This window comes from Vibrio kyushuensis (assembly GCF_050337325.1).
Lineage (GTDB): Bacteria > Pseudomonadota > Gammaproteobacteria > Enterobacterales > Vibrionaceae > Vibrio > Vibrio kyushuensis.
In genome coordinates this window covers 1-57,671 of record NZ_JAKJSV010000006.1, presented here as the reverse complement: position 1 = coordinate 57,671, position 57,671 = coordinate 1, and the positions used below count along the sequence as shown (strand labels likewise).

52 protein-coding genes and 1 pseudogene (1 of these 53 running past the window's edge) are annotated in these 57,671 nt (G+C 42.6%); 39 read left to right on the top strand and 14 right to left on the bottom strand.

Annotation, left to right across the window (positions count from 1 at the left end; translation table 11 throughout):
- From L4D20_RS13880 to L4D20_RS13850, 7 genes are all read left to right on the top strand, one after another.
- Window positions 1-986, top strand: partial view of a M20 aminoacylase family protein gene (locus L4D20_RS13880; protein WP_428802196.1) — the 3' portion only. Its footprint begins 202 nt before the window's first position; only the last 986 of its 1,188 coding nucleotides appear in the window; its start codon lies off the left edge, out of view; the stop codon is at window positions 984-986.
- A 136-nt stretch (window positions 987-1,122) separates the two neighbouring features.
- The gene (locus L4D20_RS13875) at window positions 1,123-2,742 is read left to right on the top strand and encodes a sensor histidine kinase (RefSeq protein WP_428802195.1); all 1,620 of its coding nucleotides are present in this window, start codon (window positions 1,123-1,125) and stop codon (window positions 2,740-2,742) included.
- Window positions 2,742-4,304 carry an HD domain-containing phosphohydrolase gene (locus tag L4D20_RS13870; protein ID WP_428802194.1) on the top strand — a complete coding sequence of 521 codons (1,563 nt, stop codon included), beginning with the start codon at window positions 2,742-2,744 and terminating at the stop codon, window positions 4,302-4,304. Before L4D20_RS13875 ends, L4D20_RS13870 begins: the two co-directional genes overlap by 1 nt.
- A gap of 100 nt (window positions 4,305-4,404) precedes the next feature.
- Window positions 4,405-5,187 (top strand): hypothetical protein, encoded by a 783-nt coding sequence (locus tag L4D20_RS13865; RefSeq protein ID WP_428802193.1) that lies wholly within the window; start codon window positions 4,405-4,407, stop codon window positions 5,185-5,187.
- Between the two features lie 147 nt (window positions 5,188-5,334).
- Window positions 5,335-5,955: a LysE family translocator gene (locus L4D20_RS13860; RefSeq protein ID WP_428802192.1), complete on the top strand. Its 621-nt coding sequence runs from the start codon at window positions 5,335-5,337 to the stop codon at window positions 5,953-5,955.
- Between the two features lie 2 nt (window positions 5,956-5,957).
- Entirely contained in the window at window positions 5,958-6,215 is a 258-nt protein-coding gene (locus tag L4D20_RS13855) for a hypothetical protein (RefSeq protein ID WP_428802191.1), read from the top strand.
- A gap of 93 nt (window positions 6,216-6,308) precedes the next feature.
- Window positions 6,309-7,076 (top strand): siderophore ferric iron reductase, encoded by a 768-nt coding sequence (locus L4D20_RS13850; protein WP_428802190.1) that lies wholly within the window; start codon window positions 6,309-6,311, stop codon window positions 7,074-7,076.
- Window positions 7,077-7,125: 49 nt separating this feature from the next.
- Here L4D20_RS13850 and L4D20_RS13845 read toward each other — a convergent pair whose 3' ends face one another.
- Complete coding sequence (locus L4D20_RS13845) at window positions 7,126-8,406, bottom strand: MFS transporter (protein ID WP_428802189.1); 1,281 nt, start codon at window positions 8,404-8,406, stop codon at window positions 7,126-7,128.
- A gap of 131 nt (window positions 8,407-8,537) precedes the next feature.
- Between L4D20_RS13845 and L4D20_RS13840 the strand changes: the two genes are divergently transcribed.
- From L4D20_RS13840 to L4D20_RS13810, 7 genes are all read left to right on the top strand, one after another.
- Complete coding sequence (locus L4D20_RS13840; RefSeq protein ID WP_428802531.1) at window positions 8,538-9,305, top strand: ABC transporter ATP-binding protein; 768 nt, start codon at window positions 8,538-8,540, stop codon at window positions 9,303-9,305.
- 82 nt (window positions 9,306-9,387) lie between these two features.
- Window positions 9,388-10,281, top strand: a complete 894-nt coding sequence (locus L4D20_RS13835; RefSeq protein ID WP_428802188.1) for an ABC transporter substrate-binding protein — start codon at window positions 9,388-9,390, stop codon at window positions 10,279-10,281.
- The gene (gene fhuB / locus L4D20_RS13830) at window positions 10,281-12,278 is read left to right on the top strand and encodes a Fe(3+)-hydroxamate ABC transporter permease FhuB (protein ID WP_428802187.1); all 1,998 of its coding nucleotides are present in this window, start codon (window positions 10,281-10,283) and stop codon (window positions 12,276-12,278) included. Before L4D20_RS13835 ends, fhuB begins: the two co-directional genes overlap by 1 nt.
- Window positions 12,279-12,496: 218 nt before the next feature.
- Window positions 12,497-14,620, top strand: coding sequence for a TonB-dependent receptor (locus tag L4D20_RS13825; protein WP_428802186.1), 2,124 nt, complete (start codon window positions 12,497-12,499; stop codon window positions 14,618-14,620).
- Window positions 14,621-14,937: 317 nt separating this feature from the next.
- On the top strand, window positions 14,938-16,053 hold the full coding sequence (locus L4D20_RS13820) for a phosphoserine transaminase (RefSeq protein WP_428802185.1): 1,116 nt from the start codon (window positions 14,938-14,940) through the stop codon (window positions 16,051-16,053).
- Between the two features lie 137 nt (window positions 16,054-16,190).
- Window positions 16,191-17,360 carry a phosphoglycerate dehydrogenase gene (locus tag L4D20_RS13815; protein ID WP_428802184.1) on the top strand — a complete coding sequence of 390 codons (1,170 nt, stop codon included), beginning with the start codon at window positions 16,191-16,193 and terminating at the stop codon, window positions 17,358-17,360.
- 278 nt (window positions 17,361-17,638) lie between these two features.
- Window positions 17,639-18,427 (top strand): phytanoyl-CoA dioxygenase family protein, encoded by a 789-nt coding sequence (locus tag L4D20_RS13810; RefSeq protein WP_428802183.1) that lies wholly within the window; start codon window positions 17,639-17,641, stop codon window positions 18,425-18,427.
- 69 nt (window positions 18,428-18,496) lie between these two features.
- Here L4D20_RS13810 and L4D20_RS13805 read toward each other — a convergent pair whose 3' ends face one another.
- Both L4D20_RS13805 and nagE read right to left on the bottom strand, forming a co-directional pair.
- Window positions 18,497-18,934, bottom strand: coding sequence for a PACE efflux transporter (locus tag L4D20_RS13805; protein WP_428802182.1), 438 nt, complete (start codon window positions 18,932-18,934; stop codon window positions 18,497-18,499).
- Window positions 18,935-19,071: 137 nt separating this feature from the next.
- Window positions 19,072-20,439, bottom strand: a complete 1,368-nt coding sequence (nagE, locus tag L4D20_RS13800; RefSeq protein ID WP_428802181.1) for an N-acetylglucosamine-specific PTS transporter subunit IIBC — start codon at window positions 20,437-20,439, stop codon at window positions 19,072-19,074.
- Between the two features lie 99 nt (window positions 20,440-20,538).
- Here nagE and L4D20_RS13795 point away from each other — a divergent pair, with 99 nt between their 5' ends.
- Window positions 20,539-21,426 (top strand): LysR family transcriptional regulator, encoded by an 888-nt coding sequence (locus tag L4D20_RS13795; protein WP_428802180.1) that lies wholly within the window; start codon window positions 20,539-20,541, stop codon window positions 21,424-21,426.
- A gap of 275 nt (window positions 21,427-21,701) precedes the next feature.
- Window positions 21,702-22,214, top strand: a pseudogene (locus L4D20_RS13790) (phytanoyl-CoA dioxygenase family protein); the annotation flags it as partial.
- Between the two features lie 277 nt (window positions 22,215-22,491).
- Here the strand turns inward: L4D20_RS13790 and L4D20_RS13785 are convergent.
- Together L4D20_RS13785 and L4D20_RS13780 are read right to left on the bottom strand one after the other, a co-directional pair.
- Window positions 22,492-22,743, bottom strand: a complete 252-nt coding sequence (locus L4D20_RS13785; protein WP_428802179.1) for a hypothetical protein — start codon at window positions 22,741-22,743, stop codon at window positions 22,492-22,494.
- A gap of 247 nt (window positions 22,744-22,990) precedes the next feature.
- The gene (locus L4D20_RS13780; RefSeq protein WP_428802178.1) at window positions 22,991-23,563 is read right to left on the bottom strand and encodes a flavodoxin family protein; all 573 of its coding nucleotides are present in this window, start codon (window positions 23,561-23,563) and stop codon (window positions 22,991-22,993) included.
- Between the two features lie 219 nt (window positions 23,564-23,782).
- On the opposite strand from L4D20_RS13780, the gene L4D20_RS13775 reads away from it, so the two are divergent.
- The 4 genes from L4D20_RS13775 (at window position 23,783) to L4D20_RS13760 (ending at window position 27,045) form a co-directional block, all read left to right on the top strand.
- Complete coding sequence (locus tag L4D20_RS13775; protein WP_428802177.1) at window positions 23,783-24,262, top strand: aminoacyl-tRNA deacylase; 480 nt, start codon at window positions 23,783-23,785, stop codon at window positions 24,260-24,262.
- Window positions 24,263-24,463: 201 nt separating this feature from the next.
- Window positions 24,464-25,168, top strand: a complete 705-nt coding sequence (locus tag L4D20_RS13770) for a type 1 glutamine amidotransferase (protein WP_428802176.1) — start codon at window positions 24,464-24,466, stop codon at window positions 25,166-25,168.
- Window positions 25,169-25,327: 159 nt separating this feature from the next.
- On the top strand, window positions 25,328-25,942 hold the full coding sequence (locus L4D20_RS13765; protein ID WP_428802175.1) for a YitT family protein: 615 nt from the start codon (window positions 25,328-25,330) through the stop codon (window positions 25,940-25,942).
- A gap of 287 nt (window positions 25,943-26,229) precedes the next feature.
- Window positions 26,230-27,045, top strand: coding sequence for an IclR family transcriptional regulator (locus L4D20_RS13760; protein ID WP_428802530.1), 816 nt, complete (start codon window positions 26,230-26,232; stop codon window positions 27,043-27,045).
- Window positions 27,046-27,158: 113 nt separating this feature from the next.
- On the opposite strand, the gene L4D20_RS13755 is transcribed toward L4D20_RS13760, so the two are convergent.
- Complete coding sequence (locus L4D20_RS13755) at window positions 27,159-28,112, bottom strand: hypothetical protein (RefSeq protein ID WP_428802174.1); 954 nt, start codon at window positions 28,110-28,112, stop codon at window positions 27,159-27,161.
- 413 nt (window positions 28,113-28,525) lie between these two features.
- On the opposite strand from L4D20_RS13755, the gene L4D20_RS13750 reads away from it, so the two are divergent.
- Genes L4D20_RS13750 through L4D20_RS13740 form a run of 3 tightly spaced genes read left to right on the top strand, consistent with a single transcriptional unit; the run spans window position 28,526 to window position 29,633 of the window.
- Complete coding sequence (locus L4D20_RS13750; protein ID WP_428802173.1) at window positions 28,526-28,906, top strand: hypothetical protein; 381 nt, start codon at window positions 28,526-28,528, stop codon at window positions 28,904-28,906.
- A 36-nt stretch (window positions 28,907-28,942) separates the two neighbouring features.
- Window positions 28,943-29,476, top strand: coding sequence for an RDD family protein (locus tag L4D20_RS13745; RefSeq protein ID WP_428802172.1), 534 nt, complete (start codon window positions 28,943-28,945; stop codon window positions 29,474-29,476).
- A gap of 22 nt (window positions 29,477-29,498) precedes the next feature.
- Entirely contained in the window at window positions 29,499-29,633 is a 135-nt protein-coding gene (locus tag L4D20_RS13740; protein WP_428802171.1) for a hypothetical protein, read from the top strand.
- A 15-nt stretch (window positions 29,634-29,648) separates the two neighbouring features.
- Here the strand turns inward: L4D20_RS13740 and rplY are convergent, their stop codons facing one another.
- The 5 genes from rplY to radD all read right to left on the bottom strand — a co-directional run bounded on the left by rplY (window position 29,649) and on the right by radD (window position 34,409).
- Complete coding sequence (gene rplY / locus L4D20_RS13735) at window positions 29,649-29,927, bottom strand: 50S ribosomal protein L25 (RefSeq protein ID WP_428802170.1); 279 nt, start codon at window positions 29,925-29,927, stop codon at window positions 29,649-29,651.
- A gap of 208 nt (window positions 29,928-30,135) precedes the next feature.
- Complete coding sequence (locus L4D20_RS13730) at window positions 30,136-31,482, bottom strand: ATP-binding protein (RefSeq protein WP_428802169.1); 1,347 nt, start codon at window positions 31,480-31,482, stop codon at window positions 30,136-30,138.
- Entirely contained in the window at window positions 31,472-32,131 is a 660-nt protein-coding gene (locus L4D20_RS13725; RefSeq protein ID WP_428802168.1) for a response regulator transcription factor, read from the bottom strand. Before L4D20_RS13725 ends, L4D20_RS13730 begins: the two co-directional genes overlap by 11 nt.
- 26 nt (window positions 32,132-32,157) lie before the next feature.
- Entirely contained in the window at window positions 32,158-32,553 is a 396-nt protein-coding gene (locus L4D20_RS13720; protein WP_428802167.1) for a PepSY domain-containing protein, read from the bottom strand.
- Window positions 32,554-32,666: 113 nt separating this feature from the next.
- A complete protein-coding gene (gene radD / locus L4D20_RS13715; RefSeq protein WP_428802166.1) occupies window positions 32,667-34,409 on the bottom strand; it encodes a DNA repair helicase RadD in 1,743 nt (580 codons plus the stop codon).
- Window positions 34,410-34,634: 225 nt separating this feature from the next.
- Here radD and rsuA point away from each other — a divergent pair, with 225 nt between their 5' ends.
- From rsuA to L4D20_RS13700, 3 genes are all read left to right on the top strand, one after another.
- A complete protein-coding gene (gene rsuA / locus L4D20_RS13710) occupies window positions 34,635-35,330 on the top strand; it encodes a 16S rRNA pseudouridine(516) synthase RsuA (RefSeq protein WP_428802165.1) in 696 nt (231 codons plus the stop codon).
- A gap of 150 nt (window positions 35,331-35,480) precedes the next feature.
- Window positions 35,481-36,689 carry a Bcr/CflA family multidrug efflux MFS transporter gene (locus tag L4D20_RS13705; protein WP_428802164.1) on the top strand — a complete coding sequence of 403 codons (1,209 nt, stop codon included), beginning with the start codon at window positions 35,481-35,483 and terminating at the stop codon, window positions 36,687-36,689.
- The gene (locus L4D20_RS13700) at window positions 36,689-37,351 is read left to right on the top strand and encodes a DUF2913 family protein (RefSeq protein WP_428802163.1); all 663 of its coding nucleotides are present in this window, start codon (window positions 36,689-36,691) and stop codon (window positions 37,349-37,351) included. The genes L4D20_RS13705 and L4D20_RS13700 overlap by 1 nt, the downstream gene beginning before the upstream one ends.
- 109 nt (window positions 37,352-37,460) lie before the next feature.
- On the opposite strand, the gene L4D20_RS13695 is transcribed toward L4D20_RS13700, so the two are convergent.
- Complete coding sequence (locus L4D20_RS13695) at window positions 37,461-38,894, bottom strand: DUF2867 domain-containing protein (RefSeq protein WP_428802162.1); 1,434 nt, start codon at window positions 38,892-38,894, stop codon at window positions 37,461-37,463.
- Window positions 38,895-39,035: 141 nt separating this feature from the next.
- Between L4D20_RS13695 and L4D20_RS13690 the strand changes: the two genes are divergently transcribed.
- The 12 genes from L4D20_RS13690 to mnhG all read left to right on the top strand — a co-directional run bounded on the left by L4D20_RS13690 (window position 39,036) and on the right by mnhG (window position 52,390).
- A complete protein-coding gene (locus L4D20_RS13690; RefSeq protein ID WP_428802161.1) occupies window positions 39,036-40,418 on the top strand; it encodes an MATE family efflux transporter in 1,383 nt (460 codons plus the stop codon).
- A gap of 116 nt (window positions 40,419-40,534) precedes the next feature.
- Window positions 40,535-41,206 (top strand): ABC transporter ATP-binding protein, encoded by a 672-nt coding sequence (locus L4D20_RS13685; RefSeq protein ID WP_428802160.1) that lies wholly within the window; start codon window positions 40,535-40,537, stop codon window positions 41,204-41,206.
- Window positions 41,187-43,640 (top strand): ABC transporter permease, encoded by a 2,454-nt coding sequence (locus L4D20_RS13680; protein WP_428802159.1) that lies wholly within the window; start codon window positions 41,187-41,189, stop codon window positions 43,638-43,640. Before L4D20_RS13685 ends, L4D20_RS13680 begins: the two co-directional genes overlap by 20 nt.
- The gene (locus L4D20_RS13675) at window positions 43,641-44,771 is read left to right on the top strand and encodes a lipocalin-like domain-containing protein (protein WP_428802158.1); all 1,131 of its coding nucleotides are present in this window, start codon (window positions 43,641-43,643) and stop codon (window positions 44,769-44,771) included.
- Between the two features lie 250 nt (window positions 44,772-45,021).
- Entirely contained in the window at window positions 45,022-46,182 is a 1,161-nt protein-coding gene (nhaA, locus tag L4D20_RS13670) for a Na+/H+ antiporter NhaA (RefSeq protein WP_428802157.1), read from the top strand.
- A gap of 515 nt (window positions 46,183-46,697) precedes the next feature.
- Entirely contained in the window at window positions 46,698-48,986 is a 2,289-nt protein-coding gene (locus L4D20_RS13665; protein WP_428802156.1) for a putative monovalent cation/H+ antiporter subunit A, read from the top strand.
- Window positions 48,986-49,420: a Na+/H+ antiporter subunit B gene (locus tag L4D20_RS13660; protein WP_428802155.1), complete on the top strand. Its 435-nt coding sequence runs from the start codon at window positions 48,986-48,988 to the stop codon at window positions 49,418-49,420. The genes L4D20_RS13665 and L4D20_RS13660 overlap by 1 nt, the downstream gene beginning before the upstream one ends.
- Window positions 49,421-49,774, top strand: a complete 354-nt coding sequence (locus L4D20_RS13655) for a Na+/H+ antiporter subunit C (protein ID WP_428802154.1) — start codon at window positions 49,421-49,423, stop codon at window positions 49,772-49,774.
- Window positions 49,771-51,264 (top strand): Na+/H+ antiporter subunit D, encoded by a 1,494-nt coding sequence (locus tag L4D20_RS13650; protein WP_428802153.1) that lies wholly within the window; start codon window positions 49,771-49,773, stop codon window positions 51,262-51,264. Before L4D20_RS13655 ends, L4D20_RS13650 begins: the two co-directional genes overlap by 4 nt.
- Window positions 51,264-51,737, top strand: coding sequence for a Na+/H+ antiporter subunit E (locus L4D20_RS13645; protein WP_428802152.1), 474 nt, complete (start codon window positions 51,264-51,266; stop codon window positions 51,735-51,737). Before L4D20_RS13650 ends, L4D20_RS13645 begins: the two co-directional genes overlap by 1 nt.
- 4 nt (window positions 51,738-51,741) lie before the next feature.
- Complete coding sequence (locus L4D20_RS13640) at window positions 51,742-52,017, top strand: MrpF/PhaF family protein (RefSeq protein ID WP_428802151.1); 276 nt, start codon at window positions 51,742-51,744, stop codon at window positions 52,015-52,017.
- Complete coding sequence (mnhG, locus tag L4D20_RS13635) at window positions 52,007-52,390, top strand: monovalent cation/H(+) antiporter subunit G (RefSeq protein ID WP_428802150.1); 384 nt, start codon at window positions 52,007-52,009, stop codon at window positions 52,388-52,390. The genes L4D20_RS13640 and mnhG overlap by 11 nt, the downstream gene beginning before the upstream one ends.
- A gap of 92 nt (window positions 52,391-52,482) precedes the next feature.
- Here the strand turns inward: mnhG and L4D20_RS13630 are convergent, their stop codons facing one another.
- The gene (locus L4D20_RS13630) at window positions 52,483-53,082 is read right to left on the bottom strand and encodes an OmpA family protein (RefSeq protein WP_428802529.1); all 600 of its coding nucleotides are present in this window, start codon (window positions 53,080-53,082) and stop codon (window positions 52,483-52,485) included.
- 17 nt (window positions 53,083-53,099) lie between these two features.
- Window positions 53,100-54,419: a TolC family outer membrane protein gene (locus L4D20_RS13625; RefSeq protein ID WP_428802149.1), complete on the bottom strand. Its 1,320-nt coding sequence runs from the start codon at window positions 54,417-54,419 to the stop codon at window positions 53,100-53,102.
- 346 nt (window positions 54,420-54,765) lie between these two features.
- On the opposite strand from L4D20_RS13625, the gene L4D20_RS13620 reads away from it, so the two are divergent.
- Window positions 54,766-57,671, top strand: a 2,906-nt coding sequence (locus L4D20_RS13620; protein WP_428802148.1) for an Ig-like domain-containing protein, incomplete at its 3' end; no start/stop codon positions are given.

Here is a 57,671-nt window from a genome sequence, read left to right as displayed (position 1 = left end):
CAAAAAGCATCGGACTGAGAGCTGATATGGACGCACTCTCGATGGACGAAGAAAATACGTTTGCCCACAAGTCGTGTCATTCTGGTGTTATGCACGGTTGTGGCCATGACGGGCATACGGCGATGTTGCTGGCTAGCGCTTGGTATTTATCAAAATATCGAAATTTTTCGGGCACAGTCAATTTCATTTTTCAACCCGCGGAAGAGGGGCTAGGTGGTGCCAAAGTCATGATTGACGAAGGGCTGTTTGAACGCTTTCCTTGCGACCGCATATATGGAATGCACAACATGCCGGGTATCCCTGAGGGGGAGTTTCATCTTCGTGAAGGTGCGCTTTTAGCCAGTAGCGATCGTTTTAATATCATCATCGAAGGGGTTGGTGGCCATGCTGCGATGCCAGAAAGAGTGGTCGATCCTGCCATTATCATGAGTAACATTGTTCTAGCCGCTCAAAGCATTGTCAGTCGAAATGTCTCGCCTTTAGAGTCTGCGGTTATTTCGATAACCGATCTGCACTGTGGTTCGGGGACTTATAATGTGATTGCGTCGACAGCGATCATGATGGGCTGCGTTCGAGCCTTTGATGAAAAGGTAAGAAAGCGAGTTATCGAACGTTTAACCACTGTGGTTGAGCAGACGGCTATCGCTCACGGCGCGACAGCAACGTTACGGATTCAAAAAGGGGGATACCCTGCAACGGTGAATCACAAAGAAGCGACACGCATAGCGGCTGAAGTGGCTGAGAAAGTCGTTGGTGAGGATAAAGTCAATAAGAACTGTACGCCACTGGGCGGTAGTGAAGATTTCTCATACATGTTGCAACAGGTACCGGGCTGTTATCTTCTACTTGGTAATGGATCTACTGGTGAAAAAGGAGGCGTATCTGTCCACAACCCAAGTTACGACTTTAACGATGAGATCATTCCGCAAGGAGCGTCATTTTTTATTGAATTGGTGAAGAGTGAATTGTCTTTAGTCACAAGCTAACCTCATCAATAAAAACAACAGCAGTCAAAGTTTGTAAGGGCTAGGGCTGCTTAATTTTTATGTAAGTATTAAAGCCGATTAGAAATAACAGCATCCGTGAACTAAATTAAATAATAAACGAATTGTTTGGATGCGTATGAGCGTTTCTAGTTGGGCGGAAAATTATTGCTCTCAAAGTTCTGCGTTGATGTTGTTATATCAACCAGAGCAGGGTTATATATGTGAAAGTAAAGGCTTAGCAGGAGAGCTTTCTCGTGGCTCTTTAAGTATGTCGCAATTTTTGAAAGGACTAACTTCAGAACAACAAAAACACCCCGATTTTAGTGCCTTCTCTCTCCACCTAGACAGCATCAACTGTATTGATGGCTTATATTGCTATCACCTCTCTCGTGTCACTTCCGATGACGATCAAAGCTGGCAAATGTTTGCCAATACGATGTCAAAGCTTCATGGGGTCATGCTTCGTTTGAGCCAATGTGAAACACTTGACCAGCTTTATCAGCATTCAATCCTAGAAGCTCAACAACACCTGTTTATCGATCGGTTAGCGATTTTGCTGCTCGACCATGAGACCAATGAAATGATTGGTACTTGGGGCACAGATGAAGACGGTAACATCAAGAATGAAACCGAGTTTCGTGGTCCAATTCCTGATGCACCTTGGGTAGAGCTAACACTTGCATCTAAAGAGCACGTTGAAGTGTGGAATAACGTTGATCTCTTGTACTACAACAAAGTTGTCGGCAAAGGCTGGAATGCCATGGCGGCAATATGGGATGGTGACACTCCCATAGGTTGGATCGCTTGTGATAACTTAATCAAAAAGAGACCAATGCAACCGTGGCTGAAAGAGATCCTAGGTCAATATGGTCAAGCGCTTGGTCATACAATAGTGAGGTTTAATAACCTTAAAAAGCTCAAAGACATTAATGATAACTTAGAGCATCTCGTTGCTGAGCGCTCTTCCCAACTGAGTGAGAAAATCCAATTACTAGAGAAAACTCAAGACGAATTAGTTGAGTCTGAAAAGCTAGCGTCGCTAGGTGGGCTTGTTGCTGGGGTTTCTCATGAAGTGAATACGCCTGTCGGTATAGGTGTTACAGCGGCGTCTCATTTGGTTGAAGAAGCGAAAGAGATCAGTAATCAGTATCAAAATAAAACAATGAAAAAATCAGATTTAGAAGGGTATTTTGAATACACATTAGAGAGTGGGCAAATTATTCAAGATAACCTGATGAGAGCAAGTGACTTAATCAAAAGTTTTAAACAATTGGCTGTAGAGCAATCCATTGACTCTACCTTTGATATTAATTTGAATGAGCTTGTGACCAATATTCAAAACAGCTTTCACCATAAAATGAAGCATCGCCCGATTACGTTTATTAATCATATAGATACCACCCTTATTTTTCATACCTGTTCGGGTAAGTTAAATCAAATCATTACTAACCTTGTAAATAACTCTTTAGTTCATGCTTTTGAGTCAGATAACGAAGGCAGCATTGAGATAAGTGCGCACATTGAGAGTGGAGCGTTACATATTTGCTATTTTGACACCGGCAGTGGTGTTGAAGATAGTGCGCTGGAAAAACTATTTGAGCCATTTTTTACGACCAAAAGAGGACAAGGTGGAACGGGGCTTGGGCTTAACATTGTTTACAACATTATAAAAAAATTGGATGGTCAAATCGAGTCCAGTCATGTGAAACCGTGTGGACTACAATTTGATATATTCTTACCGGCTAAGGTGAACTAATGAGTGATGATGATCTATTTAATGATGACTTTTTTGCCGAAGAGGAAACGGTAGAAGAAAAAGAAGTTCAAAGACCGTGGAATGTTCTAATCGTTGACGATGAAGAGGAAATTCATCGTGTAACGAAAATGGCGTTGAACAAGTTTGAGTTTGAAAATCGACCACTCAACTTTATCAGTGCCTTGTCTGCAGGCGAAGGTAAGCAAGCATTTTTAGATAATGAAAACATCGCTATGGTACTGCTTGATGTGGTGATGGAGACTGAGCATGCAGGGTTAGAGTTAGCGAAATGGATTAGAGATGAGCACGGCGATCTCAATGTTCGAATCGTTCTTAGAACTGGGCAACCGGGTCAATCACCCGAGCAGTCTGTAATCAAAGATTATGATATTAATGACTACAAGGCTAAGACCGAATTAACCGCACAAAAGCTATATACTGCCACGCTTACGGCGCTACGAGCCTATCAACATATTATGATATTGGAACATAGTAAGCTTGGTATGGAACAAGTCGTTAAAGCAACTAAAAATGTCATGGATAAACTGGGTTTCGTCGCTTTTTCAAAAGCAGCCCTTGAGCAAATTATCACTCTGATCAATGTCAGCGATACGATGTTGCTCGATTTAAGTACGCATCTTTCCCATGATCATGAAATCGTTGAAATAGACAGCGCAACGGTACAAATGATTTGTGGAACAGGTATTTTTGAGAACATTCAACAAGATAGCACACGCTTAAATGAACTACCTTTTAAAACGCTGTTGAAGAGGGCGCTAGATAGCGATTCATCGATCTTTGATGACAAAGAGCTACTAATCTATTGCAAAAGTGCCCATCATTCGGTTGCATTTTATATCGTGACTGAACATTGTTTAGGTCAAGTCGATCAGCACTTATTAGAAGTATTTACTGAAAACTTAGTGGTTGGGTTGAAAAATATCGATCTGAATGAGCAGATGAAAAAATCTCAACGCGAGGTTATATATCGATTGACGGAAGTTGTCGAAAATCGATCCAATGAAACGGGTTACCACGTGAAGCGTGTGGCGCGATATTGTGAGTTGCTCGGGAAACTATATGGGTTAGATGAAGAGGAGTGCGAGATAATACTGTTTGCTTCGCCTTTACATGATATTGGCAAGGTCGGTACACCAGACCGAATTTTAAACAAGCCAGCTAAGCTTGATGCCGAAGAGTGGGCGATAATGCAGGCTCATGCTCAAATTGGGCAGACGATGTTAGAAGGCTCGGATCTAGAGTTGCTGGATGCAGGGGCAATTATAGCAGGTACCCATCATGAACGCTGGGATGGTAACGGTTACCCAAATGGTACATCAGGCGAAAGTATCCCAATCTATGGACGAATTTGTGCATTAGCTGACATCTTTGATGCTCTTTGTTCTAAACGTGTTTATAAAGACCCATGGTCAGTTGATGATGTATTTGATTATATTGAGTCTGAGTCCGGTAAGTTTTTTGATCCTAAATTAGTCGAGCTATTTCTTGAAAACAAAAAACAGTTTCTACAAATTAAAGAAGAGTTAAAAGACCCAACTTAACAGCAATTGAATAGGCATGGCTTTACTCGATAATGATTAAATGTGATTTAAGTATTGTGTACCTACACTTACTAAGGTCATTAAATTATTGGGAAACGTCATGATTCGTAGTGTTTGTCAAAAGGTGCTCGTTGTCCTTATGGTTTCCCTAACTGCATTTATCGTAAATGCACAGGTTTATACTCAAGATAATCCTTTTGTTCTACAGGCGAATCAGCCCACAAATAATCCAGCAACAAAATGGTTAACCCTTGTCTACAAAGACCTGTTCGCTAGGTTAGAAATACCCCTTGAGATAATATATTTCCCTGAATTGCGTGCAAGTGTTGACGACAATGTTGATGGGCAATTTTCACGTGCTTTGAAATATGGAGATATTTACCCTCACCAACTCATAGTTGAGTTTCCCTTGCTCAGAATAAAAATTATCGCCGTGACGAAATATGACTCTGAAAAGTATTTGCATCACGGGTGGGAGAGTTTTAAAGAAAAGGAATTTAGGATCGATTACATGCGAGGTGTCGAAGTGGTAGAGAAAAACCTACAAAAGTGGGCGGACCCTAAATATGTAGAGGCGGTGAGTAGTGTGGAACAAGGCTTACTCAAACTGAAGCATGGTAGAACAGATTTTTTCATTCACCCAAACTTGGCATTATTCAGCTTCCTTAAATCAAAAGAGTTCAGAAATGATATTGCTGGCGCGGGAGTCCTGGTTACGATCTATGCCTACCCCTATGTGAATATTAAACACAAAGAAATGGTGCCTGCCATACTGAAAACATTGAACGAGATGAAAGCTGAAGGGAAAATTCGGCAATATTGCTACGAGACTTTTGGCGAGCACGCCATTGAACTATGTGAGGAAGTGCTGCCAGCAGGGTAAATTAATACTTTCTGGTGATTAGGTATAAAAAATCGAAGTAAGTGTTATTCGTTTCTTATTGAGTTTACCGCTGATGAACGTATCGACTATATATAAAAAAATGCTAAGCTCGATTAACTAACCCTACTATCAATAAGTAACTACTCAATGAACACCGCTCTGCTAGGAATGTTTATTCCGACGTTTTTCTTTGTCTCTATCACTCCGGGAATGTGTATGACCCTAGCGTTAACGCTGGGTATGAGCATTGGCTATCGCCGTACGTTATGGATGATGGTGGGTGAACTCGTCGGTGTTGGACTCGTTGCTATTGCCGCTGTATTAGGTATTGCTGCGGTGATGTTGAATTATCCGTGGTTATTCGTGGCACTTAAAATAGTTGGCGGAAGCTATCTATTTTACTTGGGTGTTCAGATGTGGCGTTCAAAAGGAAAACTCGCCATTAATTTGGATGAACAAGAGCAGACCAAGCAAGGAGATTGGGATCTTGTTGTTCAAGGGTTTGTCACCGCTATCGCCAACCCCAAGGGTTGGGCGTTTATGATCTCTCTTCTTCCTCCATTTATTGATCAAAGTGTTGATTTGGCACCCCAGTTAGTGGTTCTTGTTTCAATCATATTATTGTTTGAATTTATCTGCATGACTCTCTATGCAACTGGCGGTAAAGGCCTTAAACGTATGCTTGGTCACTCAAAAAATGTGAGGCTAATGAACCGAATAGCGGGCTCACTAATGATGGGTGTAGCGGTTTGGCTATTGGCAAGTTGAGTATGCTAAGTAGAGTAAAAGCTGCCATCGCAGAGACTCTAGATTTTCAATCTAGGTTATGGGTTGTGAATGTCTTTACTGGCGACAACAAAGGCGAGTCGTTTGTTGTCAATGAAGACGGTTTTAATGAACCGCTTCAATGGATGAAAAGAAAAGGTTATAGCACGTTAATGCTAGAGCAGGTTGATGACATGAGACGATCGCAAGTTATTGAGTTTGAACTTGAGTCAGTTAAGCATCGCCTAATGAGGGTAAAATAGGGCAACTAAAGTTATTGGTAATGATAATCAATTGCGATCGTGGTGATTTAACTCTATTCTAGGCTCTTCTTCATTCAGCCTATATCTACCTCTATGTCGTCAGAACTGCCACAAGACTTGTCTCAACACCATACTCATAATCAGTTGTTCGAGTATTCAAAACAGATAACACCGTATCTTTCAGGAAAGTTAGAGGCGTTGCCTGAGAATCCAAAAACACACGGTATTCTGCATTTTGACTATGAGTGCAGCCAGTTGATTCGTAAACTGTATGATGAGCTTGCGGAGCAAAATCCAGAAGCGGGCAGGGCGTATTGGTTAACAAGAACGTGGGACTTACTCTGCTGGCAACCTGTCTATCTCTCGTTTGTTTCTATCTACGCTTGTCACGCGCTACCTGATATCAAAAAAATTGCCCAAATTGTTCAAAGTGGTTTTATTGCGGGTTATCAATTTGAATTACCAGACCATATCCATGGTGATGAAACGCACTTAATCGAGTCTGCGGGACAACAGTTACAAGAACTGTTTAATTTCTATCGTAGTGAAATGAGTGAATGGACCAGAATTCGCCCCGGTTTTACCAATCGACTTTTCGCTGATGGTTTGCTCAGCTGTATCATAAAATTACAAGCGTTCGCACCTGAATTGCCTAATCAATATCTCCTTCAACAAGCTAAGCTTTGGCTCCGTGCATGTAACCTTCCAGAAAAACTTCTTCAATCGTTATCCGTTGATTCTGAATATAATCAACTCAAACTAGTACGTACGAGTTGCTGTTTAGTCTACAAATGTAAGGGCCGAAAGCTCTGCGCAGACTGTCCACGTGAACCTAAAAATAAAAAGCCAATTATTCGCTAATTCTTAGCCTTGATTTGTCTTTCAAATCTTTAGTCATTTAATTATGTAGTTATTTAGCTTTATCGCTTTCAAGCACATTAGCGCTCGGGCGTTGTAGCCAGGCGATAAACATAATGGTTGCGGAAAGCAAAATACAGATAACGACCGGATAGGTAGGATCCAGTGTTGAAGTGAAAGCGAGTAAAGAAGCCACACTATAACCCAATGTATGCGACATCGATATGTAGCCAGCGGTGATCCCTGGGCTACAGAGGTTCGCTTGAGACGCCATTGCGGTATAAGCCGGTACAAGAAGAGCAGCACCGCACGAGCTAATGGCCATGCCGATTGGGAATAACCAAATATTCTCACTTAAATAGACGACGAAGCCGAAGGTTAAATACGTCGCTCCCACCTTAAACATCAACATTAGATCGAGTTTCTTTTTCTTAATCACGAGTAGTTGGGTAAGAAGGGTAACCGCTGCACTTATTGTCAGTAAAACACCAATCGCATCACTGATCTTAGTAATCGGCCACTCTGTTATTGAACCGATTAGAGGTGAGAAGCTGTATTGAAGCAGCGCAATGACGGCGCAGAGTAACAATCCGGAAATAAGGAAAGGCCAGATAGAAAATAGAGAGGTCCATGGGGAGGTCGATGCGTTCGAGTCACCTGAAACCTGTGCGGGTTGAATGTCGGACTTATTGTTTTCTGCTTGGCTGCTCTCTTCTTGGTTTTTTTCTAGATCAGGAGTAGGTAGCAAACTTGCTATCACTAACGCTATCAAAGGAAAGCCAATCATAATGAAAAGTGGTGCATAGACGTTCACTTTGAGTAAAAGAATGGACAGTATTGGTCCGGCTAATCGACCCGTACTTAAACCGATACTGACCGAAGTGATCGCCTGCAATCGATTTTCTGAGCCACACAATATGATCGCCCAATGTTGGCTGGCGGGTACCATGCCTGCAACGGTACAGCCATAAATAATTCGAGCTAATACCAACCCAGCGAGCCAGTAATGTGCGATAGCAGGTGCTTGTTCACTCAAGACCGTAAATAGCAGTAACAGAGCAAAACTGATACTCATCCCAATTAACGCTTGAATCACTACGTATTTGGGACCATTTCGGTCACTGAAACGTCCCCAAAACGGTGCTGAAGGGAGAAAAAGAAAACTGCCGATCGCGATAACGACGGACCAGACGGGTAAAGAGAAAGCCGAATGCTCAACCAGAAATGGCAAGGAAACTAGCAAACCGTTTTGACCAATTCCCATTAACGCTGAGATCATAGCAATGGTACTTAACTGAATGTTTTTATTTTTTATTTTCGTAGGACTTATCATTAATATTTCGTATGGATATTACTAATAGAATGATCATCCTAGCAATGATTAATCTATATGAAAATCATTATCATTAGCGTTCGTCTGTGGTAAAGTTCACGCACTTCTCGTTCTTAACTATTTTTGCCTTCATGTACCAATTACTCGATACGTCGTTTGAAATCGATGGAAATAATATTCTTCAATCAACCAATTTGACCTTCCAAACTGGAAAAGTAACGACCTTGCTTGGCCATAATGGTTGCGGAAAGTCGACGCTGATTAAACTGCTTAGTCGCCAAAACAGTCCTGCCAGTGGAAAAGTGCTGTTAAACGGTGAGAGTGTTGCCGATCTAACTAGCCAGCAGTTCGCACTGAACGTCGCTTATCTCCCTCAGCACCCACCGATCACTGATGGTGTAACCGTAAGAGAACTGGTCTGTTTTGGTCGTTATCCGTGGAAAGGCGCATTTGGTCGTTACAGTCAGAAAGATCATCAACTGGTGGATGAAGCGATTGAGAAAGTAGGACTTACGACATTTTCAGATCGGTTTGTTGCCACGTTATCTGGTGGTGAAAGGCAGCGCGCTTGGGTCGCGATGTTATTAGCGCAACAGAGTCAATGTATTGTGCTGGATGAGCCAACTTCCGCATTAGACGTTGCACATCAATATGAATTGCTGGCACTTATTCGAGAGCTTAACCAAACATTGGGCCTGACGGTCATTATGGTTCTGCATGACATTAATATGGCGGCCAAGTTTAGCGATCATCTTGTTGCACTTCATTCTGGAAGAGTGATTGCTGAAGGGACACCTGAAGAGTTCATGACCCCCGAAGTTTTACATCAAATCTATGGAATGGAACTGGCGCTGTTTCAGCATCCAGAAACGGGTCAGTCGATTAGCTATATCCCTTAGTGATTTTCTAGCCATAAAAAGTAATAGCCACCATAGGTGATCCCTAACAATATTTTGGATATCAACAATAAGGAATAAGGTTGTGAAAAAGATATTCGCTCTACTGTCTATTTTCTGCGTAGCGTCGGTTCAGGCTATCGAGATAAAACATTTATTAGGCAAAGAGGTGTTTGAACAAACGCCAATCAAAGTAGTCACCCTAGATTGGGCATTGACCGAGACGGTATTGAGTCTAGGTGTTATACCTCAGGGTGTTGCTAATGTTAAGGGGTATCAAAATTGGGTAAGTAAGCCTGAACTAAGTAACTCAGTAACCGATGTTGGATCGCGCAGAGAGCCAAACCTAGAGTTGTTGAGCGAGCTTAAACCTGACGTCATTTTGATCAGTGAGGATATGGCACCGGCTCACCGCCAACTTCAAAAAATTGCACCGACCTTGGTTTTTAGTATTTATAGCGACAGAAAAGCCCCACTTTCTGCTGCAAAGCAGGTGACGTCGCAGCTCGGTTTGTTACTAGACAAGCAAGAACAAGCGACTCGTGTCATAGAGCAAACTGATCAGCTGCTTGCGGAAAATGGCAACAAGATTAAGCAAAGCCAATTGGTTAGTCAGGATCTTCTGTTTGTACGTTTCATTAATGACAAGACAGTACGTGTTCACAGTAAAGGCTCTTTGGCTCAGTCAACCATTCAAGGGATGGGACTAACAAATTCATGGCAAGAAAAAACCAATATGTGGGGATTCACTACGGCTGGTATTGAGAAGCTTGCTGAGCATCAAGACAGCAATGTCATGATCTTTGGACCATTGAAAGCGGATCAACGTGCCCAATTACAGCAATCCCCTTTATGGCAAGCGATGAAATTTACGCGAACAGACTCTGTCTATGAGCTGCCGCCAATTTGGACATTTGGTGGTTTGATTGCTGCGCAGCGATTCAGTAACAGTATTACGAAACAATTACTAAATAACTAATGAATACAGAAGTATTAGAAAAGCCACAAATGAAGAGTCATAACAAAGGGCTAGCCGTTGTCGCACTCTTTGGTGTTGTACTGGCGCTTATTCAATGGACAGTGCCGTATTCTCAAGGCTTTGGCTTGTTGTGGCAAACTGCCTTTCATTATGATTCGGCTAACTATCAGCACCTTATCGTTAATCTCACGTATCTTCCTCGTTTGACGATAGCCATTTTGTGTGGGTTTTCATTGGCGGTTGCAGGTTGTGTCATGCAGTTTGTTTTGCGTAACCCAATTGCATCTCCAACAACTCTTGGTGTTGCTGCGGGGGCTGAGTTGGGGATGATACTGGGCATATTGCTGATTCCTGCCAATTTAACCTTAATTGGCAGCCAATTTATTCCAGCGTTTCTAGGTGGATGTTTAGCAACAGCACTGGTCTTTGTGTTATCGGCAAAGCGAGGATTTTCCCCCGTTCACATGGTATTGGCTGGCATGGTGATTAGCCTGTTCTTTGGTTCACTCAATACCATGCTGTTGCTGCTCAACGAACAGCATTTGACCAGTGTCTTTGTATGGGGTGCAGGCACACTGAATCAAAATGGTTGGTCGAGTGTCACGACACTGTTACCGCTGATTATAGTTCCTTTGACTTTACTATTGCTACTCGAGCGTCCGTTGTCAGCGTTACAGCTTGGCGATGGTGTTGCCAACTCTATTGGAGTTAATGTTAAAGCCATTAAAGTAACGTGTTTAGTCTTAGCAATCTCTATCACCGCCGCAGTGGTGAGTGAAATTGGTTTGATTGGCTTTGTCGGTATTGTTGCACCTGCACTAGTTCGCATGCTTAGGGTGCGAAGGCTTCGTTATCAAATCGTAGCTAGCGGTGCTATTGGTTCACTCATGCTATTGATTGCTGACCTGATCATTCAGCCATTTTCGGGTGTCGGTGGAGAAATGCTGCCTACCGGAGCCATGACCGCGTTAATCGGTGCGCCTTTCTTGCTTTGGTTATTAAATCGTAAAGTGATGCAGTCCGATCTCAAGGCTAGAGATGAGTCATTCACACATTACCGCACTCGTCAGTTATCGACAGCGCTTATGGTTCTGCTTCCTTTACTATTTATCGTTTTGGCTTTTGTTTTAGTCGTTGGTAAAGACTCACAAGGCTGGAATATCGCTCGAAGTATGTCGATATTGGAACTGCGCATTCCAAGAGCATCTATTGCCATGCTCGCAGGTGTTGGTCTGGCGATCGCAGGTACGGCCATTCAACGAGTATCGACCAACCCTATGGCCAGCCCTGAGATATTAGGTATTAGTTCGGGTGCAGCGTTAGCCTTAGTACTCGGTGCTGTTCTGGGTATCGCTGTAGATCGACATGAGCAAATGCTATTGGGAACCGCAGGAGCACTGTTTGTCACTAGTATTATTTGGTGGATGGGTAAGAAGCAAAACTTTGCGCCAACACAAATGCTATTAACTGGAATTGCTTTGAGCGCAGGTCTCGATGCATTGTTGCGTATCGCGATGTCGTCTGGGCAAGACAACGTAACGGCACTGATTACATGGCTCTCTGGTTCAACGTATCTGGTCGCAATGTCTGACGTGTATTTACTCCTCATTGGTGTTGTTATTCTTGGATCTGCGGCGTTAGCGGGTCATCGATGGTTTGATCTCATTGGGCTAGGGGAGGTTGGGGCCGCAAGTGTCGGAATAAACTGTCGAAAAGTTAGAGCTTTGCTTTTGCTCCTTGTTGCGGCAATGACAACGCTTTGCACTATCGTGATTGGTCCACTGAGTTTTATCGGGTTGTTAGCACCGCATCTAGCTCGTTCATTACATCAATATAAAGCGTCAAATCAATTGGTCACTGCAAGCCTATTAGGTGGAATATTAATGCTATTAGCTGATTGGCTAGGGCGAACTCTATGGTTCCCATGGCAGTTCCCTGCTGGGTTATTAGCTTCTCTTATCGGTGGCGGCTACTTCCTTTACTTGATGAGGAAGTAACTAGATGTAGCTCTATATAGCTGATAACAAATGTATTAAAGCCAGTTGGATTGAAGAATTCAGCTGGCTTTTTCTTTGCCGGTTTATTGTGCTTATTTCTTAGGCCGTAAAATTCATTTCATACAAATAGTTACAAATAATGATGGTAATGGAGTGGCGAATGAGTATGATTATCATCCGCAAGTGCGGTGGTCATATTTAATAATAAGAGAAAAATAATGAAAGTTAACAAAGGAAAGTTTCAACTGTCTTTAATTTCAGTTGCGTTAGCGTCAGCAACAAGCTTTGTACCTTCACTCGTCCAAGCTGAAGAGTACACAACAACCCAAGAAAAAATGGTCGTTGTTTCAAGCCGAACTCCGAAAGCGATCAGCGAAATTCCAGGTACAGTTTGGTATATCGATGCTGAACAGATTGAGCAGGAATATCGTGGTGGTAAAAATCTAGATGAAATCCTAGCAGCAACGATTCCGTCTCTTGACGTAAGTAGTGGTGGTCGTACTCACTCAGGTCAGAATCTACGTGGTCGCAGCATCATGGTTATGATTGATGGCGTATCGCTGCAATCAGTCCGTTCAATTAGTCGTCAATTAGATTCGATTGACCCATTCAACATTGAGCGTATCGAAGTGCTGTCGGGTGCGAGTTCGATTTATGGAGCGGGTGCGAGTGGCGGTGTGATCAACATTATCACTAAGAAAGCCGTTGGTGGAGAGCTAGAGTTCGAAACTTATGTAGGTGGAACGTCTGGCTTTAATGGTAGCGAAGACTTTGACTACAAGCTTGCGCAATCAATCGCGGGCGGAAATGAGAAAGTACAAGGTCGTGCATCTGTGGCCTACACAAGCACTCAGGCTTACTACGATGCTAATGGTGATATGGTCACTCCAGATATTACCCAAGGCTCGACTCAGTTTAATGAAACGATTGATCTACTAGGTAACGTGCAGATCAATCTCGCTGAGAATCAAAACCTACAATTACTGGCTCAGTACTACAATAGTCAGCAAGATACGCCTTACGGCCTCTATTTTGAAAAAGATGCCGATGGTAACTTCCAATTCGTTGACGTTCGTGAAGGTTATGCTGCGGATCGCCAACAAGGCACAGAACGTGTCATGTTAAGTGCGGTGTACAACAACACTGATTTCCTTAATCATCAGTTGATTACAGAGCTATCTTACCGTTCTGAAGAGCATACGTTTATGCCGTACACTTCAGCGGGTAGATCAACGTTAGCAACCAGCTCTTCTAAGCAAAGCACTGACATTGTTTCACTTAAAGCGGCGCTGAATAAGTCGTTCAATGCCCTTAACCTGACTTACGGGGTTGATGGCTTTATCGATAGTTTCGATAGTGACAATGCGTTGTATGACCAATCAATAACAGAAGGCTCTGGTGGTCTAGTTAACCAAATCGATGAAATGGCAGGTCGTTACCCTGGTGTTGATACTCAAGCACTTGCTGGTTTCCTACAGGCTGAATACGCATTGACTGATGATTGGACTTTGCAAGGCGGTTACCGCTACCAGTATATGAACACCGAGATCTCTGACTTCCAAAAAGACTCGAGTTCAGACTTTGTTCCAGGCGGCGAAACCGATTACTCAGAAAGCCTATTCAATCTAGGTACGATTTATCAGCTATCTTCAGAATCTCAGGTATGGGCAAACTTCTCACAAGGTTTCGACTTAGCAAACCCAGCTAAATACTACGGTAAAGATGCCAGTGTTAATGTTAACGATACCAAGCTAGAAGGCATCAAAACAGACAGCTACGAGTTAGGCTACCGTTATGACCATAACGAGCTTTCTTTCCAAACCGCAGCATACTACTCGTATTCAGACGGTTCTGTTGAGTATGCTGATGATCAATCGATTAAAGGTATCTCTAACCCGATTCGTGTTTACGGCGCGGAAGCGCAAGTATCATATTGGGTAATGGATAACCTACAGCTGGGTGCATCTGGTCACTATGTTGTCTCTGAAGAAGAGGGTGATAACGGTTGGGAAGACTACGAAGCAATGAGCGCAAGTACGTCTAAGGCGAGTACTTGGGTGGGTTGGTATGAATCGGACTACAATGTGAAGCTACAAAGCCTAACAGCGTTTAATTATGAAGATGCAGACAGCCGTAAGATTGAAGGCTATACCGTTGTCGATCTAATTGGTAGCTACCAGCTTCCTGTGGGTAGCCTAGGCTTTGGTATCAAGAACTTATTTGATGAAAGTTACCAAACAACTTGGAGCCAACGTGCAACGTACTGGTACGGTGATTCAGACATGTTTAATTACCAAGGTCGCGGCCGAACTTACACGCTAAACTACCAAGTAAAATACTAACGACTCGTTATTTAAATAAATGATGATGTCTTTATTGTTTACCTAGTTGGTGGACGATAATTAATAAAAAAGGGACCTGATGGTCCTTTTTTATTCAATTCTATTTCATCTATTTTGTTTGACTGTTCCCAAGACTAAAAAGGGCACAGCTCTCTAAACTGAGTAATTATTGTTGATGAAATTGCGTCTTCGGTTAGTGATCCCTCTATAGCCCTCATTATTTTAAACAAATTCAAACTATCCTATTGCCAACAGGTGGCGTTTACTGAGATTATTTTGCATAGATATTCAACATTCGTCTTATAGGCAGGGAGCTTATGAAACCTCAAATTAAACCTCAGAACCCAAACTTCTCTTCTGGACCTTGTGCTAAACGCCCAGGTTATGACATCTCTAAACTCGATACCTCGACATTAGGTCGTTCGCACCGTAGTAGCATTGGTAAAGCGGCACTAGCTGAGTCTATCGACAGAACCAAAGCGCTGTTAGGTATTCCAGACGATTACCGTGTGGGTATTGTGCCAGCCTCTGACACTGGTGCGATGGAGATGGTAATGTGGTCGGCATTGGGCGCTCGCCCTGTCGATGTCTTCCACTGGGAGTCTTTCGGCTCTGGATGGCTAGCTGATATCACTAAACAGCTTAAATTAGACAATGTGAATTCGTATCCAGCTGAATACGGAGAGCTTCCTGACTTTACACAAGCAAACTTTAACAATGACGTCATCTTCACTTGGAATGGCACAACGTCTGGTGTGAAAGTTCCGAACGGCGATTGGATTAGCGATGATCGTGAAGGGTTGACTATTTGTGATGCTACTTCTGCAGTCTTCGCAATGGAGATGCCGTGGAACAAGCTTGATGTTGTGACCTTTAGCTGGCAGAAAGTACTCGGCGGTGAAGGAGCTCATGGCATTATTGTGCTAAGCCCAAGTGCAGTAGCGCGATTAGAATCTTATACGCCTCCTTGGCCGTTACCAAAGATTTTCCGTATGACGAGTGGTGGAAAGCTAATTGAAGGTATCTTTAAAGGCGCGACTATCAACACCCCGTCTATGTTATGTGTTGCCGATTACCTTGATGCGCTCAATTGGATTGAGAAAATCGGTGGTGTGAACGCTGCTATTGAAAAATCTCAAGATAACCTTTCTGTATTGTCTAACTTTGTCGAGTCGAGAAACTGGATACACTTTCTTGCGAAAAATGAAAGTGAACGTTCCAATACCAGTGTCTGCTTTAAGCTCGATGTTAATGCTGATCAGCTAAAAGACATGATTAAACTGCTTGATAGCGAAGGTGTCGCTTACGACATTGGAGCCTATAAAGATGCGCCATCTGGTCTTCGAATCTGGGCTGGGGCAACGGTTGATGCGATTAACTTAGAAACGCTATTGCCGTGGTTAGACTGGGCGTACGCAGAAGTCACCAAATAAAAATAGAAGCATCTGGCTTTATTTAACGAATAAGTCAGTTGCTTTGTTGTCTCTAGCGCAACATAAAATGGCTAGTAGTGAGACAGGTTAAGTGACTGATAAGTAGAAATGGAATTTCAACTTAAGGTGAAACACATATGAAACTGATCAAAACCTACAATGCTATCTCGGCCAAAGGGCTCGATATTTTCCCAAGGGAGCACTACGAAGTATCGAGTGAGTGCAGCCATCCTGATGCAATTTTACTTCGCAGCCAAAAACTTCATGAAGAGCCGATTAGCGATGGTGTGAAGGCCATCGCTCGTTGTGGTGCTGGGGTAAACAATATCCCAATTGATAAATGCACAGAGCAGGGGATTGTTGTATTCAATACACCGGGAGCGAATGCAAACGCGGTAAAGGAGTTAGTTCTAACCGGGTTGCTGCTGGCCTCTCGCGATATTAATGAAGGCATTGCTTATTCAGAAAGCTTAACGGAGATGACCGATGCAGACGCAATGGATAAGCTGCTTGAGAAAGAGAAAAAGCGCTTTGCAGGCTCTGAAATTAAAGGCAAGACGTTAGGTGTTATCGGGCTAGGTGCCATTGGAGCATCGGTTGCGAATACTGCGATAGATCTTGGAATGAAAGTGATTGGTTTTGATTCCGCATTAAGTGTCGAAGCTGCATGGCGATTATCGAGCGATATAGAACGTGCAGAGAATCTGCAATCATTAGTCGCGAAGTGTGATTTTGTCACTGTGCACGTGCCAGCGCTTAAGGCGACGTTAGGGCTTATAAACAGTGAGGTTCTTGCTTCTGCAAAGCCAGGGATGGTGCTGCTCAACTTCGCACGAAAAGAGATTGTTGATACCGATGCCGCGATCACCGCACTTGAAAAAGGATACTTGAGCAAATATGTCTCTGACTTCCCGACCCCATCATTGTTGGGTCGAGATAATGTCATATTGATGCCTCATATCGGTGCATCAACCTCAGAAGCTGAAGAGAACTGCGCCATCATGGCTGCAGAGCAACTCATTGATTTTCTAGAGAATGGCAACATTACCAACTCGGTCAACTTCCCAATTATTAAACTAGAACGTACCGAGGGCTATCGAATTACCTTCGCGAATGACAACGTCCCTAAAGTACTTGGGCAGGTGCTTTCAATGCTAGCTGATTTGAATATTAACGTGCTTGATATGCTCAATAAGAGCCGTAACGAGGTGGCTTATACAATTCTCGATGTCGAGCAAGAGCCAACGCCTGAATTGTTAGCGGCCCTAAGTGAAGTGGAGCATGTATTCAATGTACGTGCTTTATAAATGTTCTTAAACGCTATTAAGCTTTAGTACGGTATTGATAAGAATCAGAATAGTGGTCAAAGATAAGTCAGTAAAGCAATTATGAGAGGCTAATAAACATTGAACCCCATCAGTGTATATTAGCCTCTGATAAATATATCCCTTCTTAGTGCGACGTTCCGAGTTGCTCTTTAAATAATTACTCTTTAAATAGTTACTTGGTTGATTGACGTCGGTCTGGCATCATGCCCCAAGATCGCTGTGGTCAATAAATAGTACAAAGAGTGTGAAGGTAGTCAGTGGTAGAAAACAGTCAACAATTAAGTAACAGTTACGACGAACAAGGTTACTTTGTTATCAGAAATTACTTCGATGAAACTCAGATTTCATCGCTTAGGCAAGTAATATTGAAATTTCATGAATTATGGAAAACTGACAACGAAGAGTTCTATCAGGAAGAAGCGTTTAACTCGTCTTTAATTACGGGAAGCGAGTATTTACCCAATGACGATAGAGCGAGACTTTTTGACTTCATCAGCTCAAAGAAAATCATGGACGTGGTTGATGCAGTGATACCAAATAAGCCAGCGTTCATGAATACGCAGTTGTTTTTCAATCCTGTGAATCCACAACAAAAAGACTTTTGGCATCGTGACTGTCAATATGACTATGACATTGAAGACCAGATGAAAGTAATACTAGAAACGCAAGTGTTGCATCTTCGTATCCCCTTATTTGATGAACCCGGCATGGAGATCATACCCGGAACGCATAAGCGGTGGGACAACGAAGAAGAGTACAATGTTCGCCAGGAAGTAAACGGAAAAGTAAGCAGTGATGACATCTCTGGTGGTAAACAGATAGCACTATCGGCGGGTGACTTGTTGGTGTTTTCAGCAGACATGATCCATCGAGGTCTATACGGGTTGGATCGTTTGGCGTTGGATATTTTAATTTTTGATTCTGCGGCTGATTACGTTGACTACGTCGATGACGATTGCTTACCCACTCAATCAATTCTGAATAATATGGCTGATCCTAGATTATTTATGAACACGTTGCACCTTAAGTCGATGGTTTGCTCTTAATAAACTGTGGTGCGATGTTGAATTCGAGCATCTAGGCTCACAAAGTACCCTTAAGAAGTGCTCTGAATGTTATTGGTACAGATCTGTATTTGGATAGTACTTTGCTAACATATTAATACGCACTTTGTCATATATGGTATTAAACAGAAAGGCGTACACTAATAGTATGATCATCAACCCTGATTTTAGTGATAGGGACGCTAATAGTGATATGTTGAGAAACCAAGCGATCGAAGGAACGGTAACCACAACAACGCCGAGTATAAAAAATAGCGTATGGAATGCTCGATATAGCAGTGATGTTTGTTTTTTCTTAGCATCAAAAAATCGGTCAAACAGTAGATTATAGATAACATTCCAAATCATGACGTAAATGCTAATACAAACACTAATTATGAACATGCTTTTTACTTCGACGTTAGCAAAATAGACGGCCAGGGGAATGACTATCATAATTGCTAAAGTTTCAAATAATACAGCATGGAAAATACGTTCTTTCAGCGTCATAAATATACTCTTGTTCTGGCCTGTAGACTTAAGAAGGTGGCCATAAGAATGGCCACCAAGTTTGGAGAGCTAAGTTACTCTCCAGCGCTCATTTTGACTAATGTGAGCTACAAAGGAGGGGGAATTCCTTTGATTCTTTAAGCTGGTATGCTTTTCATTTTACCAGCCATAATTTCTGCAAGAGGGCCTAGAACAACTTGTAGATTCTTTTCTCCTACTTTTACTACTCCTTTTGCTCCCAATTGCTTTAATGTGCTTTCGTCAACTAGACTTGGATCGATAAGCGTCAAGCGTAGGCGAGTAATACATGCGTCAATGGACTCTAAGTTAGACTTACCACCCAGTGCTAATAAGTATTGTTGGGCCAATTCATCTTCATTTTCCGATGCGACAACAGTTTTTTCTATCTCGTCTTCTCTACCTGGTGTCTTAATATCAAAACGTTTGATGGCAAACATGAATAGTGTGTAATAAACAAACGCAAAGGCAAGGCTGAGCGGGATGAGCATCCATGCATTATTAGCAGCGGGCGCATTGAAGAAAATAAAGTAATCAATTAGTCCAGAAGAGAAGCCAAATGACATGTGAATATCAAGTGCGGCGGCGACAACTAATGCTAGACCGGTCAGTACCGCGTGGAAGAAATACAAAACAGGGGCTAAGAACATAAATGTATATTCGATAGGCTCTGTAATACCGGTTAAAAAAGCTGTAAACGCAATACTGGCGAGCATACCTCCAACGGCTGCTTTTTTATCTTTATGTGCGCATTGGTAGATGGCTAAACAAGCTGCAGGTAAAGCAAATAGAGTCACTACATAGTAACCTGACAGCATAAGTCCTGCCGATGGGTCGCCAGCAGCAAAACGTAACATTTCACCCGTCACTCCTTCATATTCGCCCATACCAAACCAAACGATTGAATTCAAAATATGGTGTAAACCAATAGGCAATAGCATCCTATTAACGAAGCCATATCCAAATTTACCTCCAACATCACTCTCTAGCATCCAGTTGCTCATGGTGTCGATACCGGCACTGACAGTTGGCCATACAACACTCATGATGAGAGCTATAACTAATGCACTAACACCGGTGACAATAGGAACAAATCGCTTTCCAGCAAAGAACCCTAGAAACTCAGGAAGACGAATAGTATGGAAGCGACGATATAACTCACCGGCTGTTACACCCATGATGACGCCACCAAAGACACCTAAATTTAGGCTTGGATCTAAAACAGCAAGAGCCGCGGTTAGTACAAAGTAGCCAACAATACCTGCAATGGCCCCTGCTGCATCATTATCTTTATTCAAACCGGCAGCAAGGGCTGCAGCGAACAAGAGAGGCAATTGGCTAAAAATGGCATTACCTGCTTCTGCGATGAAAGGGATATCTAATACGTCAGGCTGTCCTAAGCGTAACAAAATTCCTGCAATGGGAAGGGTGGCAATGGGCAACATCAAGGCTTTCCCTAGTCTTTGTAGATAACCTAGTACATTCATTGAATTCTCCAAACATTAATAAATCAGATAAAAGTAATTGCATTCATTATTACGGATGTTTAACCTCCATAAAAATTACTATCCATCGATAGGAACGATATGTTGAACTTGGAACAACTTCTCTCTTTTACTGCTACGGTAAAAGCGGGGTCTTTTTCTAGAGCAGCTCGTGAACTGGGGAAGGCGCAATCTACGATCAGTCAAAATATAATTAATATGGAAATTGACTGTAATCAGACGTTATTTGACAGAAGTGGTCGCTATCCTCAATTGACAGAAGCAGGAATGAACTTGTTGCCATATGCGTCAGCTGTTGTAGAGCAACACCGCCGTTTAGAGATACAGTTAGATGCTCTTAATGCAAACGAATCAGAGAAAGTTACCATTGCATTAGATGAAGGAGCTCCTTATTCGAAACTCGCAACATTACTTCCCCAGTTAGTTACGAACTATCCTCATTTGCAACTAGAAGTACTTATTGCGAATAGTCATGATGTGTTAGAGCTAGTAGCCAATGATCGTGCGCAGATCGGCGTCGTATTTAGCCAGTACTTACAGCCCAATAAAATGAGCTCTGAGAATATAGGGTCAATTAAGTTTGAAGCTTATGTGAGTCCTGAACACCCCTTAGCTTTGGGTGCTCAGCTTACTAAGGACTCATTAAAGCTTCATCGACAATTGAAAATAGAGCCTAAAAATAAGTCAAATGAGGTTAGACAGTTATTCCTTTCTCCTGATATTTGGTATGCCGATAACTACTATGTACTTTTAGAAATGGCTAAGGCCTCATTAGGTTGGACCATTTTGCCGTCCCCGATAGCTAAATCAGCAATTGAAGAAGGAAAGTTAGTCCCTTTAGTTTTAGAGCATGAACATCTCGGGTGGATTGAAAGTGTTGATATCATTCAAAATGTAGGTGTCATTGATAATCTATTTACTTCTGTTAGAGAAATATTGAAGTTGATGATCATTCAAGACTGTAGTTAGTCTTTTTAGGCTCCAAAAATTAGAATAAATAGATTAAGTCAATGACGATGAAGTGTAAAACTCGAATAGATTCACTCGTAATAGGGTATTTTCGTATTAGAAAGTAGCACAGACGATCTCTTGGCGATGGCTTTGATCTTATTGTAAATCATAAAATTAAAGCCCTATAAGTAATGTAGGGCTATATTTCGGTTCAATCAGCATGCATGATATTACTCTGACTTAGTGAGCTTTCTCACCACTTCCGCCACTCGCTTACCAAGGTACTGTGCTCAAATAAGCCTGCGTTCATGAATACACAGCTGTTCTTCAACCCAGTGAATTCACGACAAAAAGACTTCTGGCATCGAGACTGCCAATATGACTATGATATTAAAGACCCGATGAAAGTAATACTAGAAACGCAAGTGTTGCATCTTCGTATCCCCTTATTTGATGAGCCCGGTATGGAGATCATACCCGGAACGTATAAGCGGTGGGACAACGAAGAAGAGTGCAATGTTCGCCAAGAAGTGAACGGAAAAGTAAGCAGTGATGGCATTTCTGGAGGTAAACAGATTGCATTAGCGGCGGGTGACTTGTTAGTTTTTTCAGCAGACATGATCCATCGTGGTCTATACGGATTGGATCGCTTGGCGTTGGATATTTTAATTTTTGATTCTGCTGCTGATTACGTTGACTACGTCGATGACGATTACTTACCTACTCAATCAATCGTGAATAATATTGCTGACCCTAGATTATTTATGAACACGTTGCCTCTTAAGTCGACGGCTTGTTCTCAATAAACTGTGGTTACGACTTGGCAATAGGATAGTGAACAGCTTGTAGGTTAGGCATTTAAATGAGCATTATTCGTTTTTCTCACCCATCTAATGGAGGAAATTAATCCCTCTCATGAAGCTGAAGCCATTTAAATGCAAATGTGACGGTTGAGAAAGGTAACCTTGCTGAGGCCTTCAATCCGTGATTTAGGCATCTCATTAGCCGATTGGCTTTAAGTAAACACAAGTCAGTACAGTTGAAAAACAATTGTACTGACCAGCGTCGAATATGACTTAGTACTTAGCTTGATAACGCACCAGTTCCCGCAGTAAGAACCCCTACCAACATTTGCGATTTCGACGTGATGTTTACATCACCATGAATAGCTTTAAATTCTTCATGCGCTATCTGACTATTTTCAGCTTCCACAATATCACCTATCAACTCAAATCCTTGCTCATTGAGTTGTTCATTCTCTGTTGAAAATGATGGAGCGTTTGTATCTAAATGCAATAAAATCTTGTCTTTTTTGTAAAATTGAAACGTAGCCATATTTTTACCCTTAATGATTATTTATTGATCAATATCATGGTAATTAATATATCGATCAATATCAATAGTCTTTTGGCATAAAACTGTGTCCAAATATTTAACCCTGCTTCATCGACTCGGCTGGGCATGAAATGAGGGCGAGACATTAGGAAATATAAGTCTATTTAGGATAGTACGGGTGATGATTTCAGGTATTTCTAACAAACTTCGGGGCACTTTCCATCTAGAAAGTGCCAACGAAAAGTTTTTACGTAGATTTAGGGTTGAGTTTTTTCACTAGCTTAGCCACTCGCTTACCAAGGTACTCTGCTGTGGCAAGATCGGAAGGGTGCACTACGCCATCACTCCCCTGAGATACCACTCCTGTTTGCGTACCTAAGCGGTTTAACCCCTGTTCACCTGAGTTCGTGATTTGGTCTAATCCTAGCCAAATCATGCCGTGCTGACTTGCTAGCGTTTGAATGTATTGAAGCGTGCAAGATTGGTCACCGTTTAGTGCTCCGCCACTGGTAAATCCAGCCGCGACTTTGTCCGCCCATTTCTGGTAACACCAAGAGTCGCTGCTGGCGTCGGCAAATGCTTTAAATTGTGCAGCTACGCTTCCCATGTAAGTTGGAGAGCCAAAGATGATAGCGTCACAACCGGCCAGCTCTTCCATTAGGCTTGGATTAACGAAGCGGCCTTCGACAATCTCTTTCCCTTGAACTCTGTGAGACAAAATTTTCACGTTACCTTGTTGTTCAATACCTGAGGCTATAGCTTCAGCAATTTGGCCTGTGATGCCAGTTTGAGTAAAGTAGATGATAGCAATCTTAGACAAAATAATTTCCTTTCAATGCGTTGTAATATGTTTAGACCGTAAGGTTAAAACCTCAAGCTAGGTTTAGGTCAACAACAATTTTGAAACCAAGAATCGAAGTGTAAATTTTTATCGCCAATGTGCGAAAAGAAGAAGGTAGATAGCAATTCCTCCAGAGTTTGCTCGTCGGCTCTAACTGTTTCTATACTTAGGGTGGGTCTTAAAAAGAGGGAGTGATGTATGACTATTGCAGCCCGGTTCGACCAATATTTGACAGATCATGATATTGATTTCCAGACTGTCCATCATGAGCACTGCCGCAGTTCGATAAATACAGGTTCGACGGCAGGTATTCCTTTAATGCACTTGGCGAAAGGGGTAGTACTAGAAGATCATGAAGGACATCATGTCATGGCCGTTTTGCCTTCAAATAACAAAATTAGCTTATCGAAGATGAACGATGCGTTAAATGCGAGCTTTCATTTGGTGAAGGAGCGGCAGGTTTACCGAATTTTTGAAGATTGTGACAATGGAGCGGTTCCTCCTGTGGGCAATGCGTACCACATGTCTACAGTGTGCGATGAAGCGCTTACCCAGCTGGACGCTGTATATATTGAAGCAGGAGACCATGAAACTTTGCTAAAACTGGATCAAGAATCCTTTAAAAATCTGATGGCTGAAAATAAGTGCTTCCGGTTCAGTAGCCAGATTTTTCATTAAAGTTTTAGCGCAAGGTTTAAATTGATGCAAAGCACCTATGGTTATTGGTTCCATAGGTGCTTTTTAAAGCCAGTAGACTTGAAAATTATTCTTTCCTTACAATCTAGGTCACAGACATCGCTTCCAATTTATTAGATAACAGCTTCGCCATTCAACGGAAGTGGCTGGCTATTGTATTAGTGATATTGATAGGGAATAAGAATGAAAATAGGAATACTAGCCGCAGGTGATACTCCGACAATTCTAAGAGAAAAATACCAAAGCTTTGCGGATATGACTGCGGATATGATTCGTTCTTATCTGCCACAGGCTAAGTTTGAATATTTTGATGTCAAAGGGGGACAATTCCCCGAGAAACTTGATGAGATGGTCGCGTGGGTGATCACTGGCTCTGTCCATTGTGCGAATGAAGAGTTGCCATGGATGCTGAAATTAGAAGCTTTAATTAATGAGCTTAATCAAAACAAACAGTGTTTAATCGGTATCTGTTTTGGTCATCAAATCATCGCCAAGGCATTAGGGGGAAGCATCGAGCAGTACGCTGGTGGTTGGGGTGTTGGCTTGCATGAATATCAGTGGAAAAATGACGAACATCAAACCTCATTTTTACCTGCGTTTCACCAAGATCAGGTTGTACAGGCACCAAAGAACGCCAAGGTATTATTGACCTCTTCCTTTTGTAAAAATGCGGCGCTTCTCTACGATCAAAATATATTCACATGTCAATTCCACCCTGAATTTAGCAACGATTTTGAACAAGACCTTCTGAGTCTGTTTCAAGAGAGTACGATTCCAGTGTCGGTAGCAGATAAGGCTCACCGTAGCCTGTCAGAACGGCCTTCTGATAATCCAGTTATTGGCCAATGGATAGGGGAGTTGATCGCTAGTAGAGCAGCGGGTAGTTAACCGAACTGTATAGATTTGTTAACACCTGATCTCCATCGAATACACACTCGTTTATCGACATTTTGAATATTTATCGCCATCTTATGCGCTTCTTGATACCAGAACGGGTCTGCTATTCAAGGACGATATACATTGAAATTGTGATAAGGATATTCAAACATGGATAAAGACCATACTCTACGAGAAAACCTACTCGCCTTAATCTTAGGCAGTGCATTAGTGTCACTTGGCGTGATATTTTTTAACCACGTAGGGCTTCTTACTGGCGGGACGGCAGGACTGTCCATCTTTATTACTAAAGTCACTGATTTTTCCTTTGGACAAGTGTTCTTTCTCTTAAACCTCCCTTTTTACATTTTATCTGTGACTCGAATGGGTTGGCGTTTCTCAATCAATACATTCATTGCCGTAAGTATTGTCTCGTTCGCTGTCGATCATCTATATCACGTGATTCAGATTTCTCATATTCAACCGTTGTACGCTGCGTTATTAGGTGGTGGATTGATTGGTATGGGGATGTTAGTGATTTTCAGACATAAGATGAGCCTAGGCGGGTTTAATATTCTAGCCCTTTACCTTCAAGAGCGTTTTGGCATTCGTGCGGGTAAAGTTCAAATGGGACTCGATTGCACTATCGTTGTTATGTCGTTGTTCATCGTGAACGTAGAGCTAATATTGCTTTCAATTGTTGGTGCAATAATTACCAATCTCATTTTGGCAATGAACCACAAGCCAGGGCGTTATCAAGCGATTGTTAACAAGTCGACCGCTTAGTTTTTAGCAATAGCTAAACACCTAATTAATAGTGTTGAGCACTGTTCAAACTTCCCCTAAAACCTGTCAATTCGGCAGGTTTTTTATAGCTTTCGTACAAAGTTTTGTGATTTATTGTAACGATTAGATTAACGCAATGTAAAAATCTGATGCAATTTGTTCCGTTTATCGAGATGCGGGTTGCGTATACACCCTCTATGTTCAATACTTTAATACACGCAAAATAATTTTAAGGTAGTGTTTCTATTGGCCTTATATAACAACATGGAACCTTATAGCCAATGACCATGAATCCAACTACCAACGTAGAGCAAATACGCGTAGAGGGTGACACTCCAACCTTACGTTTATTTTCTCTGATAGAAGTCATTGCTGAAAAGGATGAGTTCTTCTCTCTACAGAGTTTGGTAGAAGAAACGGGCATACCTAAGCCAACGTTGCATCGAATGCTTCAGCAGCTTGAATCGTCAGGAATCATTCAAAGAGATGGCGATAATAGACACTATAGCTCTGGGGTTCGATTACGCCGATTAGCGGAGCGAATCTTACTTAACAATACCACTCATAGTGCGCGTCATGCAGTACTTGCTCAGCTGTCTAAAGAGGTGGGTGAAAGTTGTAATATTACCGCTCTATCTGGTAATGAGATTATCTATGTCGACCGTGTGGAAACCCAAGCACCGCTTCGTTTTTGTTTACAAGCGGGTTCTAGGGTTCCTGTTCATTGCTCTGCAACGGGTAAACTCTTTTTAGCAGGAATGACAAAGTCTCAACGAAACAGACTGTTGGCACACGCTGAGTTAACTCAATACACTGAAAAAACCATTATCACTCAAGATGGGCTAGAAGAAGAGATTGAGAGAGTTAAACTAGCGGGTTATGCCATCGATAATGAAGAGTTTTTACCTGGGCTATATTGTGTGGCGGTATTAGTACCTGCCCCTTCTGGACAATCGAATTTGAGCCTTGCTATTCAGGCACCGATCATGCGCTTTAAGTCTGAACAGGCGTTGCTCGTTTTACCTGCACTACGGAAAGCAGCACAAACAATGGCACAAATAGAAGCTGAAAGCTGGCCTGAAAAAACGCAAGACCAGTGCTGAAGGACCAATTAGAATGACTCAATGGGATGCGTCGGTATGTGGTACTACTTTCTAACCAAAATACAGCGCAGTAAACCTTTTTAATTGTTCCTAAAGTGACATTAGTTACTGACTTAATTTATCCATAAATCTTTATTTGGATCGTTTTCGTTCACCCAGTTAGAGTCTTCTCGCGCTTCTAAGTACAACTGTAATCCGTTATACGATGCGAATGCCGCTGCCCCACCCAAGTGAGCAAATGCATCAAAATACTCATCTTCAAGATTACACAGTTCACCTAGATTGGTAATACCTTGCTCAATAGCCCATTGAATAGCGAATATAGGGGCGATTGCGCCTGAAACGGCCACTTCTTCTACGAAGGTGTTCGTGCTGCTTCTTGATTCGTTCTCTAACTCTGCTTGCTGTTTTTCTGCTTCTTGAAGGGATATTTCTTCAATGATTCGAGTACGCTGAGAGTTAGAAATTCGTTTGTTCAGTTTCGCTATTTTTAATGCGTATTCAAAACGGGCAGGGGTAACAATACACACTAGTTGCGTGAGTAATTCCTCATCGATGCTGGTGGCTTTTACAAAGTAGTCGATACAGGTACTTAATGAAGAGTAGTGTGTGCCGTTAAATTCGAAACTGCTGGTTTCATCAACACAATCGAGTGGAAGGCTATCCACACTCAGTTCCCATCCTTCAAATGTTACGCGCTGCTTTGCTATTTCATACATGTGCCAAGCACTTTTGCCGAAGCCGCCTAATATCGCCCCAGAGAAATCACTGTCGATAAGCTCTTGCTCGGTCCAGTTCTCTCCAATCCCTAAATGCTTAGCATAATTGGAGATGAGCGCTTGCTTGATGCTTGAGCGTAACTCCCAAATAGAGGTTAAACGGGCAGGGTATTTGATGGAGTCACATTCTCTGCATGCAGGGATCTCGAGCGGAGGATGATCTGTGCGTTTGCTCGATTTAGCATTACGTGGAAATTGTATCTGGGCAAACGATGGCTCGCCGCAAAACCAGCAAGTGTGTCGAAGGTTGAAGGGTACATCGATTGGTGAATAGGATTTAGAGGGCATTGTGAAGTTCTTAAAGCTGATAACAGGGTACGATTCCAGATGTTGGGGCCAGATTACATTGATATTGGTAGTGATGACTACCAAATTTTCTTATCTGTCAGGTAACTTTTAATTTTATTTGTCGATTCTGATGTTGTGCCTCGTTCAATGTATGCATATACGCTCGCATAAGTGCCAAACTGGTCTTGAAATGCATTCTGTGCATTTGCACTCTCTAAGTATGTGAATCTTATTGATTGAGCATCCTTAGCTAGGATTTCCAAGAACAACAAAAACAACAAGGGAACTGATGAATAACGAGCCAAAAACAGAGCTATATTGCAATCATTGTAATAAGTGGTTGGTAATCCTTAAGACGTATTAATTAGTGGCTCACGTGACTCGTATAAAAATTGAGGTGAAAGGCATAGCCGATGGAAATGATCATTGATGAGTTAGCGTCGAGGGGATATGAAGTCTCAGGTTCAGATACTTTATTAACAGTGAAGCTAGGTACTTTGACTAATAGAGTGGTTATTCGGAAAAGTTTATACACCAATAGTATTGAGGTTTCAGCAGGGGAAGGGTGGCAGCTGTTCAGTTATTCACTCCTAATAGCGATGCTAGTTCTTGAAATTACGCGCTACTTTCTTGACCCAAACAAAATACTCGGTTCGTTATCGATTGCTTATCTTGTCTGTGGTATCCCTGCTGTTTTAGCCGGTTATATTGGCATTATTATCACTGAAATTCGAATGATTCCAATTAGAGAAGTAGTAAGAAAAGCAAATTTGTCGTATTTGGGGTCGCGATGAGTTCCCTAAATAAAATAAATACTTAAAGGTAAATTAATGAAATACGTGGGATTTGGAAAAAGACTCATTGCCTCTATGGTTGATGGCATAGTACTGCTGCCATTCATGTTTCTATTTGAATATGCTAACGATACTTCTTACTACTACGCTCTTTATTTAGCCCTTCCTTATGGTCTTATGTATTCGCTATATCGATTTTATTTCCATGGAAAATATGGTGCGACGATTGGTAAGAGAATAGTGAAAATTCGTGTGGTCAATGACTACGATGAATTACCTATTTCGTATAGAGAAGCTGGGAAGAGAGTTTTGATAGATACTCTATTTAGCATCTTAGTAGCCCTTGCTACTATTTATGCGCTTTTAACGGTCTCGCCCGAAGCTTATGAACTATTAACATGGGAAGAGAGAAATGCGTTATATCAATCTAGTGAAATAGGGTGGTACGGTCCCACAATGATGGTAATGGTTATTTGGTCGGTTTTAAATGGCCTCAGCTTACTTGTCACGGATAAAAAAAGAGCGCTCCATGACTTTGTTGGTGGAACGGTTGTCGTAAGAAGAGAATAACTGAAATACATTGAAGAGTGTTATGAATGGAAAATATCCGACCGCTAAAAACGGTGAAAGCCCAATGTTGGTAGCATTGGGCTTTCGAATTTTTAGATTTTCGATTGGTAAGATCGATTATCTTTTCTATGCAGCAGGTTGGATTCTATCCGACTAATTCCTTGGTAGGGAATTAAACGCGGATGAAGTCCATGTGCTCAACTTTAGGCTTGAACGCGTGACGTTGAACGTCTTGTGGCTTAACCTTAACTTCTGCGCCGTCGATCACAAGAGTGATGCCTTCGTAGAATTCTGGCTTATCCATTTGGTTCATAACTTCGTTATGAGCTAGAGCGATTGCTACTGGAGCTGCTTCGCCACCGTAAACAACTGCTGGGAAATTACCTGTGTGACGTAGGCGGCGGCTCGCACCCTTACCTAGTTCAGTACGTACTACTGCTTCAAATTTCATAGTTTTACTCTCAAATTAGTAAACATTAAATATCACATCCACAATGCGACCTTGTGAGATGCCTTACGTTCGACAGTGACCAAAGTTACTATCAAAACGAGCGCGGATACTAACATTCCTATACAAGCCGAGCAATAGCTTACAAAGTAAATAGAATGATTTTTAGGTTTTTCACACGATTACGTTCAATAATGCTTCAAGACAATATTTATTGCTGAGAAATATTGAGAGTTAACGTCGCTTTTAAGCCACCCATAGTACTTGTTCCAAGAAGTAATTGGCCTCGATAGCTGTGAGCCATTTCACTTACAATGTTAAGACCTAACCCTGTACCTGGCGTTGTTTCATCCAAGCGAACACCACGTTTTTTGGCTTGCAGGTGCTTCTCTTCGGGGATGCCCGGACCATCATCTTCTACGTGAATATGAATGATTTTTGATGGGGTGACAGTGCAATGCACTCGAATCGTTGAATGGGCCCACTTATAAGCGTTTTCCAGTAGATTACCGAGCATTTCATCTAGGTCGGTAGAGTCTGCGGCGACTTCGATATCCAAATCGATTTCATTAATGAGTATTAACTCTCGAGAAGCGTAGACTTTATCGAAGGCCATTGATATTTCATCGATTCGTTCGCTGGGGTTAGCTTTTACTGAAAGGATATTTGCAGCACCTGCCATACGAGCTCTGCCTAAATGGTAATCAATATGGCTCTGGATCTGTTCAATAGCTGGTAGGAGTTTAGCCTGTTCATCTGACGGTAAGGTTGAAATTTCATTTTTAAGTACAGAAAGAGGCGTTTTAAGAGCGTGAGATAAGTTGCCGCCATGATTTCTTGCGCGCTCTAATAGCTCTTGATAGTGGAACAAAAGTGCGTTGAGATCAGAAACAAGTGGGTAGACTTCTTTTGGGTACTCTTCAGCTAGCTGGTTCTGTTTACCAGCACGTAAAGCGGCGAGTTCGCGCTGCATTTTACCCAGTGGACGAAGTGACCAACCGACTTGTAAGCCAATAAGGATGAGTATGCCACTAAATAGTAGTCCAAGAATTAACCATAGCTGACCGGTTAAATGGCTCAGGGTGGCTTTTAGCGGCGCTTCATCTACGCCAACTAGTATATGAACAGGGCTCGAAACACCCGGCAGATAAATAGTTTGCGTGATATATATAAGCTTTTCGCCTTTAGCCCCCAGTAACTTAGTTCGAATAGGTAATGACAGGCTCTGAATGTTTTTGTCCCAAAGTGAACGAGAGCGTAGAGATTGCTCTTCGCTAGCAATAACCCAATACAAGCCACTATAGGGCTGACTGAATCTAGGATCTGAAAGGCGCGTAGGTAGCGATAAACGATCATCAGCATCAGCCTCTACGTGCGCTGTGATCTCATCCATAGCCAACCCAAGCTGACTTTTAACATCACTAATTAGATAATCATGCACTAGCTTGGGTATGCCAACGCCTGCCGCTAAAATCATTGCCGTGAGCCAAAGTGACGCAGCAATGAGTAGGCGGCTTTTAAGACTTATTCGCTTAATTGCTGGAAACCTAGTCGGCATTCAATTGATACCCTAGTCCACGTACAGTCTTGATTACCTTTGGTGCGATTTTTTTACGTATACGGCCGATGAATACTTCGACAGTATTCGAGTCTCGATCGAAATCCTGTTTGTAAATGTGTTCGACTAACTCTGTTCGTGAAATAACTTTCTCTGGATTGTGCATGAAATAAGCCACAACTTTATATTCAAGGGCAGTTAGGCTAATGACTTGCCCTTGCCATAACACTTTGGAAGTTCGAGTATCCAAGCTTAGATCACCAATTTGCATGACTGGTGCAGCATTACCTGACGCTCGGCGTAACTGTGCACGGATGCGAGCAATAAGTTCAACCATTTCGAAAGGCTTAGTTAAATAATCATCAGCGCCAGCATTTAAGCCTTCAACACGTTGGGTAAGGGTGTCGCGAGCACTTAAGATAACAACTGGAGTGTTGATGTTTTCATCGCGAATACCCTTTAGGACAGTTAAACCATCGAGCTTTGGAAGCCCTAAGTCTAAAACAATCGCGTCCCACTCTTCTGAGGTGGCTCGATAAAGAGCGTCAATTCCATCTTGTGAGAGTTCAGGAACCCAACCAGCAGATTCTAGTGTTTGAATAATTTGTTCACCTAGGCGAGGGTCATCCTCTACGACTAATATTTTCATGCTGAATTCTCTTTATTATTTATGCGCTATTTTTTTATAACGTCATGTAAGTTGCGGCCTTTGATTTCTATCATCTCAAGCGTTGTTGCGTTGTACTCAACTTTAATCACATTCTGTTCGTGAACCAGTTTGAGTTCATAAATCCATTCGTCGTCGTCTTCTTCCAACTCGACTCGGATCACTCGACCATGAAGTTGCTTGTCTACAGTGGCATAAAGCTCAGAAAATGGTTGAATCAACCCTTGTTGAACCGCTTCGTATACTTCATCTTGGTCTTCATCAAGTTCAACCCGAGTCCCTTCTTTGTAGGCATCTAGAACGAGTTCATGACCTGATGGTACGGGCTCAGTAACCTCCGCAGCTACTGGGAGTACAGTGAAAGCCAGTGTGAATATTAAGGCTTTGATAGATTTTGTAAGCATATGGAAACCTTAGTTGAATAACGGCTTACCCCAAACAATGTGTAGAGTAACTGAACCTAGTATAAAAAACAGTGATGAATAGAAAGTGAACCACTTTGCGATTTACGATTTCATCATCGATTTTGTAATTCATCTTCGAAAATTTTGTCCCTCATCTTCCAGAATCGGCCCGATTTACGTGCAATAACAAATTGAGGAGGGCGAAAGCGATGTTGGTTGGAAACAACTTTGGTTGGAGATGCTTCTTCAAAAGGTCGATGTCGATCAGCTAAATGGGGCCGAACGAATTGCTCTTTAAATCTTTGTTTCTGTTTCTTACTTACAAGTGGCCAGAATTCATGCACTTGTGCTTGGTTCTCGCCAAGGTAAGTAACCTTTAGTTGGGATTTACCGGTTTGATCTTTGTGTACCGCTAAGTTCATCTCTAAGCATTCAAAAACCAGAGCATCTTTTAAGTTCAGCGCTTCTTTCAGTTTTTTGTCGGGATCAACCAACGTTGCATCGCACTCGTGGCAAATGCGCGCCGCAATATCATTATCAGCGCCGCACTCATTACAATATTTGGCACGGAAACGATAACCGCAATGTTCGCGTTCGCCTGTATCTTCATCGGTAAAGAACCCTTGGCATCGTCGGCCAAAGTGCTCTAACAAGAAGCCGTTGCTATCTAACTTACCCCAAAAGTTGTTATTAAAACCACAGGCAGGGCAGGGAATAGTAACAATTTCACTGTTCGAATCAGGCTTTGGGTCACCGACTTCTGGTTGATAAAGGTCGTAGTTGTTCCCCGCATAATCGAGAATCAAGCACTCTTCTTTTCCAGGTGAAAGGCGTAAGCCTCGACCAATGATCTGTTGGTAGAGGCTGACAGATTCGGTTGGTCTTAAAATCGCGATAAGATCAACGTGAGGGGCGTCAAATCCAGTAGTTAGTACAGAGACGTTAACCAAGAACTTAATCTCTTGCTGCTTAAAACGTTGAATGATCTCATCTCTCTCAACGGTTGGCGTATCGCCAATCACAATGGCTGATTCAGTGGGTGGAAGCAGTTGTAGGATCTCTTGCGCATGACGAACTGTTGCAGCGAAAACCATCACGCCTTTCTTATCAGAGGAGTATTGAAGGATCTGCTGAACGATTTGAGGGGTTGCTCGTTTAGCCTGATCAATGACCATATCAAGCTCTGCTTCTTTGTATCGCCCAGTGCTCGCAGGCTTCAATTGAGAGAAATCATAAGAAAGTACAGGGGCGTCCATCATTCTAGCTGGCGTTAAAAAATTCTCATCTAACAAGTAATGGATAGGAAGTTCAAAAATACAATCTCTGAAGAAACGAGGGTCTTCACTTCGTACTTGCCCTCGGGTGTGATATTGATAAATCCATCCCATACCAAGGCGATAAGGTGTTGCAGTAAGCCCAAGCACTTTTATGCCTGAGTTTAACTCTCTTAAATGGCTGATCACTTTTTGGTAACTACTGTTTTTGTCATCGGGAACCCGGTGGCATTCATCAATGACCAATAGTGAAAATTGATCTTTAAATTCATCGAGGTTGCGTACAACGGATTGAACCGAAGCGAATACGACCTGTTGATCGGTTTCTTTACGCCCTAGTCCTGCGGCAAAAATTGCTCCTTTTTCACCATACCCTTCATATTTTTCATGGTTTTGTTCAACGAGCTCTTTGACATGGGCAAGTACCAATACTCGTCCTTTCGCTAAGCGTGCAAGATCTGCAATCACTAAGCTTTTTCCTGCTCCGGTAGGGAGAACGATAACTGAAGGCGTGGAATGCTTTCGAAAATAGTGGATTACAGCTTTTACTGAGTCAGCTTGGTAGGGGCGAAGAGTGTACATAGAGGCAAAGAACTAGGAGTGGGATAACGCATGTTATCAGCTTACTCTACAATGAGTAAGGATTTATAAACATCAGTTACTAAGTGTGTATAAAGCCAGTTGTTACCAACTCTTATCAGCACTATTCATTTTATCTATAAAGAATCCTTTTATTAGTGCCTAATTTGTATTAACGAACCTATAGATGATATATAATTTTGAACTTCATCACAGTACGAGGTAATCATGCGTTTAGATAAGTTTTTATGCGATTCGCTAGGTGTAACAAGAAAAGAAGCACATCAGATTCTACGATCAAAAAAAGTGAACGTTGATGGTGCTATGGAAAAAAGAGCTGCGTCACACGTGACCGAAGAGTCAGTGGTTGAATGGCAGGGCAATCAGCTTAAGCTATCTGGACCTCGTTACATTATGCTTTATAAGCCAGAAGGCTTTGTTTGTTCACATGAAGATGGAACAAACCCAACGGCATTTGAACTGATTGATGAAATAAAAATGGACCAGCTCCATTTTGCTGGTCGCCTAGATGTTGATACGACAGGTTTGGTATTAATCACTGATGACGGCAAATGGTCTCACCGAATTACTTCGCCAAAGCATAAATGCCAAAAAACTTATCGAGTTTGGTTGGTTGAACCTGTTGAAGATGATTACGTCGAGAAGTTCAAAGAAGGCATTCAGCTGAAAAGTGAAGACGGTTTAACATTACCTGCTCATTTAGATGTAAGAGCTGAAAAAGAAGTATTATTGACGATTCATGAAGGCAAATACCATCAAGTAAAACGTATGTTTGCAGCACTTGGTAACAAAGTTGAAGCTCTTCACCGCGAAAAGATTGGTGAAATCGAGATGGACGAATCACTGGAACTTGGTGAGTACCGCTATTTAACGGAAGAAGAAGTCAATTCTATTTGGAAATAATCCCTTCTTTGGGAATTACTTTATTTCCAAACTGGAACTCGCCTTCGTAGGCTGAAGCGTTACTATTGTTCATTCAATAACAATCCAGATTATGGTCGCCTTATCTAGTTATAGAGCGACCACATAATCCGCAAAAAAACTAGATAATCAATGACACAAAACACGATATCTTCATCTGCAAGTCCTCAGCAAATAAGCTTCTTACTTTTTGCTGTGCTGGGCGCTATAGGGGCGTTAACCCCACTCGCTATAGACATGTACTTACCAGCGATGCCTGCTATTGCGGAAGACTTAGGGGTTAGAGCTGGCGAAGTCCAATTTACATTAACGGCTTACTTAGCTGGATTTGCGATTGGGCAACTTTTTCATGGGCCATTTGCTGACAGCTTTGGACGCCGCCCAGTATTGCTTGTAGGTGTATTCTTCTTTGCAATAGCGAGCGTAGTAAGTGCAACAACAACAGGCATTGATGCATTGACTTATGTTCGATGTGCTCAAGGTTTTGCTGGTGCTGCGGCTGCGGTTGTTATTCAAGCCGTTGTACGAGATATGTTTGACCGAGAGGACTTCTCTCGCGCTATGTCGTTTGTCACGTTAGTCATGACGATTGCGCCTCTGCTTGCTCCGATGATTGGCGGCTACTTGGCCATTTGGTTTGGCTGGCGCTCAATATTTTGGGTATTGGCCGGATTTGCGATTATTGTCATCGCACTGACGATATGGAAGATCCCTGAGACATTACCGGTCGAAAAACGTCACCCTTTACGGTTAGGAACAACACTTCGTAATTATATGGGGCTGTTTCGTAACCCAACAGCTATGGGGCTAATCTTAGCTGGTGCATTCTCGTTCGCGGGTATGTTCGCATTTTTAACCGCTGGCGCGTTTGTCTATATTGATATCTATGGTGTGCGTCCAGACCAGTTTGGTTATCTATTTGGTTTGAATATTGTCGCTATGATCATCATGACAGCGATTAATAGCCGATTGGTTAAAAAATTAGGCTCTCACACAATGATGCGATTTGGGCTATCAATACAACTCATTGCCGGTATCGGTTTATTAGTTGGTTGGATGCTTGATCTAGGCTTGTGGGGAATTGTGCCTTTTGTTGTTATGTTTATAGGTACTATTTCGACAATTGGCAGTAACTCGATGGGACTATTGTTAAGTGGTTATCCCAATATGGCGGGCACCGCGTCTTCATTAGCGGGCACATTAAGGTTTGGCACAGGCTCAATTATTGGCGCGGTAGTAGCTGCAATGCCAAGTGATGTAGTTTGGCCGATGATATTAGTTATGACGGCCTGTTCTGTGCTGTCGATAGCATTCTATTGGACATTAGGAAGAAAGGCATAGTGTCAAATTATACAAGTGAAATTCAAAAACTGGTTAACTCTGCATTGGCAGAACTGCATGCTGAACATGCAACGGGTAAACTGGCAGATGCACCGATTGCTAATAACCACTTCTTAGTACATTGGGTAACTAAGTCATTAAAGAGTCACCGCTTCGAACGTTGCGTTGTTCCCGACTTGATCCGTTGGCAGAAGTCAGGGCGTTCTAAAGGTGACAGTGCTGGGCTACCATTCATCTTTAAGCGTATTTCTGTATTTTACGCTCAGTTCTTTAAAGATAATGACCAAGGAGCAGAAATCAAAGACAGTGATATTGAAAAATTCTTAGATTTGATGATTGCAAATAACTGGGATGTTTCAACGTCTGAGCCACTTATTGGCGGTGGTAAGATTCAAATTTTCACTGATGGGCATAGTTCTCTGGCTTTGTGTGCGGATCAGTGTGACGATTGTTTTGATGGCGAGTTATTGACTAAACCAATGCACTGGTTTGTGCGTGGCAATCATGCTGAATTTATTGAAAAGGCTGCAGCTTCAGGGTTTATGGCTCATAAAGTAACAGACTACAAATCGGTGGTTAAATACCATGGTGAGTATGTCATCTACCCAAACAATCAAGGTATTCACTTGGCTGAAATACCGCTGAATTTGAAAACAGATTAATAGGTCTAAACTTTAGTTGTTTACTTAAGTTAGATAGAGCACTGGGCGGTTACCGTTTGGCTTTGGCTAAACGTGTATCAGTTCAGTGTTTTCATTTCAGCTCTATGCTTTAGTTAATCTCTTTGGCTTTTCTTACTATTGCCTTAACCATTCCGTTAAAAATAAACAGATGTGCAGGCATCATAGCAAACCAATACAACAACCCTAAAAACCCTTGTGGGTGCCACCATGCGGTGACTGTCAATTCTCGTTCATCACCCAAGTCAGAAATAGAAACCTCTAACCGTCCTAACCCTGGTCCTTTCATGCCAAAGAAAAGTGACAAAAATTGATTGCGTTCACAACGAATAACCTTCCAGGAATCAATGAAATCACCAACTTTGAGCTCCGGTCCTTCAGGCTCTCTGCGCTTTGGTATGCCGCCACCAAAAAACAAATCAAGCCATTCGCGAGTACGCCATAATATGTTGGCAAAGAAGTAACCCTCTTTACGACTGCCAATTTGTTTAGCGACTTCCCATAACTGTTCAGACGTTAACGATGTTCTTATACTGGCTCCAGCCTGTTTAGGATAATAGCCGTAACCCGGTTGCCAACGATTCAGAGCTTCTGGCTCAAACCCCCAGACATTGCTTCGAACGAATGTACCTTCTTCTTCAATGGCTGTTTTGACCGCTTGTTCATAAGAAATTAAAGTCTGCGGATAATATTGATGCGCCTCGTTTGAATCAGACACATAATCGTGGGCAAGTCCTCCCAACAGGGCACGACCAATATTACTAGGGACCGACGTGACCAAACCAAGCCAATGAGACGCAAGGTTAGGGGTGAGTAAAGATGTAGACCATAGGCGAAATGGCTTACCGGCTATCTGGCAAATGATTTTGAATTGCTCACGATAAGTCAGTATATCGGGACCACCTGCGGAGAAAAGCCGATGTTCACTAGGCTCTTCTTTAGCCAGTTCGATTAAGTAATGATTGAGGTTTTCCAATGCGATCGGGTTTGCTTTTGAGTCGACCCATTTTGGAGCGATCATGATAGGAAGGTTGTAAACGAAGTCTCGCATTATTTCGAAAGCGGCCGAGCCAGGGCCGATGATGACTCCTGCTCGAAGCTCGGTTATTGGGACTTGGCCTTGCCTGAGTATTTCACCTGTTTGTCGACGAGCATCGAGATGGTCTGAATGGCCAACTTGAGGTTGTAGGGCACTTAAAAATATAACCTGTGTTGCTTTACTTTCTAATAGTGCGTTCTTGAAGTTTTCAGCTAATGAAAGCTCATAGTCGATAAAGTCATGCCCAACAGCCATACCGTGAACAAGAAAGTAAATAAGATCAAATTGTGGGATTAAACGTTTGGTGGCTTCCAAATCGCTCAGGTCAAGAAAAGAGAAATCAAGATTAGGGTGGGGGGAGACTCGAGCTTTTAAATAATCGAGATGTCGAGTTGCTGCAGTTACGCTGTAACCTTGATTGATCAGTATAGGCAGTAATTGTGAACCGACGTAACCAGACGCACCAAGCACCAATACTTTTTTCATACTTTATAAATTCCCTTTCATAACTCTGTTAGCTTACTCCTAATTTTGCACGATTCTCATCAGCTGTCGTCGACTAATTTCAATAACTGTATACTATAACCGACTGATCTTTCGTTCATTCTATATTCTGAGGTGACTATTTTGTCGCTAATATCTCAAATACGTTTCCATACTAAAGATGGTTTCTTCCGTCAGATGCTAGCGATAGCTTTACCGATCACATTACAAAGCATTATGTTTTCGAGTCGAGGCCTAGTCGATGTGCTTATGTTAGGGCAGTTAGGCGAGGCAGAAATAGCGGCTGTCGGTGTTGCGGCTAGGGCAACGTTTGTCACAACAATAATGCTGGTCGGTGTCACGACGGGCGGAGCACTGTTAACGGCTCAATATTGGGGGGCAGGGGATAAAAAGGGTGTGACTGAAAGTACCGCACTCACATGGATAGTGTCTTGTTTTGTAGCCGCACTTACCGCTGCTCTCTTTATTCTGTTTCCCAGTCAAATTATGGCATTGACGACAGATTCTCAGCTAATCAATCAATTGGGCAGTGAATATTTAAGAATCGCATCGGTGAGTATGTTTGCCGTGGCCTGCGTGGTCAGTATGTCTGTTGGCTTAAGGGCAATGCATAAGCCGGGCGTCAGTACGTTCTTCAGTGGTATTGGTATAGCGTCAAATATCTTTTTAAATTGGGTGCTGATCTTTGGTCACTTAGGGTTTCCCGAAATGGGAATTAAAGGAGCAGCAATCGCAACTGTTGTGAGTGGCGCTATTGAAGTATTAACTCTCTATGGTTATTTGTATTTTAAAAAGCACCTGCTGGCATTTGGAGTGAATGATATTAGAGCGATCATTGATTGGTACAAAATCAGTCGTTTCTTAAAGCTATCATTACCTACCACATTTAATTTTCTGGCGTGGGCCGGTGGTCTATTTGTTTATCATGCCATCATGGGGCAGTCAGGCGTTCAAGGGTTAGCCGCGTTGTCAGTTATGACGCCTGTTGAGTCTATTTCACTGGCATTAATGATAGGTATGTCTAGCTCAGCCGCTGTGCTAGTGGGTAATCAATTAGGTGCGAAGGAGTATGAGCCAGTTTACTATCAGGCTATTGCGCTATTGATGGTCAATTTTGTGGTGAGTATCTTTGTCTCTATTGCGTTGTACCTCGTTCATACCCCAGTACTAAATGCATTTAGTGCTCTTACAGAGGAAACTCGAGCTCTTTCTGAAATGTTCATCATGATTCTTTGTGTCGGCATCGTGATCCGTTCAATTCCAATGATGGCGATAAACGGTATTCTACGTGCAGGTGGCGATGTAAAATTCTGCTTATATCAAGATTTGGTTGCACAGTGGCTAATAGGGATTCCATTTGCTGCAATTGCGGCATTGTGGTTAGGTTGGGAACCTCAGTGGATTTACGTACTATTTCTGACCGAGGAAGTGGTGAAGTGGTTTGGATCATTACGCAGGGTCAAAAGCAAGAAGTGGATGAATAACTTAATCGAAAATGAGAAGTGACGCGTCGAATTATTGCAAGTCAATGCATATCTTGTGATCTGGTATTCAAAATGCTTTCTAGAAAGCTAGATTTAGTGTAGATTCTCATTCCCAATCAAATTATTGCGAGCTAATTAATGTTACAGCTGACCGACCTGTGTAAAGGATATGTAGATGGTGGTGAATTTCACCCTGTTTTACAAGGCGCTGAATTAACATTAAATCAAGGTGATCAAGTAGCGTTAATGGGAGAAAGTGGTACTGGGAAAAGTACGCTTTTGAACTTGATAGCTGGTTTGGATGCAATAGATTCAGGTGAAGTTTGGTACCCAAATTTTTCAATGCATGCTAGCCCTGAGCATCGACGAACTGCTTACCGTCGTAATAATATTGGCCTTATCTTTCAGCAGTTTAATCTGCTGCCTACGCTTAATATCGCAGATAACATTCGCTTCTGCCGCCAGTTAAAAGGTTTACCAGAAGACCATGGATTATGGCGACAAATTTTGTCTGCACTTGATCTTATGCCTCTTCTAGGACGTTACCCAGAAGAAGTGTCTGGTGGTCAACAACAAAGAGCCGCTATTGCGCGTGCGTTGTATATGGAACCGAAAATTTTATTAGCGGACGAGCCGACTGGAAGTTTGGATGAGCGAAATGCAGAAGCCGTCATGCGTTTGTTGACTTCTTTGACACGTCAACTTGATTGTACGCTTTTGCTTGTTACACACAGTGAGAAAGTAGCAGAACACATGGATGGCCGTATACGCCTTCAAGGAGGGCAATTACATGTTATGGCCCGTAGTTAAAGCGCTACTCGGGCATTACCGTCGTTATCCTCTTCAAATAATCTTAGTCTTACTTGGGTTAACACTGGGTGTTTCACTATTAGTTGGTGTGACCTCGATAAACCATCATGCACGTGCAAGCTATGCCGATGGTGAAAAACTATTTTCGAACCCATTACCTTATCGAATCCGCCCTAAACACGTATCCAACAAAGTGCCACAAGGTTTATACATTCAGTTAAGACGCGATGGTTTTAATGAATGTCTCCCTTTTGATCAGCAAGTGATTAAAACGGCTAAAGGGGATGACCTTGTATTAGTTGGTATTGATCCTGTCGCCATGCTTCAAGTGAAGCAAGGGATGTCATTAAAAGAGTTGAAAAACCTAGATTTGATGAAGCCACCGTACCCTATAGTTGTGAGTCAGGGGCTAGCGGAGAGGCTTGATTGGGAGGACGGTGATTTCATGACTTTGAATGATCAGTCCCGGCTAGGTCCAATCGTTGTTGATAAGAATAAAAGCTTAACAGGCACTCGAATGATTGCCGATATTTCACTACTCAGAATGCTTAATCGAAGCTCTGGATTGGACTTGATCGCCTGTGGTGATATGTCCAAAGCTAAATTAGCGAAACTGAAAGGAAATCTTCCAAACGGATTGACCTTAGTTCGTAGCTCTCGCTCTGAATTAGAATCATTGACCAACGCGTTCCATATGAATCTTAGTGCGCTGGGTATGCTTTCTTTTGTTGTTGGCTTATTTATCTTCTACCAAGCAATCTCACTTTCGTTTGTTCAGCGTCAACCTCTCGTTGGCATGTTAAGGCAAACGGGTGTATCAGGTTGGCAACTTGCTAAAGCATTATCGCTTGAGTTGTTTAGCATGATCCTAATTAGTTGGTTCTTCGGTAATATACTCGGTTTAATGCTAGCTAATCAGCTTATTCCTGCAGTAGCAACTAGTTTAGGTGAGCTGTACGATGCGAGCGTTGGAATAGAGATTAGTTGGAGCTATCATTCAAGCTTATATAGCTTAGGTATGTGCGTCTTAGGCGTTGCGACAGCGTGTATTTGGCCACTTGTGCGTTTGTTACGCTCTCAACCTAATCGTTTAACGTCTAGGCTCTCTTTGGTTCGATTTGCAGGGATAGAATTTACCTTCCAAGCATTCCTTGCATGTATATTGTGTGTCGTTGCCGTTGCAGTCTATCAAGTGCCACAAACGCAAGAAACAGGCTTCACCCTGATTGCCTTAATGCTCATGAGTGTAGCCTTGTTTACACCATTTTTGATCTGGAAAGTCTTTACTAGTTTTACCTACTCTTTACGTTGGGTGAAGTTACGTTGGTTCTTTGCAGACGCAGCGGCGAGTATGAGTTATCGCGGTGTTGCAACCATGGCGTTAATGCTCGCGATGGCAGGCAATATAGGTGTAGAAACCATGATTGGCAGCTTTCGTGATACCACGGATAAATGGCTGACTCAACGCTTAGCTGCTGATGTCTATATTTACCCAAGCAATAACTCTGCTGCACGCCTAAGCACTTGGCTACAAAAACAACCTGAGGTTGAGAGTGTTTGGTGGCGTTGGGAGAAGGATGAGGCAACGAAGCAAGGTGTACTACAGATTGTGAGTACTGGTGCCTCAGATGCAGAATTAGATGCACTAACTGTAAAGCTAGGTATTCCAAATTACTGGTATCACCTACATCATTCTAAAGGGGTGATGATCAGTGAGTCTATGTCACTTAAGCTGGATATTCGCCCTGGTGACTTCATCAATCTATCGAATAAATTAGGTCAACGATGGCAGGTTGTTGGTGTCTACTATGATTACGGCAACCCGTATAACCAAGTGCTGCTGTCTCATAGAAATTGGCTAAATGGCTATGCTGGTAGTGGCGATGTTGCACTTGGTATTGAACTTAAACCTGACGTTAATCCGACAGGACTTAAAAATCGATTAGAAGCCGTATTTAGACTTAGTTCTGACCGTGTTTATGATAATAGTGATATTCACACTCAAGCGATGAAAGTTTTTGATCGAACATTTGCTATTGCCGATACTCTTGGCAACATAACTTTACTTATAGCGGTGTGTGGGATCTTCTTTGCCACTTTGGCTGGAGAAGTTTCAAGGCAGCGGCATATATCTTTACTGCGCTGTTTTGGTATTTCAGGAAAAGAACTGGTTGTTATCAGTGGACTTCAGCTGTTTGTGTTCTGCATGATAGCGATAGCGATTGCTATGCCTCTAGGTCTTGCATTGGCGAATCTCGTTGTTGACGTGGTGATTAAGCAATCTTTCGGCTGGACTCTGGAACTTAAATTTGTACCAATCGAGTATGTAAAAACCATACTTTGGGTAATGACCTCACTAATGATTGCCGGAGCGTTACCCGTGTTGCGAACCATTAAAAATACACCGATGAAATCTCTGAGAGATGCGCTTTAAATGACGAAAAAACCGGAAAAACGAAAGCTAAGTGTAGTCAGAGTCGTATTAGTACTTATGGTCATGACCATTGTCGCGACTCTGCTATATTTGGACTCTGAACAATCGGTGAGTAAAGAGTTGTCTGGAACTCAAAGCATGGTTGTGGATATGATACAAAAGCAGGTGTTTGAGCCTGTTCTTCCCGACACTTCAGTAACCTTACCTGATGATTTTCGTTTTCACCCTGAATACCAGCATGAGTGGTGGCAATATTTTGCAAATGTAGTCGATGAAGAGGGCCATGAATACGCCATTCAATGGAGTTATTTTCGTATTGCCAGTGACGAGCGAAGAACCGCTGGTTGGCAGAGCCCTCAAATCTACATTTCTCATGTCGTAATATCAAACAGTACTCAAGTATGGAAAGAGCAACGCATTGCGCGTGGTGGGATTGGTCAAGCTGGTATGATCGTTAATCCATTTAAAATATGGATTGATAACTGGTGTTGGCAATCGTTAGGAAATACCCCGTTTCCAGGTGAAATGGAGATTTCTACTAACGAATTTGACCTGAAATTACGCACTCAAACTTCCGGCCCATTTGCACTGTTAGGTGAAGATGGTTACCAACCTAAACATGACTTACTGCCAATCGCCGCATTTAACATTAGTGCTCCATTTTTATCTGTTAAAGGTGAGATGACACTTGGTGAAAATAAAACGGTGAGAGTAAAAGGCAATGCATGGATGAGTAAAGAGTGGGGCAGCCAGCTTATTTCTCAGCGTCAGAAAGGATGGGATTGGTTTGTAATTGATTTAAACGAAAGTGAAACCTTAACCGTTAGCCGATATCGCCATCAAGAACAAATGCCATATATCTATGGAACCATCATCAGCAACACTGGAAAAACCATATCACTTGATGAAACTCAAATTTCCTTGGTCTCCTCTAAAGGTAGTGTGTTAACCGGAGGGAAACGTGTTCCGTTAGAGTGGGGTATTATGGTTCCTGATTACGATATTAATTTGATGTTGACTCCAGTAAATAAAAAATTGTTGCTACCTTTCATTATTCCCTACTGGGAAGGGCCCGTCGAAGTATCTGGATCACATCAAGCTAAGGGTTTTATGCAGTTAACTGGGTATTAATTGTTTAACTATTGTTGACTAAACTCGAAATATATAAACTCGCCAAATTAATTGTTTGGCGAGTTTTTTTTGTGCTTTACTTAGAGTGTAACAGGATATTACTAGTCCATTAATTGCGATCTTGCAACGTTGTTATATCGGAAATTACGAATTATTATATCAGCAGAAACGAAGTTATTTATCTGGTTGATTTTAAAGTTGATAACTATTCGCTCACTAATTGTTATTTTTATATTCAAAAGGGCTGAACATGACAGGCATTATCCGCGACTTCCTCAAAATGGAGTCTGCCAGTGGCATTTTACTCGTAATTGCCGCAGTAATAGCGATGATGGTAGCTAACTCTCCATTAAATGGCTTTTACCAAGGATTTTTACATACCTATGTTTTGGGGATGTCTCTTTCTCACTGGATTAATGATGGCTTGATGGCGATTTTCTTTCTAATTATTGGCTTAGAAGTTAAACGAGAGCTTATTGAAGGCGCATTGAGATCGAAAGAAACGGCAATGTTTCCGGCTATTGCGGCTGTAGGTGGCATGCTTGCACCTGCTCTTGTTTATATTATGTTTAACTCTCAAAACCCTGAAGCGATGGCAGGCTGGGCGATTCCAGCGGCGACCGATATTGCTTTTGCATTAGGGATAATGGCACTGCTTGGTAATCGAGTACCAATTAGTTTGAAAGTGTTTTTATTGGCTCTTGCTATTATTGATGACTTAGGTGCTGTGGTTATCATTGCACTGTTTTATACGACGGACTTGTCAATCATTGCACTTGTCGTTGGTTTCATTTCGACAGGCATACTGTTTTACTTGAATGCTAAAAAGGTCACGTCCCTTCATTGGTACCTGTTGATCGGAGCGATATTATGGTTTGCAGTCTTAAAGTCTGGTGTTCATGCAACATTAGCTGGTGTCTTGGTTGGCTTTGCTATTCCTATTAAGGGGAAGAACAGCTCTCACTCACCGCTTAAAACATTAGAGCATGCCTTGCATCCCTATGTTTCTTTCGGGATTTTGCCACTTTTTGCTCTGGCTAATGCGGGTATTTCTTTGCAAGGTGTGTCAATGGCGGGATTAACATCCATGCTTCCACTAGGTATAGCGCTTGGGTTATTGATTGGTAAGCCAATTGGTATCATGTCTTTTTGTTGGCTCTCATTAAAATTAGGCATTGCGAGGCTTCCTGATGGTATTACCATGAGGCATATCTTCGCGGTTTCTCTTCTGTGCGGCGTTGGCTTCACCATGTCGATCTTTATTTCTTCGTTAGCCTTTGGCTTGGAAAAAGAAGTGATGGACACCTATGCACGTTTAGGGATATTGATAGGCTCTACGGCATCTGCAATTTTGGGCTACTCGGTGTTGAGTATTGTCCTCCCAAAGCCCACAGCGGTAGTGACTAACTAACTCAGGTTAGTTGCTGCTCACATAAGAACTAGCTACTCACGTAAGAAATAGCTCATAACGTAGTTGATATGTTATGAGCTGTTAATATCTTGCAGCAGTATATGGCTATACGATGTAATATTGCAGTGGCGCTTACTATTTATTGTTAGTATCTATATAAAAAATAAGTTAAAAATCATTTGAGTAAGTCGTGATAGACAACTCACTGCCGAACTCCGTTCCGTGATCTCTCTCTTTTTATATTCCAGTATTTCCGTTGTATATAGTGGTTTCACTCGGTTATTCCGAGTGTTTCGTTCACAACAAGCGAGTATTCATATCAATTAAATTTGAATAAACTCCAATGCTAATAAATTTAACAGTTACATCGATAGAATCTACATATGCAAGTGTATTTAGTATTTCTTACTGATATGCATTTGTGATTGTTTTTCATATACTGATCATACTGATGCCCGTTACGGGTAAGCATTTCTACTGCGATACAATGTAGAAGATTTTGGAGACTATTTTTAATGCTGATTGCTGTTCTGTCGGGATTCTTCCTGGCGGTGTTTGTGCCGTGGTTATTCAGGCACTTTGGAGAACAAACAAGTAAGTTGCTCGCGATATTGCCAGCGACACTATTTGTTTACTTCTTAACATTCCTTCCTGCTGTTACAGAGCAGGGTCCACTTCTATTTAGTTATGAGTGGGTCCCTACGCTGGGCATTAGTTTAGATTTTTGGCTCGATGGCTTAAGCCTTCTGTTTGCGTTGCTGATATCTGGGATAGGTTTTTTTGTCATTGTCTATGCTGGAAGCTATTTAGCTCATAAGCCAGATCAACGTAAATTGTTGATGTATTTATTGGCATTTATGGGTGCGATGTTAGGAGTCGTTCTTTCAAATAACTTGATGGCGATGTTTGTTTTCTGGGAGTTAACCAGTATCACATCTTACATGTTGATCGGTTATTACCATGAGAAAGAGTCCTCACGTAAATCAGCACTTCAAGGTTTGATGGTCACTGTCGGCGGTGGTCTTGCTCTTCTCGCTGGTATCATTGTTCTTGGCTCAATAGCTGGAACATACCAAGTTAATGAGATCATTGCTCAAGGTTCTGAACTACAGTCTCACCCTCTATTTATTGTGATGATGGTGTTGATACTCGCTGGGGCATTCACAAAATCTGCACAGTTCCCGTTCCACTTTTGGTTGCCGAATGCAATGGCAGCGCCAACGCCTGTTAGTTCGTACCTACACTCAGCAACGATGGTAAAAGCGGGCGTTTACTTAATGGCACGTCTTCAACCTACGATGGCTGGTCATGACACGTGGACATTTGCTTTAACGGCATTTGGCGCTACGACAATGTTATTGGGTGCGACGTTAGCGGTAACGAGTACTGATCTGAAACGTATCTTGGCGTACTCAACAGTTATGGCACTTGGTACATTGACGATGCTCATAGGTATCGGTACTGAAGCTTCTCTTCTTGCTGCGGTTGTCTTCTTACTTGGTCATGCATTGTATAAAGGGGCGCTATTTATGGCGGCTGGTACAATTGATCACGAAACAGGAACAAAAGACGTTAGAGAGTTAGGCGGATTGCGCAAAGCGATGCCATATACGGCTGCGTTTATGTCTCTTGCGGCGTTAGCATTAGCGGGTGTTCCACCACTGTTCGGCTTTATTGGTAAAGAGATGATGCTTGAAGGCGTGTTGTCTAGCCAATGGAGCATGCTATTAATCTTTATGACCCTGCTGACTTCCATCTTTATCGTTGCTTGTGCGGGCCTATTGGTGATTAAACCATTCTGGGGCGCGAAGAAAGAGACGCCGATTGAAGCTCATGAGGCACCTCTGGGGATGCGTTTAGGTTTTTCTGTACTTGCAACTGTCGGTCTTATCTTTGGCCTGTTACCAAGCCTTGTGAACCCATTAGTGACGTCTGCCGTCAATGCGATCTCTGCAAGCTCTCATGAATCGGTAGATTTGGCACTTTGGCACGGAATTAACCTTCCATTAATGATAAGTGCATTGGCACTGGGCCTTGGTTATCTCCTGTTTAAGAAGTGGGACGCAATTGGCCCAACAGCTTCCAAAGCTAAACCATTACTTTCTTACGGCCCAGAGCGTGGTTATGAGATCTTTATGGATAACCTAGTGAAGTTCGCTAAGTGGAGCACAATGAAGCTGCAAAATGGCTACATGGCAAACTACATCTTAACGATCTTCATTACGACTATCGCCTTAGTGGCTTACGCGATGTTCACCAAAGTTGGCTTCCACTGGGATATCGATTTCTCAGATGTGACCATTAAAGATATCGGCCTGTCGGTTCTAATTATTGCAGTGATCACTTACGCATGTATTACACCTTTACGACTAGGCTCTGTTGCTGCAATTGGCGCACTAGGTTTTGCCATGGCACTAATTTATGTGTTCTTTAGCGCACCTGACTTAGCGATTACTCAGGTATTGATTGAAACATTAACGGTTATCATGCTAGTTCTTGTTCTGTTCAAACTGCCTAAGTTTCAAAAGCTATCAAGCAGTGATGTTCGTTGGAGAGACTGTATTGTAGCGGTTACCTTTGGCGCGATGATGGCGGTGCTTCTACTTACCGTGACTCACTTTGCTATGCCAGATCGTATCAGTACGTATCTGATTGAAAACAGCTACACCATTGCAAAAGGGCGCAACATCGTAAACGTTATTTTAGTTGATTATCGTGCACTTGATACATTAGGTGAACTGTTCGTTCTATCGCTTGCTGCGATTGGTGTAACGGCAATGCTTAGAACTAAGAAGGAAAAGTAATGAACAATACCGGTACTTCTCTCATTCTTCAGGTAGTGGCTCGATTTTTACTGCCTATGTTATTGCTGTTCTCTGTGTTCTTGCTTCTTCGTGGGCACGATGAACCCGGTGGTGGCTTCATTGCAGGGCTGGTCGCGTCAGCTGCGTTTGCGTTACACCTGTTTGCATTTGATGCGACTCAGACTCGAAAGTTAATTGGTATTGATAGTAGCTACTTAATGGGTGGTGGTCTGATTATCTCTCTATTAAGCGGTTTTATTGGTGTTATAAAATCGGGTAGCGCGTATTTAAGTGCAGTGTGGTGGTATGTTCATGTCCCTGGGCTTGGTGAGCTAAAGATCAGCACACCGTTAATCTTCGATATTGGCGTATATCTTGTTGTTACTGGCATGGTAACAACGCTACTGTTTTCGTTAGCACAGTTGGAGGAATAAATGACAACTCTATTTGCTATTGTCATTGGTGCTCTTTATGCGGCAGCACTTTACATGATGCTTCGACGCAGTGTGGTTAAGTTGGTTATTGGATTAATGATTTTATCCAATGCGACAAACCTATTGATCTTTACGGGCGGCGGCTTAGTTCGTGGTGCGCCACCTTTGATTGAAGAGGGAATGACAATGCCCGTGGGACCAATTGCGGACCCACTACCACAGGCCCTGATCTTAACCGCTATCGTTATTAGCTTTGGTGTGCTGGCATTTGCCGTTGTACTGATTAAACGTGCTTATAAAGTGATTGGCGCAGACGATATGAATGAAATGAAGAGTACAGATTCTCAATTATGATGCTATTAATGCCTGTACTGATCCCAATGTTTGCGGCAGCGTTATCAATGATGCTGTGGAAACACCAAACGCTACAGCGTTGGATCAGTGTAATCTCAAATTTTTCGCTGTTAGTAGCAGCGCTCACGTTATTTCACACGGTGTACACCAGTGGTATCCAAGCGACCAACTTAGGCGGTTGGGATGCACCATTCGGTATTACACTCGTTGCGGACTTGCTCGCGGTTGTAATGGTTACCGTTTCTTCGGTTGTCGCTTTTTGTATTTCTATTTATGCATTAGCTACGATGACCAAAGAGCACGAGAAGTTCGGCTTTTACCCATTACTGCATCTAATGCTTGCGGGTGTTTTAGGCTCGTTCTTAACCGGTGATATCTTTAACCTGTATGTTTGGTTCGAGATAATGCTAGTGGCATCGTTTGGTCTGCTTATCCTTGGCGGTGAACGTAGCCAAATGGAAGGTGCACTAAAGTATGTAACCCTGAACCTGTTGTCATCAGCTCTGTTCTTAAGTGCTATCGGTTTGCTTTATGCTTATGCGGGTACATTAAACATGGCCGATCTAGGGCAGAAGCTGTCTATGTCAGATAACCCAGAAGTGGTTACGGTCATATCGCTACTGTTCTTGGTGGCATTTGGTATTAAAGCTGCGGCATTCCCGCTGTTCTTTTGGTTACCAGCGTCTTACCACACACCACCAGTGGCCATTTCAGCAGTCTTTGCAGGTTTGTTAACGAAAGTTGGTGTGTACGCGTTGTACCGTGTATTCAGCGTTATCTTCATCGGTGATCTCGGTTTTACCCACCATACACTGTTGATGTGGATGGGCATTTTCACCATGGTGACAGGGGTATTAGGTGCCGCAGCTCAGTTTGAAGTGCGAAGAATTTTGTCATTCCACATCGTGAGCCAAATTGGTTACATGATTCTTGGTTTAGCACTGTTCACACCACTAGCGATTTTGGGCGGCGTATTCTATTTATTCCACCATATCATTGTGAAAACCAATTTATTCCTAATCAGTGGCGTCATGCATCGTATGCATGGTAGCTATCGACTAGAGAAATTGGGCGGTTTATACAAGTCAGCGCCTTTCCTTGCCATCTTATTTGCTATTCCAGCAATGTCACTGGCTGGTATTCCACCATTATCAGGCTTTTTTGCTAAGTTCGTGGTAATACAAGCTGGTATTGAAGCAAAACAGTGGATTGGTGTATTTGCTTCGTTAGCAGTTGGTCTATTGACCATGTATTCAATGATTAAGATCTGGGCAGAAGCGTTTTGGAAAAAACTTCCAGAAGACGCAGAAGTAAAACCAGCGATGTCAGACTCAGAGCGTCTGTGCCTGTATTTACCAATCATTATTATGGCTGCAATCACCGTTTTCATCGGTATTAATGCGGAATGGTTTGTACAGCTTGCATCGATGACAGCTGATCAAATACTGGATCCGCAGCAATATATTCAAGCTGTGCTGGGAGGTCAATAATGCAGGCATTTGGATGGAATATGCTATTAGCACTGGCTTGGTTAGTGCTATCTGGCTCCTACACAATTTCTAACCTTCTAGCGGGTATGCTGCTGAGTTACGTTGTGCTTGCCTATGTATTGCGCGATAGAGAACCATTTAAAGTCTATTTTGGTAAATTACCAAAAGTGGTTAACTTTATTTTGTTTTTCATCTGGGACTTAATTAAGGCGAACGCACGGGTAGCTTACGATGTCGTTACTCCAACACACCTAATGAAACCAGCCGTTATCGCTGTTCCATTAGATATTGATACTGATGGTGGTATTACTATCTTTTCTGCGTTAATCACGGTAACACCAGGATCGTTAGCTCTTGATGTTTCGACGGATAAGAAAGTGCTTTACGTTCACTTAATGTACTTTGAAGATGAGCAACTTCATGTCGCTGAATTGAAGCGACTTGAAGCCATGGTTATTGATTTATTGGATTAGCACTATGTTAGATACGGTTTACGATATTTGTTTTATGATTTTAAGCTTAGCGCTGTTGTTTGCTTCAGTGCGCCTGCTTAAAGGACCATCATTGCCAGACAGAGTAGTTGCTCTTGAGCTTATGGCATCTTTGACGGTGGGTATGGTGGTTCTGTATGGAATGGCTTATGACCAACCTAAATTTATCGATGTGGCTATCGTTCTTGCGTTAACGTCGTTTCTGGCGGCGGTTGGCTTTTCTCGTTACTTAGAGCACAGAGGAATCAGAGATGATGATTGATTTGATAATTGCTTTTTTTGTTCTAACAGGTGCAATGTTAATGTTGCTTGCGAGCTTGGGCCTAAATCGTATGCCTGATTTGTTAACTCGAATGCACGCGACTACAAAAGCAGGGGCATTAGGCGTCGGGTTGATTGTTGTTGGGTTCTGCATTGTCTTTTGGGATGATACTTCGATTGTTGTGCGTGCTATGGCCGTTGTAGCGTTCGTCATTGTTACAGCACCAATCGCCGCACACGTGCTAGCAAGAACGAGTTATTTTGTAGGTGTGCATGTCTGGGATGGCACAGTAAAAGATGCGATTAAAGAACAGTACGATTTGAATACGCACCAGCTATCAAGTCGTTGCGAAGAGAAGAAGAAAGCTTCTTAATCTTTAGTCAGCTGAACAAAATTAATAGCAATAAAAAGAAAAGCGCTCTACTCGTTGTAAAACAAGTAGAGCGCTTTGTTGTTTTCAGATATCTATTTTTCAAGAATGGTAAAGATACTCCATTCCTCTACGACTTGCTCTTTTAAGCCAACTACCGTTGCAGTTACTTTTCGGTTAACTGCATGAGAGGCGGCATCTTCTTCTTCACTTTCTAAACGCGTCTCCCCATAACCGACAATCTCTACACGATTTGGATCGATTTCATAAGAGAGTAACTTATCCCTTACTCCTTGCGCGCGTTTCTTCGATAAATCTAAATTATATTCGTGAGAACCTACTTTACTTGCGTAACCTTGAATTTCAATGGAAGCAGACTGGTAGGTTTTTAAGAAATCTGCCATCGTCTGAATTTGCCCACTAAATACTGGGTTAATTTCATAGGAATCGTGCCCAAACAGGATTCTCAACTGCATAGAGTCTTGCTCTGAGATAGTCAGCCCACATCCGTCATTATCAACGGTTGCACCCGTTGGCGTTCCTGGGCAAATATCTCTGGCATTCACCACACCGTCTCTATCTTCATCCTTTAAGTCAGATATTTGGCTAGCTTTACTCGTTTCAATATAATCGTAGTCATCATTAGCGCAACCGGAAACAGCGAGAGTGATAGCGGCAATACTGATTGCTAACATTGTCTTATTCGTCATAATCAATACTCCACTCTTTGAGTCCAGTCTTCAGGAATATCAACCAGCAAGGCGTCAAGCAGTGAACCCGTTGCGTTCATCACTCGATACTTCGCATATTGCTCTGAATAGTGGGCATCTAAATAGTCTTTACGTGCTTCGAAAAGCTCGTTTTCCGTGTTTAGTAAATCCAGCAAGGTTCGCTGACCAATTTTATACTGTTTGTCATAAGCAATGACGGTTTCAGATGCTGAATCAACGTGATCGGCAAGGAAGTTCTTTTGCTGAAGGGTTAGATCCAATGCAGACCATGACAGTCGTAAACCTTCTTCAACTTGTCGGTATGCGTTATCACGTAGATCTTTTGCTTTGTTGAGTTGGTATGCCGCACGTTCTGTTAAATCGCTATCGGTACCACCATTGAACAGATTGTAACGAAGACGAAGCATCGCCAATGTTTCTTCACTGCTGCCAGGGTCACCGCCGGCGTCATCTCGCCATGTTTGACTTGCTTCAACTGAAATCGTTGGGTAGTTCACTCCTTTAGTTTGTTCATATTGGAATCGAGCAGAATCGATATCGGCTTTCGCAATCTGAATAACAGGATGATTATCAAAAGCAACGTCAATGGCGTCTGTCATCGAAAGAGGTAACTTAGACTCATCGGCCCTTGGGTAGATAAGCCCTAATGGTTGCTGACCTACAAGACGATAAAACTGTGTATGAGTATCGACAAGGTTATTTTGTGCGGCAAGTAAATTACCGTGTGCTTTTGCAATACGCGCTTCAACTTGCGAAACATCCGCAGTAGAGCCAATACCCGACTCGGATCTCCTTTTAATATCTTTATAGATTCGTTTATGAACCGCTAAGTTACTTTCGGAAAGTGCTAATACTTCAGTGGCTTTGATGGCATCCAGATAAACCTGAGTCACTTGTAATGCGATGTCTTGTGAATCTGCGAGGATTTGCAATCGAACAGATTCCGCTTCTGCGGCTGTCCTGTCCATATCGCGTAGCGTGGCAGATCCATCCCATAAAAGTTGGGTTAAACTGATAGACGCCTCTTTACGTGTCATATCGGTATCTTCCGGATTTCCTCCTAACTCATCAGCAGGGCTAATACCTTCATAACCAATACCTGCATCTAAATCGATGCTGGGTAAATATGCCCCTCCAGACGCATCACTCTCTTTAACTTTACTGAGATACTCGTTATATATACTTTTCACTTCGGGGTTAGTTGCTAATGTTATCGCGACTGCTTGTTCTAGTGTTTGGCCAGTGGCACCAAAACTTGCTGCGATTATACAACTTAGCAAAACAGGCTTATTCCATCTCACTCACTTGCTCCTTATTCGTATCCAACATGCACTACAACCCAAATTTTTAGCTCAATTTAAGCTTAGAAATTTGTACTTCAATAAACATATCGATCTACATAGTGATGTTACACAGTTGTTATTCTCTGGAAGTTTAGTAGACGTTCTCTAAGTTTGAGAACCTAATTCAAAATTAAATTCCCTTAAATATTGACAACTTGTGAAATATGTCCGAAGTCAGAGTTTTTAATGACTGGAATATCAGTAAAAACGGTCTAAATTTAGATGAGAGTCAAATTAATTGTCATTTTGACAGATAGCCCTTGCATGGGTTACCTGAGGATGCCGTCGTCATAGGAAGAGAATTATGGGTATTAGTAACTCGTCATTATTGGGCATTGCAAACGCCACCATAGTTATAGATGTTAATGGACAAATAAGAGAGCTAGGACCAGGGGAAACACCAGCACCGGGTGAGGTTCTTGTCACCGTAGATAACGGCAATCCAGATGTTCCTAATATTCAAGCGGACTTGACGACCGAGGATGGCGGCTTTACCGGACTCGATTTAGAGGGCGAAATTGCTCAGATCTTCGAACAATTGGAACAAGGGGTCGATCCAACGGCCAATGACGACTTTGCAACCGCCGCCGGTGGAGAAGCTGGTTCAGGTGGAACTGGGCTTCCAACTATTGCAAGAACTGACGCTCAAACTCAAGCAGCTACAGCATTTGATACTGAGGGGCTGGAGGGGCAGGGGCTTTCTGAAACACAGAGCCTTGCGCTGATCGACGTATTAGTCAATGAAGCTCCTTTCTTTAGCCTTTTTGCTGCTCCAATTGGGGAAAATATTGCAGTTGAAACAGATGAGGATATAGCGATTGGAGGTCAATTAACTGCAACAGACCCTGATGGAGATGATCTTACCTTTGTACTGGATAGCTTACCTACGAACGGTGCGGTTACTGTCGAAACTGACGGTGCGTGGGAATATACACCTGATGATAATTATGATGGTGACGACAGCTTCACGGTGATTGTTTCGGATGGGCTAGGAGGCACGGACACCATTACAGTCGATATTGTCGTCAACCCGATACCGGAAATCAGCATAACTGGTCCATCAGTCATAGATGAAGGACAAGATGGAGAGTACACAATAAGCTTTGACAAAGCTTCGGACCAAGAAACAACACTAAACCTATCACTTGGATTAGGGACAGCTGAAGACGAAGATATTGGTGAAGCGGTAGTTGAAACAAATACAGGTGTAATTCTTACTGTTGAAGAAGACGGTACCGTTGTAGTGCCAGCTGGCGTCACATCATTGTCTGTTGTCCTCTCGACCATACAAGATGACGTTTATGAAGGAAGTGAGTCTTTCAGTCTAAATGTTGAATCAGTAAGTGGGTTAGTTGGAAGTGGCTCTGTCGATAGCAGTATTGTTGATGACGGTTCGGGTCCAGGTGAAGAGCCCGATGATGATCGACCAACCCTAACCGTTAGTAATTCGGACGACGTCACCGAAGGGGACAGTGCAGTATTTGGTGTCGAACTCAGTAACGATGTGGACGGGGTATTGGATTACACCTTTACGTTGAATGTTGATGGTAGTGCGGAATTGGCTGATCTCGTCGCGTTTAATGGGATTACCGTAAGTTACACCGATGGTGAAGGTGCTCAAGAGTTCACTATCAGCAACGGTGACTCGTTACCTATTCCAGGAGATGCTTCTGGGATCTCCGTGAGTGTAGCGACTGTTGATGACGATATTTTCGAAGGGAGCGAAAGCTTCGCTCTAGACGTGAACGTAGTGGGTGAGATTGGTGAGGAGTCGACCGAGCTTAATCTGAATGATAGCGGTAGTGCGACGATTATTGATGATCTCGATGGTGAAGATAACGCTGATACGCCGGTACTGACGGTGGTGAGTCCAGATCCTGTGACAGAAGGCGACAATGCGGTCTTCGGTGTCTCACTGGATAAAGAGGTCGATGGCGACTTAACCTACACATTCACCATTGATTTAGATGGGGATTACAGCGCGGAAATGGCGGATTTTCTGGCCGATGGCGACCTCACGGTGACTTACCTCAATGGGGAGGGAGTACTACAAACCCCTCCTGCCATTGCCAATGGTGGCAATCTCGTCATACCGGGTGACGCCTCAGAAATCAGTGTTAGTCTTGGCACGTTGAACGATGAGATTTTTGAAGGGGTAGAGAGCTTTGGTCTTGATGTGAATGTTCATGGCGAGATAGGTGACGAAGGTGAAGTGCTTGACCTGAATGGTGCGGGTAATACGACGATTGTTGATGATCTCGATGGTGAAGATAACGCCGATACGCCGGTACTGACGGTGGTGAGTCCCGATCCTGTAACAGAAGGCGACAATGCGGTCTTCGGTGTCTCACTGGATAAAGAGGTCGATGGCGACTTAACCTACACGTTTACTATTGATTTAGATGGGGATTACAGCGCGGAAATGGCGGATTTTCTGGCTGATGGCGACCTCACAGTGACTTACCTCAATGGGGATGGAGTGCTACAAACTCCTCCTGCCATTGCCAATGGGGGCAATCTCGTTATACCGGGTGATGCCACAGAAATCAGTGTCAGTCTTGGTACGTTGAACGATGAGATTTTTGAAGGGGTAGAGAGCTTTGGTCTTGATGTGAATGTCCATGGCGAGATAGGTGACGAAGGTGAAGTGCTYGACCTGAATGGTGCGGGYAATACGACGATTGTTGATGATCTCGATGGTGAAGATAACGCTGATACGCCGGTACTGACGGTGGTGAGCCCAGATCCTGTGACCGAAGGCGACAATGCGGTCTTYGGTGTCTCACTGGATAAAGAGGTCGATGGCGACTTAACCTACACATTCACCATTGATTTAGATGGGGATTACAGCGCGGAAATGGCGGATTTTCTGGCCGATGGCGACCTCACGGTGACTTACCTCAATGGGGATGGAGTACTACAAACACCGCCTGCCATTGCCAATGGTGGCAATCTCGTCATACCGGGTGACGCCTCAGAAATCAGTGTCAGTCTTGGCACGTTGAACGATGAGATYTTTGAAGGGGTAGAGAGCTTTGGTCTTGATGTGAATGTCCATGGCGAGATAGGTGACGAAGGTGAAGTGCTYGACCTGAATGGKGCGGGYAATACGACGATTGTTGATGATCTCGATGGTGAAGATAACGCTGATACGCCGGTACTGACGGTGGTGAGCCCAGATCCTGTGACMGAAGGCGACAATGCGGTCTT

Coding starts and splice junctions, on each gene's coding strand:
- L4D20_RS13875 (WP_428802195.1), top strand. CDS start 1,123: ATGAGCGTTTCTAGTTGGGCGGAAAATTATTGCTCTCAAAGTTCTGCG.
- L4D20_RS13870 (WP_428802194.1), top strand. CDS start 2,742: ATGAGTGATGATGATCTATTTAATGATGACTTTTTTGCCGAAGAGGAA.
- L4D20_RS13865 (WP_428802193.1), top strand. CDS start 4,405: ATGATTCGTAGTGTTTGTCAAAAGGTGCTCGTTGTCCTTATGGTTTCC.
- L4D20_RS13860 (WP_428802192.1), top strand. CDS start 5,335: ATGAACACCGCTCTGCTAGGAATGTTTATTCCGACGTTTTTCTTTGTC.
- L4D20_RS13855 (WP_428802191.1), top strand. CDS start 5,958: ATGCTAAGTAGAGTAAAAGCTGCCATCGCAGAGACTCTAGATTTTCAA.
- L4D20_RS13850 (WP_428802190.1), top strand. CDS start 6,309: ATGTCGTCAGAACTGCCACAAGACTTGTCTCAACACCATACTCATAAT.
- L4D20_RS13845 (WP_428802189.1), bottom strand. CDS start 8,406: ATGATAAGTCCTACGAAAATAAAAAATAAAAACATTCAGTTAAGTACC.
- L4D20_RS13840 (WP_428802531.1), top strand. CDS start 8,538: ATGTACCAATTACTCGATACGTCGTTTGAAATCGATGGAAATAATATT.
- fhuB (WP_428802187.1), top strand. CDS start 10,281: ATGAATACAGAAGTATTAGAAAAGCCACAAATGAAGAGTCATAACAAA.
- L4D20_RS13825 (WP_428802186.1), top strand. CDS start 12,497: ATGAAAGTTAACAAAGGAAAGTTTCAACTGTCTTTAATTTCAGTTGCG.
- L4D20_RS13820 (WP_428802185.1), top strand. CDS start 14,938: ATGAAACCTCAAATTAAACCTCAGAACCCAAACTTCTCTTCTGGACCT.
- L4D20_RS13815 (WP_428802184.1), top strand. CDS start 16,191: ATGAAACTGATCAAAACCTACAATGCTATCTCGGCCAAAGGGCTCGAT.
- L4D20_RS13805 (WP_428802182.1), bottom strand. CDS start 18,934: ATGACGCTGAAAGAACGTATTTTCCATGCTGTATTATTTGAAACTTTA.
- nagE (WP_428802181.1), bottom strand. CDS start 20,439: ATGAATGTACTAGGTTATCTACAAAGACTAGGGAAAGCCTTGATGTTG.
- L4D20_RS13795 (WP_428802180.1), top strand. CDS start 20,539: ATGTTGAACTTGGAACAACTTCTCTCTTTTACTGCTACGGTAAAAGCG.
- L4D20_RS13785 (WP_428802179.1), bottom strand. CDS start 22,743: ATGGCTACGTTTCAATTTTACAAAAAAGACAAGATTTTATTGCATTTA.
- L4D20_RS13775 (WP_428802177.1), top strand. CDS start 23,783: ATGACTATTGCAGCCCGGTTCGACCAATATTTGACAGATCATGATATT.
- L4D20_RS13770 (WP_428802176.1), top strand. CDS start 24,464: ATGAAAATAGGAATACTAGCCGCAGGTGATACTCCGACAATTCTAAGA.
- L4D20_RS13765 (WP_428802175.1), top strand. CDS start 25,328: ATGGATAAAGACCATACTCTACGAGAAAACCTACTCGCCTTAATCTTA.
- L4D20_RS13760 (WP_428802530.1), top strand. CDS start 26,230: ATGAATCCAACTACCAACGTAGAGCAAATACGCGTAGAGGGTGACACT.
- L4D20_RS13755 (WP_428802174.1), bottom strand. CDS start 28,112: ATGCCCTCTAAATCCTATTCACCAATCGATGTACCCTTCAACCTTCGA.
- L4D20_RS13750 (WP_428802173.1), top strand. CDS start 28,526: ATGGAAATGATCATTGATGAGTTAGCGTCGAGGGGATATGAAGTCTCA.
- L4D20_RS13745 (WP_428802172.1), top strand. CDS start 28,943: ATGAAATACGTGGGATTTGGAAAAAGACTCATTGCCTCTATGGTTGAT.
- L4D20_RS13740 (WP_428802171.1), top strand. CDS start 29,499: ATGAATGGAAAATATCCGACCGCTAAAAACGGTGAAAGCCCAATGTTG.
- rplY (WP_428802170.1), bottom strand. CDS start 29,927: ATGAAATTTGAAGCAGTAGTACGTACTGAACTAGGTAAGGGTGCGAGC.
- L4D20_RS13730 (WP_428802169.1), bottom strand. CDS start 31,482: ATGCCGACTAGGTTTCCAGCAATTAAGCGAATAAGTCTTAAAAGCCGC.
- L4D20_RS13725 (WP_428802168.1), bottom strand. CDS start 32,131: ATGAAAATATTAGTCGTAGAGGATGACCCTCGCCTAGGTGAACAAATT.
- L4D20_RS13720 (WP_428802167.1), bottom strand. CDS start 32,553: ATGCTTACAAAATCTATCAAAGCCTTAATATTCACACTGGCTTTCACT.
- radD (WP_428802166.1), bottom strand. CDS start 34,409: ATGTACACTCTTCGCCCCTACCAAGCTGACTCAGTAAAAGCTGTAATC.
- rsuA (WP_428802165.1), top strand. CDS start 34,635: ATGCGTTTAGATAAGTTTTTATGCGATTCGCTAGGTGTAACAAGAAAA.
- L4D20_RS13705 (WP_428802164.1), top strand. CDS start 35,481: ATGACACAAAACACGATATCTTCATCTGCAAGTCCTCAGCAAATAAGC.
- L4D20_RS13695 (WP_428802162.1), bottom strand. CDS start 38,894: ATGAAAAAAGTATTGGTGCTTGGTGCGTCTGGTTACGTCGGTTCACAA.
- L4D20_RS13685 (WP_428802160.1), top strand. CDS start 40,535: ATGTTACAGCTGACCGACCTGTGTAAAGGATATGTAGATGGTGGTGAA.
- L4D20_RS13680 (WP_428802159.1), top strand. CDS start 41,187: ATGTTATGGCCCGTAGTTAAAGCGCTACTCGGGCATTACCGTCGTTAT.
- L4D20_RS13675 (WP_428802158.1), top strand. CDS start 43,641: ATGACGAAAAAACCGGAAAAACGAAAGCTAAGTGTAGTCAGAGTCGTA.
- nhaA (WP_428802157.1), top strand. CDS start 45,022: ATGACAGGCATTATCCGCGACTTCCTCAAAATGGAGTCTGCCAGTGGC.
- L4D20_RS13665 (WP_428802156.1), top strand. CDS start 46,698: ATGCTGATTGCTGTTCTGTCGGGATTCTTCCTGGCGGTGTTTGTGCCG.
- L4D20_RS13660 (WP_428802155.1), top strand. CDS start 48,986: ATGAACAATACCGGTACTTCTCTCATTCTTCAGGTAGTGGCTCGATTT.
- L4D20_RS13655 (WP_428802154.1), top strand. CDS start 49,421: ATGACAACTCTATTTGCTATTGTCATTGGTGCTCTTTATGCGGCAGCA.
- L4D20_RS13650 (WP_428802153.1), top strand. CDS start 49,771: ATGATGCTATTAATGCCTGTACTGATCCCAATGTTTGCGGCAGCGTTA.
- L4D20_RS13645 (WP_428802152.1), top strand. CDS start 51,264: ATGCAGGCATTTGGATGGAATATGCTATTAGCACTGGCTTGGTTAGTG.
- L4D20_RS13640 (WP_428802151.1), top strand. CDS start 51,742: ATGTTAGATACGGTTTACGATATTTGTTTTATGATTTTAAGCTTAGCG.
- mnhG (WP_428802150.1), top strand. CDS start 52,007: ATGATGATTGATTTGATAATTGCTTTTTTTGTTCTAACAGGTGCAATG.
- L4D20_RS13630 (WP_428802529.1), bottom strand. CDS start 53,082: ATGTTAGCAATCAGTATTGCCGCTATCACTCTCGCTGTTTCCGGTTGC.